This is a genomic window from Streptomyces sp. NPDC059169 (genome assembly GCF_042755225.1).
Lineage (GTDB): Bacteria > Actinomycetota > Actinomycetes > Streptomycetales > Streptomycetaceae > Streptomyces.
This window is the reverse complement of the sequence record NZ_JBHZCF010000017.1, coordinates 57,150-99,603: the sequence shown is the minus strand read 5'-3', so window position 1 is coordinate 99,603 and position 42,454 is coordinate 57,150. Positions and strand designations below refer to the sequence as shown.

Sequence of the window (42,454 nt, the reverse complement as noted above, 5' to 3'; positions counted from 1 at the left end):
TGGGGGTGCGGGAGGGGGGGGGGGGGGGGGGGGGGTGGGGGGGGGGGGAGGGGGGGGGGGGGGGGGGAGAGGGGGGGGGGGGGGGGGCCCCCCCCCCCGGGGCCCGCGCGCGTGCCAGACGCGAGCCCGTCAGCGGCGTCGCGTGTGCCGACGGCGAAGTGCGCCGTCGGCGACCCGGTAAGTACCCGGTACCCGGAACCGGCCCGGCTCCCCGTGCATCACGGTCTGTTTGCCTCCCTACCTGCGTCCTGCAGGCCGCGGCCTCGGGGAACCGGGCTTCGGGCCCGTGCCGTGACCGCTCGCTGCACCCGCTCGTGGGGCCCGGGCGTCAGCGCACCCGTGCGCGCAACTGCATCGCCCGGCGCGCCGTGTTCTCCTCCGTGTACACCTCGCACATGTGGCGGCCGTCCGGTGTGGCGGTGTGCTCCACCTCCCACAGACTCAGCTCCCTGCCGTCGAGCAGCAGGAAGGCGTGCTCGTACAGCGTGAAACCCGCGTCACGCCCGTCTGCCGTGCACTGGCGGCCGAAAGCTTGGCTGATGTGGTGCGCGAAGGCCCCCCGCAGTAGCCGCGCCGTGTCCGCTCCGGGCCGGTCCGCGTTCTCGGCGCGGCGCAGCAGCCGACGAGCGTGGTCCGCTGAGTCATCGGGCACATACGCGGGCGACGGGGCGGACGACGGAATAGCCAGCAACCGCGCCAGCAAGTCCATCTCGTCGTCGGCGGCGCCGGAGCACTCGTCGTAGGCAGCCCCGGATATGGAGGCGATGCCAGCCGGGTCTCCGGGATCCACACCGGTCGGCAGGTCCTGATGGGCCGTGCGCAGTCGGGAGGCGGCGAGCCGGGCCTCCGCCTCCTCGGCGTAGAGCTCATGCTGCTCGGAGTCTCCGCGGCCGCCGTTGTGCACGAGCTCCCAGAGAGTCAGCGAGGAACCGTCGGCCAGTAGGTAGGCGTGTCGGTACGTCCGGCGGTGCACGTGCGCGCTGTGGTGCGCCGAGTGCAGCGAACTGGCGTGCGCCAGCGCGGAACCGAGCCGGTCGACCGTGGTGTCGGGAAGGTCGAAGGAGTTGAGTGCCCGACCCAGGAGCCGCTCGAGGTGCGTCTCGGTTGTCTCGTACGGATCGTTCAAGGGGGATCTCCAGGCCGTTGCCACATGTCACTTGATGACTGCTTAACGTAGTCCCTGGGTCGGACATCGCGTCCCCAGTTCGGGAAAACGCACGAGGCACCGGGCGGAGTTCCGCGCGCACTCACGCGCCCCCTCAACTCCCTTGTGCCGCTGGTCAGTCGAGCTCCTCATCCTGGTGGTCGCCGCGTCCGTACAGGTCACCGTAGGACGGGAAGTCGCCGCCCGGCCCCGCTACGCTCCGGGCCGTGAGCACGGCGCGCACGATGGCCCGCGTCACGACGTCCGCGCCCGCTGCGAGGACGGTGTTGAGGGCGAGCGGGTGGGTGCCCAGCTGCCGGGTGCCGGTAGCGAGGGCGAAGACCGTGTCCCCGTCGTTGAGGAGGTGAACGGGGCGCACCGCCCGTGCGATGCCGTCGTGGGCGGTGCCCGCCAGCTTGTGCGCCTGGGCGCGGTTCAGCGCGGCGTCGGTCGCCACCACGGCGAGGGTGGTGTTCAGCGGCGTGGGGTTGCCGTGTTCCAAGGCCCCGGACAGCCGCCTGAGGGCTGCCGCGTGGACCTCGGGTGGCGGGGCAGCGGACCGATCACCGGTGAAGTGCTGCCCGTACAGCTCACCGCTGTCCGGGTCGAACGCGGAGCCCACCGCGTTGACCGCGACCAGAGCGGCGACCGTGGTCCCGTCGGCAAGGACCGTGCTCGCCGTACCCACACCGCCCTTGAGGCCGCCCACGACCGCACCGGTACCCGCACCGACCGCACCTTCCTCGACCGCTGTGAACGGCTCAGTGAGCGCGGCCGCTTCCACGGCCGCGCGTCCGGTCGAGGCATCGGGCCGGGCACGCCAGTCACCGCCGCGGCCCAGGTCGAAGAGGCAGGCGGCGGGGACGACCGGCACGACGTGCCCGCGATCGGGTCCGACCGAGACCCCTCGCCCCTGCTCCTCCAGCCACGCCATGACGCCGGATGCGGAGTCCAGCCCGTAGGCACTCCCACCGGTCAGCACGATCGCGTCGATGCGCTGCACCAGGTTTCGGGGGTCCAGGGCGTCGGTCTCCCGGGTCCCGGGTCCTCCCCCGCGTACGTCGACCGCAGCGACCGCCCCGCCCTCCGGTGCGAGGACGACCGTGGTGCCACTCAGGGCCCCCTCCCCGGGCAGCTGGGCATGACCGACCCGTAGTCCCGCCACATCGGTCAGTGCGTCGTTCAGTGCCTTGTCCGTCATGAAGTCTGGGTATCACGTCCATCCCTCCCGTGACCGAGCGATCCGTTCACCTCCGCTGCCTTACGCGAACGCCCTGATCACCCCGCGGCGGGCACGGGCCGGCTCCTCGCGGCGAGCGTTTCACCCACCGCAACCGTGGCCGCCGCCACCATCCCGGCCGCGAGCACCGCCCACTCGCCCGCGAAGGTGCACGCGAGGATGACCAGTGCCGAGACCGGCAGGATCATCTGTTGTAGAACGCCCCTCTTGAAGTGCCGCGCGTGCAGCAGCCAGACGGTCAGCAGGAACAGTGCTGCGGGCGTGGTGACCGCGGCGGCCGCGGCGGTCATCGAGACGTGGGACTCGTGCACGGCCGTCTCCACCGCCACTTCCAGACCCGCTCCGATGGCCGCGGCAGACGCGTAGATCACATAGTGGCCGTAACCCCAGAGGAACGCCTGTCTGCTGGAGGTCAGCCGGTCGTGAGCCGGCACGGCGAAGTAGATCCACCACGCTGCGAACACGAGCAGCAAGCCACCTCCTGCGATGGGAGCGAGCGAGGCGAGTTCCGCGCTCACGTCCAATGCGGAACGCACCGCCGTAGACGCCGCCAGGATCGACTCGCCGAGGACGATGATGGTGAACAGGCCGTACCGTTCGGCGATGTGGCGGGCGTGCCAGCTGGTCGCCAGCGACCGTTCGGCGATCAGCGGGACCGCCAGCTCCGCCAGGGCCATCACCAGGAAGACCCAGTACCGCGCTCCCTCGGGGAACACGAGCAGCCCGATCCAACCGATCTGGCACAAGGCCACCCCGACTGCGTACCGGAGGGCCGTCCCACGCTCCGCGCCACGTGTCGAGGCGGCAACTCGCAGCCACTGCGCGATGAGCGCGATCCGCATCACCACGTAGCCCAGCCAGACGACCACGAAGTCGTGGCTGGTGAAGGCTCGCGGGACGCCAGCCGCGAGGATCAAGACACCCGTGATCTGAATGAGCGTGACCACGCGGTACGGAATGTCGTCGGTGTCGTAGGCGGAGGCGAACCAGGTGAAGTTCATCCACGCCCACCAGATGGCGAAGAACACGATCGCGTAGTTGAGGACGCCGTTCCCGGCGTGCCCTTCGCCCACGGCATGGACCAGCTGCATCCCGGCCTGGGCCACGGCGACCACGAAACAGAGATCGAAGAAGAGTTCCAGAGGGGTTGCGACACGGTGGGCCTCGTCGCGCCGGCGGGCCCGCATGCGGCGCCGCCCGCTCCGGCCCGAGCCTGTGGAGGAGGAAGGGGACGTCATACCCCCAGCACAGCAGAGCGATGGGGTGGGAGTTGCGGGACGCGCGATCCCGTGCGCTCTCCCTCTGTCGTCCGCCCTTTGTCTTCCTCGCCCGCGCCTGGGCACCGTGCGGGTGGAACGCCACCGTCCAGGAGCTCGGGCGGGCCAGCGGTGCCTGGCCGGGCCCCCTCGGCACTCCGCCGCCCAGAACTCGTCCGGCCACGGCGCAGACAAACGAGCGGTGCATCCGCATCCTCCGTGCCTCGATGGTCTGCCGTCTGCATGGGAACGGCATCAATGGCCCGTAAACGATCACCTCGCAGTCGACGGCAGCGCCCCTGCATCTGAGGAATCCCCACCCGGATCGCACTGATCCCGACGCCCGGAGTAGCCGTCGATGCCCGCCCGGTGCGTCCGTGGCCCCGGGACGGCACCGGAGGGAACCGGTGCCGGAACGGCGTCCGGCGGGGACCGTGATCGCGCACCGCGGAACCGAGCTGCCACAGCGGTGTGCGCTTGGCTCGTGCGTCTGCCCCCGAGCCCCCCGATGCGGAGGGACGCCGGGCACGCCGACCGGAGCGACCCGCCACGTACCCTTGGCCTATGAGCACCGCCCCCGGACCACGCGATGCGCAGGAGCCCCGGCGTTCCCCTGCACCCAAGCCGGAATTGATCTTCGGCGACCCGCTGGAACAGCAGTCCTCGGACGATACGGACCGCGGATGGGGCGAGCGCCCGTCGACGGGCAGTGACAGCGCCGCCGATCTGGCGCGCTTCCTGGACGAGAAGCCGCCCCACCACATGTGACCCCGCTCCCGCGCGGTGCCCGTGCCCCCGCGGCCGTACCTCCGGCCGGACCGGGCGCGGACCGTCGAGTCCCAGCAGATGACGTGTGTCAGGAACAGCGTCTCCGGCAGTGCGCCGGGGCGTCTCAGCACAGGGTCACCGCCAGCCGTGACGTCGCTCCCGCGCCGGCCAGTGTCGCCGCGACCTGACGCGGCACCGACAGCACGACCAGCGCACCGCCTTCCAGAGCGGTTTCCCGCGCCCGTGGAACGGCGGTCACACGGGCACCCGTAGCGAGGATCCTCGCGTCGGAGCCCGTGTCCACAGGCGAGTTGACTGCCGCGATCACGTCCACACAATCGCCGGGCTCCAGCAGCCGGACCGTCTCCGCATCCGCGATGCGCACGGGTGCGGACACCATGTCCACCGGAGGGGGCGCGTGCCGGGGGCGAGGGGCGGGAACGCCCCGTGGCTCCGCGCCGACCGGTGCGCGTGGCCCCCAAGCAGCCAGCGCGGTGGCCGACACCGCAAGCCCGGCCGCCAGCAGGCGACGCCTGCGGCGCAGAGCGCGCCTCAGGCGCGTGCGCTGCCACTGATGACCGCCGCGCACCATCAGCGGGGCGAACACGGGCACCGAGCGCGGCTCGGGCGCCGGTGCCGGTGGGAGGACCGTTGATCGAGGGCGTTCGTGCCCGCAGTGAGAGCGCGTCATCGCCGGAACCGCCTGTCGGTAGGAGAACGTGCGGGCCGCCTGTGACCCGTACCGGACGCACCCCACGATCCCCGCCCTCAAGCCGCCTCGCTGCGGCCTGTGGACCAGTCCCTTTTTGTGGACAACTCGCTCACCCGTGAGGGTGGTGCCTCCTGATCCCCGACCCGTTGGCGCGGAGCGCCCCCCGTGCATCACGGCGCGGGCCTCCGATCCCACTCCACCGGGGCCGAACAGGTGCTGCCCGCGGCGGGAAGCCCATGCTCGGCGGCACGGCATGCCCGGTCCCGGTCAGGCCCGGACGGCACGGGTCCTTCATCGGCCGGCTGGTGACCGCACGCGCCCGATTTGGCCCGCCTTCGCCTGCTCGTGTTCGCCTGCTCGTGTCCGGGCGGGCCGCCTTCGCCCAGGCCCCGAGCCCCCGCGCGCGAGGCCGTTTTCGGCCGGGCATGCGTCCGCACAGGGTGGTTCAGGCGATCGCCCCCCCGATCCGGCACGCGACCCGTCTCCGCCACGAGGCCAGCCCGACTCTGCCGGGGCCCGGCCCGTCTCCGTCCCGGCCCGAGCCACCCCCGCCGGGCCCAGCCCCGAGCGACGGCCGGCGCCCCCCTCCTACGTCAGGGTGACAACCGTTTTCCTACGGCAGGGTGATGCCCGTTTCCAGGCCGCTGAGCGCGCTCGTGCACATGCAGTCCCGGTCCTCGGTCGCCGGCAACGCCGCTACCGCGTCGAACAGGACGTCCCGCAGGCGGTCGACGTTGGAGGCGAAGACCTTCAACACCTCCTCGTGGGAAACGCCTTCGCCGGCCTCCGCCCCCGCGTCGAGGTCTGTCACCAGCGCCATCGACGCGTAACACAGCTCCAGTTCCCGGGCGAGGGCGGCCTCGGGATGCCCGGTCATGCCGACCACCGACCATCCCAGCGACGCGTGCCAGCGCGACTCGGCGCGGGTCCCGAAGCGGGGCCCCTCGACCACCACCAGGGTCCCTCCGTCGACCGGCTCCCAGCCCCGTCCCCGGGCAGCGCTCAGCGAGGCGGCACGCCCCGACGGGCAGTAGGGATCGGCCAGGGACACGTGGACGACCTTCGGCACCTCCCCGTTCGCCAGGGGCTCGCCGTCGAAGTACGTGTCGGTGCGGGACTTCGTTCGGTCCACCAGTTGGTCCGGCACGAGGAGCGTTCCCGGGCCGTACTCGGGCTGCAGCCCGCCCACGGCGCAGGGGCCGAGCACCTGGCGAACGCCCACGGAACGCAGCGCCCACAGGTTGGCGCGGTAGTTGATGCGGTGCGGTGGGAGACGGTGGCTGCGGCCGTGTCGCGGCAGGAACGCGACCCGGCGGCCGGCGATCTCGCCGAAGAAGAGGGAATCGCTGGGGCTGCCGTAGGGCGTGGGAACCTCGACTTCGGTGACGTTCTCGAGGAACGAGTAGAAACCGGAGCCGCCGATAACGCCGATCTCCGCCTGCTGGGCGCTCTGTGCTGTGGCCATGGCGATCACAGTAGTGGTGCCCGAACGTACGACGGAATGCAGCCAGGGCCCTACCGTCCGGAAACGGTCGGGCCCTGGCACGGGGACAGCACGGTGGAGCGGCCGGTCAGGCCGCTCGGTGTCGGCTCAGGCAGCCGTCGTACCGCTGCCGGAGGAGGAGCTCGATGCAGCGGGCTTCGCGTCGGACGTGGACGACGAAGACGACGAGGAGTCCGAAGACGACGAGGAGTCCGAGGAGGACTTCGCCGAGGACGAGGACGGCGCGCTGCTGGACGACGCACCGCGGCTGTCGTTCCGATAGAAGCCGGAGCCCTTGAAGACAATGCCGACCGCGGAGAACACCTTCTTCAGGCGTCCCTTGCAGCTCGGGCACTCGGTCAGGGCGTCGTCGGTGAACTTCTGCACCGCCTCGAGGCCCTCGCCGCACTCGGTGCACTGGTACTGGTAGGTCGGCACTTGTCTTCCTCCTGGCACTCTTACTCAGTGAGTGCTAACGATGGTCCATAGTGACGTATTCCGCCGGATCAGTCCACCGCCAGCGGCTCTCGGTGACCGACACCACGTGCGACCGTACGGCTGGCCCGAGGAGGGGAGAGTCGCGAGCGCAGTGCCACCAGGGTGACGAGGGCGAGCGCGGTGCCGACCAGCGGTACGAGGAAGCCGGCGGCGGAGCCGTGGGCGTCGGCCAGCCGTCCGGCGAACGTCACCGCGGCGGCCTGGCCCAGCGCCACCGAGCCGGTGAGCCACGTGAAGGCCTCGGTGCGGGCCGACGCGGGGACGAGCGGCTCGACCAGCGTGAACCCGGTGATCAGTGCGGGCGCGATGCACAGGCCCACGAGCATGCCGAGGCCGGCGACCAGCACGACCGAGTGTGCGGCCCACAGCAGGGACGCGGCGACCGTCAGACCCGCGTAGCCGATCACCAGACGCCGTCGCGGCCCGGACTTCCAGGCGATGGCGCCGACGGCGATGCCCGCAAGCATGTTGCCCGCGGCGAAGAGCCCGTACAGCAGCCCGTTCATGCCGGGCTGCCCGATCTCCTGGGTGAAGGCGGCCAAGGACACCTGCATGCCGCCGAAGACGGAACCGATGCCCAGGAAGGCCACGGCAAGGACGCGGACGCCGGGTACGGACAGCGCCGACGTCCGCGCCCCCAGGTCGCCTGCGGTGGGGATGCCGTGCGGTGGCTGGGTGCGGCGCTGGGCCGCGAACAGCAGTCCGCCGGCCAGCGTGAGGACACCCTCGGCGATCAGGCCCGCGGCGGGGTGGATGCCGGTGCAGAGCGCGGTGGCCAGAACCGGGCCGACGACGAAGGTGAACTCGTCGGTCACGGACTCGAAAGCGGCGGCCGTGGACATCAGGGGGGTGCCCCCGAGCCTGGCTGCCCAGCGGGCCCGGACCATCGGACCGACCTGCGGGACGGATGCCCCGGTCGGCACCGCCGCGACGAAGAGTGCCCACATGGGAGCGCCCGTGAGCGCGAGCGTGATCAGTGCGGCGACGGCTGCGGCGTGCACGATCACCCCGGGGACCAGCACGGCCCGCTGGCCGAAGCGGTCGGCGAGCTTGCCGCTCTGCGGGGCGAAGAGCGCCATCGACACCCCGGTGGCCGCGGCAACGGCACCCGCGCTCCCGTACGAACCGGTGGTGTGCTCCACGAGCAGGACGATGCCGATGGTGAGCATCGCGAAGGGCTGCCGGGCGGCGAAGCCGGGGAGCACGAACGTCCAAGCTCCAGGGGTGCGGAGCAACTGCCCGTAGCCAGGGCGCCGAGCGGACGGCCTCGGGTCCGGCCCGGCCGCGGGGACGCCGGACGGCGTGGCCGGCGAACCGGAATCGGGCGCGTCGGCAACCGACGCAGCAGACGTGTCAGAAATGACCGTGGATGCCACGGCCCGTGCCTTTCTGCCGCCTGGTGGCGCTCCCCTGGGTGTGGGGAGCCGCCGAGAGCTGTCCTCTTGCGCGGAACTGCGGTAGATACCGGAACCCACTCGGGTGGACGCTCGGCCGCCATACGGTCGCGCCAGCTCTGCGTCAGGCAGAGTTGGTCGATCAGTGTGCCTGCATGATACAGGGAGCAAGCTCGGGCTGCCTGTGAAATGGATGACCATCGGCATCTGGGCCTGTGAATCCCGCGGCTGCGATCGATCAGCGCTCGTGCGCTGCTCGCCGTCGGGCGGAGTTCATGACCTCGTGGTGCGCTGCCCCCGTCGCGCAGATCGTCACCGCGGCAGGTCCGTCCGGCAGCCGGTCGACGTCCGGACGGGCCCGTCCAGCCCGGCCGCCGGATTGTTCCGGCGGGGCTCGACCGCTCGGAACCCGGACCCTCCGGCAGGTCCGGTCAATGGGACGTTGACCCTCCGGTGCCCAGCCAACCGGCCAGCTTCCCGCCCTGCCCCACAGCCCGCAGCCGTGCTTCGGCCGCGTCCCGCACCGGGTCCGTGGCCACGACCAGCAGTTCGTCCCCACGCCGCAGCACGGTGGCCGGCAGCGGTACGAAGCTCTTGCCCTCGCGCACGACGAGCGTGACCGCGGCCCCGGCGGGGAGCCGCAGCTCCGCGACCTCGACCCCGTGCATCCGCGAACCCTCCGGGATCGCGACCGACAACAGGTGTCCGCGCAGCCGCTCCAGGGGGGCCGACTCGATGCCCAGGTCGGCGGCCTCCGGCCCCTCGCCGAGGCGCAGCGCCTTGGCGACCCAGGGCAGGGTCGGTCCCTGCACCAGCGTGTAGACGACGACCAGCACGAAGACGATGTTGAAGATGCGCTGGCTGCCCTCGATGGCGGACACCAGGGGGATGGTCGCCAGGATGACGGGGACAGCTCCGCGCAGACCCGCCCACGACATGAGCGTCTGTTCCTGCCAGGGCCTTCTGAACGGCACGAGACTGATGACCACCGACAGGGGTCGGGCCACCATCGTCAGGACCAGCCCGATGGCGACGGCGGGCCAGAAGTCGCGCACGAGCTCGTGCGGCGTCGCGAGCAGCCCGAGCAGGACGAACATGCCGATCTGGGCGATCCAGCCGAGTCCGTCCGCGAATCCGCGGGTCGCGGGCCAGTGCGGCAGTCTGGCGTTGCCGAGCACCATCGAAGCCAGGTAGACGGCGAGGAACCCGCTGCCGTGGGCGATGGCGGCGGCGGCGTACGCCGTCACCGCGATGGCCATGACGGCGATCGGGTACAGGCCGGAGGCGGGCAGGGCGACGTGCCGGAGCCCGTAGGAGCCGAGCCAGCCGACGGCGAGGCCGATGGCCGCGCCGATCGCCAGTTCCAGGGTGATCTTGCCGAGCAGCACGTACCACTCGTCCACCGGGCCGACCGTGGAGAACGCGACGACGAGAATGACGACGGGGGCGTCGTTGAAGCCGGACTCGGCCTCCAGGGTGCCGGTGATGCGGGCCGGTAGCGGAACCCGCCGCAGGACGGAGAAGACCGCGGCGGCGTCGGTCGAGGAGACGACCGCCCCGATGATGAGTGCCTGCCGCCACTCGAGTCCGACCAGGTAGTGGGCTCCGGCGGCGGTGACGCACACGCTCACGGCGACGCCGACGGTCGACAGCACGACCGCCGCGGGCAGCGCCGGTTCGATCTCCTTCCACTTGGTGCCCAGGCCGCCTTCGGCCAGGATCACCACGAGTGCGGCATAGCCGATCACCTGCGTCAGTCCGGCGTTGTCGAACTTGACGTTGAAGATGCCGTCCTGCCCGATGGCGACCCCGATGCCCAGGTAGAGCAGCAGGCTGGGGAGCCCGCTCCGGGACGAGACGCGTACCGCCGCGACGGCGATCAGCAGGACGAGCGAGCAGATGAGCAGGAGTTCATTGAGCTGGTGGACAGTCAGCGGCCGATCCTTCCCCTCTCGGTTGCCTTCGGACCATTCCTCCGGCAAGGGACACTTCGTTACCTTACCTAATCTTTAACGATTTCTTGATGCTCCTCGATGTCGTCGATCTCCTGTTCGAGAAGTCGTTGTTGATATCGGTTGGTCCTATCGCGTTACTGATACCGCGTCCGGACGCGCTGGGCGCTGCGCCTATCGTTGCTCCAGCACTCCCAGGACCACCCTGCCCCTCGAAGGACAGCGATGCCCTCCAACACAACCGCCTCCTCCGCCGAGAAACCCGGCAAGAAGAAGGGGCGACGCGCCCGACTGATCGTGCTCGCCCTGGTGCTGGCGCTGATCGCGGGAGTCGGGGGTGGTGCGTACTGGAGCATCAGTACCGTGCGCGCCTCGTTCCCGCAGACCACCGGGACGATCAAGCTCAAGGGGCTCTCCGGCCCCGTCGACGTGAAGCGCGACGAGAACGGCATCCCCCAGATCTACGCCGACAGCGACGAGGACCTGTTCCGTGCCCAGGGGTTCGTCCACGCGCAGGACCGCTTCTGGGAGATGGACGTTCGGCGCCACGTGACAGCGGGCCGGCTGTCCGAGATGTTCGGCTCGGGCCAGGTCGAGACCGACGCCTTCCTCCGTACCCTCGGGTGGCGCCGGGTGGCGCAGAAGGAGTACGACTCCGTCCTGTCTGCCGACACCAAGAAGAACCTCCAGGCCTACGCGGAGGGCGTCAACGCCTACCTCGACGGCAAAGAGGGCAAGGACCTGTCCGTCGAGTACGCCGCTCTGGGCCTCACGAACGACTACCGTCCCGAGAAGTGGACGCCGGTCGACTCGGTTGCCTGGCTGAAGGCGATGGCCTGGGACCTCCGCGGCAACATGCAGGACGAGATCGACCGCTCGTTGATGACCAGCAGGCTCGACGAGAAGCAGATCAAGCAGTTGTATCCGGCCTACCCGTACGAACTGCACCAGCCGGTCCTGCCCGACGGCGGCACCCGGAACGGGAAGGAGGACGGGGGCGGTTCCTCGTCCTCGTCGGGGTCCGACGGGTCCGCTGGGTCCGACGGGTCCTCGGGGGCTTCGGGTTCGTCGCCGTCTTCGGGTGGGTCGGCGGGCCGCAACCCGGGCGGCAGCTCTTCCGGTGGTGGCGGAGACCAGGGCGTTCAGACGCAGCTCTCGGCCCTCTCCGACCGCCTCGACGTGATCCCGGCGCTGCTCGGCCCCAATGGCAACGGCATCGGATCGAACTCCTGGGTGGTCTCGGGCGCGAACACGACAACAGGCAAGCCGCTACTCGCGAACGACCCGCACCTGGCGCCGCAGCTGCCCTCGATCTGGGCGCAGATGGGCCTGCACTGCCGTGCGGTCTCCGCGAAGTGCCGGTACGACGTGGCCGGCTTCACGTTCTCGGGCATGCCCGGTGTGGTCATCGGCCACAACCAGGACATCGCCTGGGGCTTCACCAACCTGGGCGCCGACGTCACCGACCTCTACCTGGAGCAGGTCACCCCGACCGGATACCGGTCCGGCCGTGGCGTCAAGCCCTTCACGGTCCGCGACGAGACGATCAAGGTCGCGGGCGGCAGCCCCGTCACCATCACGGTGCGCGAGACCGAGCACGGCCCGTTGCTCTCCGATCGCAGCGCCGACCTGGAACGGGTCGGAGAGCGGGCGCCCGTCAGCATCCCGGCCCCGGACCGCGGGCCCGGGTACGGGGTGGCACTGCGCTGGACGGCCCTGGATCCCGGCAAGTCCATGGACGCCGTTTTCGAGCTCGACAGGGCGAAGGACTTCAAGGGCTTCAGGGCCGCCGCGAAGCACTTCGAGGTTCCGTCGCAGAACCTCATCTACGCCGACACCAAGGGCAACATCGGTTACCAGGCCCCGGGGAAGATCCCGGTCCGCGCAAAGGGCTACGACGGCACGATGCCGGTGCCCGGATGGAATCCGGCGGCGGGGTGGAAGGGGTACGTCCCGTTCGACGAACTGCCTTCCGAGTACAACCCGAAGCGCGGCTACATCGTCACCGCCAACCAGGCCGTCGTGAACGCGGACAAGTACCCGTACCTGATCACCAAGGACTACGGCTACGGCTCGCGCAGCCAGCGGATCAACGACCTGATCGAGTCCAAGGTCAAGGACGGCGGGAAGATCTCGACGGACGACATGCGCGCCATGCAGATGGACAACAGCAGTGAGATCGCCAAGCTGCTGACCCCCTACCTGCTGAAGATCGACGTCTCCGACCCGTACGTGCGGGAGGCGCAGAAGCTGCTGGAAGGCTGGGACTACACCCAGGAGCCCGACTCGGGGGCGGCCGCGTACTTCAACGCGGTATGGCGCAACGTCCTGAAGCTGGCCTTCGGCGACAAGCTCCCCAAGGAGCTCCGGGTGAAGGGCGAGTGCCTGAACGTCCGGCCCGCGGACCAGACCGGCCCGGTCGACGACCTGAACAAGCTGGTGCGCGAATGCGGGCAGCGGGATGCCGACTCGGCACAGCCCGACGGCGGCGACCGCTGGTTCGAGGTGGTCCGGGGACTGCTGAAGGACGAGAAGAGCACCTGGTGGAGCTCGCCGCAGAGCCGCAGGAACGAAGCCGTGACCACCCGCGACGGCCTGCTCAAGCACGCCATGGTGGACGCCCGCTGGGAGCTGACGGCCAAGCTCGGCAAGGACGTCTCCAGCTGGAGTTGGGGCCGGCTGCACCAGTTGACGCTGCGCAACCAGACGCTGGGCACGGAGGGGCCTGGCTTCCTGAGGATGGCGCTCAACCGCGGTCCGTGGAACCTCGGCGGCGGTGAGGCCGCGGTCAACGCGACGGGCTGGAACGCAGCCGGCGGCTACGGCGTGATCTGGGTGCCGTCGATGCGGATGGTGGTCAACGTCGGTGACTGGGACAAGTCGCGGTGGATTAATCTGACCGGGGCCTCCGGTCACGCGTACAGCACGCACTACACCGACCAGACCGAGAAGTGGGCCAAGGGCGAACTGCTGGACTGGGCCTACGGCAAGCAGGCGGTCGACGCGGCGACGCAGGACGCGTTGGTGCTCAGGCCCTGAGCCCGGCGGCGGGGCCGCCGGGCGGGTGCGCCATGCGGCCCGTGCGGCGGCCCGCGCGCTGAGCTCAGCCGCTGAAGCGGCGGACGCCCTCCGGTGTCACCACCGCGTGAACGGGGTGGTCGTGCGGTTCCTCCGGGACCCGGGCGACCACCTCGTTCGCGTAGAGGAGCACGACGAGGGTCGGTGTCGCCGACGCCGCCTCGATCCGGGCCAGCACCCGGTCGTACGAGCCGCCACCGCGGCCGAGCCGCATGCCCCGCTCGTCCACCGCGAGTCCGGGGAGCAGGACCGTGTCGGCCTCCAGCACGGCCCGGTGGCCGAGCAGTGGGCCGTCCGGCTCCCGCAACCCGCGCCGTGCGTGCACCAGGTGCTCGGGACCTCCGTACAGTGCCCAGTCGAGGTCGTTGTCGTCCAGGAGAACGGGGAGGAGCACGCGTACGCCTCGGGCGCGCAGTTCATCAAGCAGCGCGCGAGTGCCTGGTTCACGCCCCACGGACACATAGGCGGCCACCGTTCCGGCCGAGGCGAGCTCGGGAAGCCGGAGCGCGTGCCGGGCGAGAACCAACGAGGCCTCCCTTGCGTCTTCTGGTGACAGGAGGCGGCGTGCGTCGAGCAGTTCGCGGCGCATCGCAGCCTTTCCGGACATGTCGGTCGTCATGATGCCTCGCTAAAAACTCTCTTATCGGCTTTTATGAGGGGGAAGTTAAGCGGAGCCTCATCTTCTGCCCATACGTTCCGGATAGGGTGCTCCGCATGACTGAGTACCACCCCAGGATCAGCAAGGCTGTCATCCCCGCAGCAGGCCTCGGCACCAGGTTCCTGCCGGCGACGAAAGCCACCCCCAAGGAGATGCTGCCTGTCGTCGACAAGCCCGCTATCCAGTACGTCGTCGAGGAAGCGGTGGGTGCGGGTCTCTCCGACGTCCTCATGGTCACCGGCCGCAACAAGCGTCCTCTCGAGGACCACTTCGACCGCAACTACGAGCTGGAAGAAGCGCTGAGCCGCAAGGGCGACGCCGAACGCCTCGCGAAGGTCCAGGAATCGAGCGACCTCGCGACCATGCACTACGTCCGCCAGGGCGACCCCAAGGGTCTCGGCCACGCCGTCCTGTGCGCCGCCCCGCACGTCGGCGACCAGCCCTTCGCGGTCCTGCTCGGCGACGACCTGATCGACCCGCGCGACCCGCTGCTCTCGCGCATGGTCGACATCCAGGAGCGTGAGGGCGGCAGCGTCATCGCCCTGATGGAGGTCGAGCCCTCCCAGATCCACCTCTACGGGTGCGCGGCCATCGAGTCCACCGGCGATGAGGACGTGGTCCGCGTGACCGGTCTGGTCGAGAAGCCCGACCCGTCCGAGGCGCCCAGCAACTACGCCATCATCGGGCGCTACATCCTCGACCCGGCCGTCTTCGAGATACTCCGCAAGACCGAGCCGGGCCGCGGCGGCGAGATCCAGCTGACCGACGCCCTCCAGAAGCTCGCGGCCGACGAGAAGGTCGGCGGCCCCGTACACGGCGTCGTGTTCAAGGGGCGCCGCTACGACACCGGCGACCGCGGCGACTACCTGCGTGCCATTGTCAGACTCGCGTGCGAACGTGAAGACCTGGGCCCGGACTTCCGGACCTGGCTCCGCCGTTACGTCACCGAAGAGATGTAACACCCGACCAGCACGGGAGAAGTGGCACCTTGAGCAGCACGGCAACTCCGGGCGCGGGCTCCGACGCGGGCCCGGGCACGTCCACCCCGTCCGAGCCCAGCGCCCAGACGGGCCCGACACCCGCCGGTGGCTCCCCGACCAGAGCCGGGTCCGGCGGCCCGTCGGGCAGCGGCGGTTCGGTGTGGTCGGTCGACGAGCACCTAGCGGACGTCCTCGGCGCGATCCAGGCGCTCGAACCGATCGACCTCCAGTTGCCCGACGCCCAGGGCTGCGTGCTCGTCGAGGACGTCACCGTCCCGGTCGCCCTCCCGCCGTTCGACAACAGCTCGATGGACGGGTATGCGGTCCGTGTCGCCGACGTCGCGGACGCCAGCGAGGAGTCACCCGCCGTCCTCACGGTCATCGGCGACGTCGCCGCGGGCAGCGGCGGGCTGCCCGGCGGAGCGGAGGTTGGCTCCGGACAGGCTGCGAGGATCATGACGGGTGCCCCCCTGCCGCGCGGCGCCGAGGCGGTCGTCCCCGTCGAGTGGACCGACGGGGGAGCGGGTGCAGGAGCAGCCACGACCATGCTTCCGGCCGCCACGGGTCCCGAGGGCTCCGGTGGCGAGGTCCGGATCCACCGGCCGGTCGAACCCCGAGCACACGTCCGGGCACGCGGCAGCGACGTCCAGGCGGGAGACCTGGCCCTGGCGGCGGGAACCGTCCTGGGCCCGCCGCAGATCGGGCTTCTCGCCGCCATCGGCCGCGGCACGGTCCGCGTCCGCCCCCGCCCGCGGGTCGTGGTGCTCTCGACCGGCAGCGAACTGGTTCAGCCCGGGGAGGAATTGGGCGAGGGCCAGATCTACGACTCGAACAGTTTCGCGCTCGCCGCCGCCGCCCGTGACGCGGGAGCCATCGCCTACCGGGTCGGCGCCGTCACCGACGACGCCGACGAGCTGCGCGCCACCATCGAGGACCAGCTGATCCGCGCCGATCTGCTCATCACGACGGGCGGCGTCTCCGTCGGGGCGTACGACGTCGTCAAGGAGGCGCTGACACACCTCGGCGACGAAGCGGAGCGGGAGGGCGAAACGGAGCCGGACCACAGGGTCCACTTCCGCAAGCTTGCGATGCAGCCGGGCAAGCCCCAGGGCTTCGGCACGATCGGCCCGGACCGGACGCCGCTGCTCGCACTGCCGGGGAATCCCGTCTCCTCGTACGTCTCCTTCGAACTGTTCGCCCGCCCCGTGATCAGGGCGCTGATGGGGGTGGCGGACCTGCACCGCCCGCGCGTGCGGGCCGAGCTGCGCACGGACCGGACGTTGTCCTCGCCCGCCGGGAAGCGCCAGTTCCTCCGCGGTGCCTACGATGCCGGGGACGGCACCGTCACTCCCGTCGGCGGCGCCGGATCCCACCTGGTCGCGGCCCTCGCCCAGGCGAACGCGCTCGTCGTGGTCCCCGAGGACGTCACGAACGTGGCGCCTGGCACCGAGATCGAGGTGGTCCTGCTCGGATGAGGGCGCGGCCGTGGCGGTAGCGTGTCTCACCACACAGTGACCGGGAGCCACAGCAATGAGCGCGCAGCAAGGACTCACCCACCTCGACGACGCGGGCGCCGCACGTATGGTCGACGTCTCCGGCAAGGACGTCACCGCGCGCACGGCCAGTGCCAGCGGCCGGGTCCTCGTCTCGCCGCGCGTCGTCGCACTGCTACGAGGTGAGGGGGTTCCCAAGGGGGACGCCCTCGCCACGGCCCGTATCGCCGGGATCATGGGGGCCAAGCGCACCCCCGAGTTGATCCCGCTCTGCCATCCGCTGGCGGTCTCCGGAGTGAAGGTGGACCTGTCCGTCGCCGACGACGCCGTCGAGATCCGCGCGACGGTGAAGACCACGGACCGCACGGGTGTGGAGATGGAGGCACTGACCGCGGTGTCGGTGGCCGCGCTCACGGTCGTCGACATGGTCAAGGCGGTGGACAAGGCCGCGGTCATCACCGACGTCCGGGTCGAGACGAAGAGCGGTGGGAAGTCCGGAGACTGGTCCCGCGAGGGAGCCGGGCGGTGAGCCCCCGCGCGGGCGAGGTGCACGGCCACCCCCACCCTCACCACGAGGCCGCGGACGAACCACCCGCCCGGACAGTCGGGCGCGCCCTGGTGGTGACGGCCTCCAACCGTGCCGCTGCAGGCGTCTACGAGGACAAGGGCGGTCCGCTGCTCGTCGAAGGCCTCACGGGCATGGGCTTCGAGGTGGACGGCCCGAGAGTGGTCCCCGACGGCGACCCCGTCGAGGCCGCGCTGCGCGACGGGGTCGCCGCTGCGTACGACGTCATCCTCACCACCGGCGGCACCGGCATCTCGCCCACCGACCGCACTCCCGACGCCACCCGCCGGGTACTCGACTACGAGGTCCCGGGCATTCCGGAGGCGATCCGTGCGTACGGCCTTGCGAAGGTCCCGACGGCGGCGCTGTCCCGGGGGCTCGCCGGCGTCGCGGGCCACACGTTGATCATCAACCTCCCCGGATCCGCCGGTGGTGTCCGCGACGGGCTCGCGGTACTGGGCGGGCTGTTGCCCCACGCCGTCGACCAACTACGCGGCGGCGACCACCCGAGACCCGTGGAGACGGCAGGTCCTCCCGGGAGCCCCCGCTGAACGCGCCCTTCTGGCCCGTGGTTCTGACGGACGGTGATGTCACCCTCCGCCCCATAAAGCTGCGCGACCAGCGCATGTGGCGTGAGGTGAACCGTCGCAACCGGGACTGGCTGCGCCCGTGGGAGGCCACCATCCCGCCCCCCGCCCCCGGCGCTCCGTTCGCCCAGCGCCCCACCTACCGCCAGATGGTCAGGCACCTTCGGTCGGAGGCCCACGCCGGTCGGATGCTGCCGTTCGTGGTGGAGTACCGGGGCGTGCTCGTCGGCCAGCTGACCGTTGCCGGGATCACCTGGGGGTCGATGTGTTCCGGCCACGTCGGCTACTGGGTGGACCGTGACGTCGCGGGCCGCGGAGTCATGCCCACGGCCGTCGCCCTTGCCGTCGACCACTGCTTCAGGACCGTCGGACTGCACCGCGTCGAAGTCTGCATTCGCCCGGAGAACGTGCCCAGCCGCAGGGTCGTCGAGAAACTCGGATTCCGCGAAGAGGGACTGCGCCCCCGCTACCTCCACATTGACGGGGCCTGGCGTGACCATCTGGTGTTCGCGCTGACAGCCGAGGAGGTCCCGGACGGTCTGCTGCGCCGCTGGCACCGAGCACGGTCCGCACATCCCAAAAAATAAAATAATTGTTCGAATTAGCGGGTGCTCGATCGCCTGGCGATCTGAAGAATCACAAAAAAAGTCAGTGGTATCAGCCAGATCGTGCGACACACCGAGCCAATTGGCCGATGCCCTGGCGCCAATCCCTCTACGGTGTTAGACGTGAGCAGCAGCGGCCTCATCTACGCAGTCATCGTCGGAGCCTGGGCCGCCTACTTGGTGCCGATGTGGCTCCGCAGGCAGGACGAGCTCAACGAAGCCCGACCGACGGAACGCTTCAGCACCGCCATCCGGCTGCTGTCCGGACGGGCGGGCATGGAGCGCCGGTACGCCAAGGAGCTGCGGGAGCGCACCGCCGAGGACCCGGCGACAGGCGACGCCGACCCGGACGCGGAGACGGACCGATTCGATTCCGTCGACGTCCGGGCGTTCGCCGCGCCCCGCACCGAGGCGCGCGCGCCGGTCCCGGTCCCGGTCTCGGCCCAGGCGCGCGGCGCCCGCCCCCGGCGCCCGGACGGTGCAGCCGCAGCGGCGCGCGCCCGGCGCTCGAAGGTACTCGCCCGGCGGCGGCGCACCACCGTGATCCTCTTCCTCATCTTCACCGTCGGCTCGATCGTCGCCGCGGTCGGCGGGCTCGGCTTCCTCTGGGCTCCCGGCATCCCGGCGGTCCTGCTGAGCGCCTACATCGCGCATCTGCGCGCGAAGGAGCGGCGCCGCTTCATGTACGTCATGGACCGGCGCCGTGCTGAGGCGGCGGCCCAGCGGCTGCGCGAGAATCAGCCGCGCCACCAGCCGCCCGCCGCCGCGCAGCCGAAGGAGGCCCCTGAGGAGCGGGCCCCCGAGCCCGAGCCGGCTCCCGCTCTCTCACCCCAGGAAGCGGGACGCCGCGCTCTCGTCGAGCAGACCGACCACGCGGAGTGGGTCGACCAGCAGCGGGACATCGGCCCGGCGCGCGGCGACAGCTGGGACCCGGTGCCGGTGCCGCTGCCGACCTACGTCACCGCACCGGTCGCCCCGCGAGCCACCAGCGGTATCGACGTCACGGACCCGGAGACCTGGAGCTCGGCCCGCTCCTCCACGGCCGAACCCACTCCGCCCCCGGCCTCGGCGACTCAGCGCCCCACCCCTGCGCGCAGAGCGCGCGACCGCGGCCGCACGCCGCTCTTCGACCAGTACGCGGACGAGGACCGGCCCCGCGCGGCCAACGAGTGAGACCTGCGAAACCGCTCCCCGGCTGACCGGCGGGAACGGATTTCCAAGCACCCCGATCGGGATGCTAAGGTTTCACTCGTTGCAAGGGCCTGTGGCGCAGACTGGTAGCGCACCTCGTTCGCATCGAGGGGGTCAGGGGTTCAAATCCCCTCAGGTCCACAACAGGTCAGAGCCTCTGCCGGAGCAATTCGGTAGGGGCTCTTTCGTTCTGTACAGCAGCGAAGTACAGCAACGACATACGGTCCGGCACGTCCAGGTGCTTGCCCGAGCTTCCGCAGAGCCTTGTACATCGCCTCAGACGGGATGTGCGTGTAAACCTCCACCGTTGCCGCGATCTTGCTGTGCCGGAGGATCTGCATCGCGATCCGTGGGTGCACATCGAGACCGTGAGCAACGACCCGCAGGGGTGTCGGGTGTCGTGCCGCCTGATGCTGCGGACTTCGGCGGGAGTGGACCGGGCAGCGACAGACCGGTTGGCAGTCTGCGGCTCAATCGGGCTGCGGAAACGCGTCGTGAACACGAAGTCGGACTCACCGCACCTGTTGCCCGCTGCACCACAGCCTGAGCCTCTTCCTGAGCTGGAGCGCGGGGCAGTCGCATCCGGGGTCGTCACGGAGGCGGACGGACAGCACCAGACCTCGAGGACACCTCCGTCGACGTCATCCTCACCGACCGACCAGTTCCTTCCGCAGGTCCATCGGCCCGAACCGACCCGCCAGGAACTCGGTGACGGGACCTACCGAACGCCAGCGATCGCTCGTGAGCGACGTCAGCGCTGGGCAGCAAGGGCGCGACAAGCTCGCCAACTCCTCCGCCGCATCGACGTCGGCGCCGGCCCGCTCGAGGACCAGGCCGTCCTGTGTGAAGACGCGCAGCACCTCCCTCGATGGACCGCTGCTGAAACCGCCGTGGGCACGGGCCACATGGGCCACCCGCATCTGCTGACTCCGAAAGAACGGCTTGAGAGCCCTCCGCTCGTACCCGCTGTAGACGGCCAGCGAGAAGACCTGCCACCCCCCTCCACTCAGGGGCCATCGACTGCCGGCCGTGCCGGAAGCTCGACGGAACGAACCGGGAGTGGGCGTGGACGCGCACTGCCGTCAGACGGCGCCCCATCCCGGACAGCTCGTCCGCGGCGGCGCGGGCAGCGCCCTCACTTGGCAGGCTCGGTGTGTACTGGACTCCCCAGGCGGGAGGCCGGCTGCCATCAGCTGCACTGCCAGGTGAACATCGCCCGGTCGAAGCGCAACTCGGCCAGATCCTCCGGGCGAATCAGCCAGTACAAGGCTCCGGCATCGCCCCACATCATGTCCGCGGAGTCCTCGGTGTCGAACTGGGCCAGCAGCACCCAGCGGCCCGCCTCCCCGGACAACCGAGGGTCGTCCCAGGACACTCCGACGTCCAGGACCGCCTCCGCGATCTCGATCTCGACGGGATTCTGCACGGAATGAGGGTGGCCGCCGATCTGATGCCCCACCTTGCCGTTGAACTCCCACAGGGCGTCGAGGAACTCCTGAGAGCAGACGGGATGGTCGTAACGATTCCCTAGCGGGGCACCCGGGGCGAAGGCGGCCCGTACGGACGGATGCCAGGGCTCGGTCGCCGTCATCTCCACCCGGGCGGTCAGCGGCACCTCCGGATACGGTGTCAGCCCGGCAGGCGCCTCACGCTCCGCCACTTCCTCCTTGGCCGCCACGTAGAGCACACGGGCGCCTGCCCAGCTCTCCCGGTCCCCGGCCAGAACAAGGGCCTCACCGTCGTCCAGTTGACCGTCGAAGTAGAAGAACAGCAGCGTTCCCGCCTCGGGTAGATCGATGTCCAGCGCAGCCGTCGGCAGACGCGTGCAGTCGATCGAGGCGACGAAGGAGAGCGGACCATGCCCCTCCCACACCGGCCACTTCGCGGTGGCCGGCAAGGCTGGGAGGCCGCCGAGCCGACCCACAGCGCCGTCAGTGTCGGTTGCCACGTCAAGACGCACGCCGGGGCGAAGTAGACCAAGCCACCTCTCAGAATCCTCGGGCGGCAAATGCTGCGTGGCGAGGGATCGGAGGGCCTCTCGGGAACCATGTGCCATGCGCCTGATCATCCACGGTGCCGCTGACAGAGACCGAGGCGGCCCTCCCGCTGCACACGCGGCAGATCAGTCCATGGCTGTGGGCCTCCAGGCAGCGGTAACGCACCCTTCTTCCCAGTGCCACCAGCCCTCCGTCGCACCGTGTTCCAGGAGCCATCGGACCCGCGGCAGGTCCGCCCGCGGCGGGACATCCGGTGCGACCATCCGGAACCTCTCGATGCCTTCGCCTGTCGTGCCGAGCCGCGGTGCCGTCGCCGAGGGCCACGGCCACAGGCTCTCGACGCTCGCCGGCGGCCAACCGTCTTCGTCGATGTCCACCCGGGAGTGGACCTTTACATGGCCGTCTCTGACGTTCGTCACGGCGCCATCATCCACGCCGCGTCCATGTGATCGGATGGGGAAGTGCGGACGGAAGAGGTCACCAGGTCTGGGCGGTCGTGCAGGTGAACGTCGTGTCCTGGAGCAGCGTCGGAGTGATGGCGACGCCGGTCAGGTGCTCTGCCAGAGCGAACGCTGCTGGCGAGGAAAGATCAGTTTTCGGGGGCTCCTCCTCGAGAGGGAAGCCGATCCGCTGCATGACGTCGAGGAGTTCGTCAGGTGAAGTGCCCCACCGGTCCTCCGGGAATAGGGGGTCGAAGCACAGTCGCAGGACACGGTCCTCCGCCCAGAGGAACGTTCCGACGGCGTTGACATTGACGAAGTGGGAGACCCAGCGTGCCCCGGCGGAAGCAGGCACGGCTCGATCTTCGGTGACCCCGAGGTAGCCGTTGGGCTCGATGAGCAGCGTCCAGGAACCGACCGTCGTCATGGCGACCAGTTGGCGATCGCCGCGCTCCAGGTCGTACTGGGCGAAGGCGGCGTCGACGACTGCGTCGATGCCCCGTAGCGGCGTCTCCGGTCGCCCTTCGAGCCGGGACGCCACCTCAGCGGGCGACAGACCCCGCACCAGGGTGAAGCAGTACGCCTCGGCGATGTCGGGAAAGTCGCTTTCGAACCACGCATAGTCCGCTCCGGTCTTCGTCATGCCGCTCATCCTTGCCCCTGGGGCTGACAACGGAGAAGGTCGGCTGGCCGGGGTGCGGGAAACGATCTCCGTCGGCTTGGGAAGCGGTCTTCGGACGGTAGTCGGGCCCGCCCACGAGGAGTTCGTCAGCGTTGCCTGTGCTGCGCGATCCGCTGCAGCGTCTCCCCGGCGGCGTCGCGCCTCTGGTTGAGCGCTGCGAGGTCCTTGCCCAGCACGTTCGCCTCGGCGCGCAACGCGCGCTCCTCCCAGTCGTTCGAAAAGCTCGAACTCGGACATCACCGACCACCTCCTGACGTCGGCTTCCGCTGTGTCCGGCGGAAAGTACGCCGCCGGACCTCGGCACGCTTAAGGCACCCACCTGCCGGGCATGGGTGATGGGGGTCCGATACTCATCGCCGGGTCGGGTGGCCCTGCGGCGGGCGATGAAGGCGCGATGGGCATCGATGGTCTCGTCCGGGTAGATCGCTGATGGTGGAGTCGGGTATCGGAACTCTCCGAATGCCTCGATCGAGGTCACATCCCGCGGTCAGGGCCGTGCCAGGGAACTGGGCGGTCCTCCGGGCTCATGGGCAAGTGCAGGAGCTTGACTGGTCCGGGGTAGAAGTACGTCCCGTTGGGATGGATGCCCTCCTCGCCGATGAGATGGCGGTACAGCCACTCGGCGAAGCCCACGGGGTGTTCCCAGTAGCCGCCTTCGTCCCGGTCGTGCACCACCATGCTCCAACCAGGTGTCCGCGGGCTGCGGCTGAGGAAGACGTGGAAGCCAAAGTCGGTCGACAGCGCGGGGATCAGGACCCCCTCAGCACCGGTGTCCGGGTGTGGAAGACCGTCCCAGTCGGCGTCTCGGAATGCTTGCTCGGTCTGTCGGATACCTTCCAGGAGGTTCCATCGTGTGGTTGCCGGGTGGTTGAAGTAGAGATGACTGTTGACCACGAGCGGTGCGTACTCGTCGATGAACTCCTTGTACTCCCCCGGGAGTTCTGTGCCGATCTCTGCCTCAACGTGAGCCCAGCTCTCGGGGTCGGCGAAGCGTCGACCTCCGGGCCCTAGCATCGCGAAGACGGCAGACAGATGGTCGGTCATGGGTTGCACCTTTCGTTCGGGGTAGGAATCGTAGGAAGATCGACGCGGTGCTGCATCACGTCAGTGCCCTCCAGGGAGTGTGTTGTCTCCTGCGCTGGTCATCGAGGACCATGTCGGGGCTGGTCCTTGGCCGCCGGGATGGGTGGCTCGGCGGCTGATCTCGGCTGCGTGGCGGCCTAGTCTCCAGCGGCGGCTCGCTGCCATTTGACGGCGACGGTGATGTCGATGCCAAGGGTGCGGGCAAGGACCGCGGCGGTTAGCTCGGTGGCCAGTTGGAAGAGTGCGGCTGAGCGGGCTTCCGCGAGCCGGATGCCGAGATTGCGGAGCCGTTCGCCCATGGCCCAAGCGCTGATCGGGCGGCCGGGCTGGCCTCCGGGGAAGAGCCAGGGTGAGTCTGTGCGGGCGAGGACGGCGTGGCTGCGGCGGACCGTGACTTGTCGGAGGGCCAGTTCAGCGACGGGTGCGCGAAGTTCGACGGGGACGGCGCCGAGGCGGATGTGGACGGCTCCGTCGGTCTCCTCGATGTGGTCGACGGTGAGCCGAGAAATCGCTGCGGGCCACTGGGCATAGAGGAGCAACAGCAGTCCTGCGGGGCGGTCTTCGGGCTTGATGGTGTCGTCGTGCAGGAGCCGGCGTGCGACGTTCCACCGGTGCTCGTCATCGAGTGGCCGGCTGGGGCCGTGCCGGCGGACAGCGGGGACGTGGACGGTGGTGACCTTGTTGGCGCGCGCCCAGCGGACGAAGTGCCCTGCTGTGTGGCGGTAGGTCGCGGAGTCGTCGGTGAGCCAATGATTGAGGTCGGCCTGTCGGCACGTCTCCAAGGCGAGGTCGTGAGCCTGAAGCCAGGTAGGGAAGGCGACGGCCGCATGGGTGCGTTGACGCGCGGATGCGAACTGCTGCGGAGTGAGGTGGCGGCCGTTGCTGCGTCGGCTAGTCGACGGACCAGGTGCCAGATCGCGTACTGGTGCAAGACTTTGCGCTGTTCGGGGTCTTGCTGTGATGCGAGAAGGCCGGTGAGGAAACGTTCGAGGCGGACCGTGTACTCGTCCCGCTCGGACAGGGCACAGACACCGACGAGGACTTGGCGGAGTGGGCGAGGGGCGGGCTGTCGGGCAGCTCGTCGAGGGCCTCGTGAGTCAGGGCTCGTCTGCCGGCCGCGAGGTCGGCCAGAACCGGAGACACGAGCGGCTTGTTCAGCCACCGATTGGCGGTGAGTGGGTGCTCGGTGGTGGCGATGTCGTTCCGCAGGGCTTCGAGACCGGGATGGAGGGCAGCGGACGGAGGGCCCAGGAGCTCGTTGAGGCGTCGATTGATGAGACAACGAGCGCACTGCCGGGGTGCGGGTAATCGGGCTCGCTGCAGGTGGGGCAGGTGTGCCAGACCTCAGGCGCGGTGTAGTCCAGGCAAAGGGGCTGGTCGAGAGTTCCGGAGACGACCGCCGCGATGTCGCCGCAGGCCGAGCACGGCGCGGAGTGACGCTGGCAGTCCAGGCACCATGGCCGACCCGTAGTCCGGGAGGTGCCGCAAGGTTTCTCTGCGTCGCAGATGCTGCAAGTCGCGGTGGGCAAGGAGGGGCAGCCTTGGCAGAGCGGGCCGTCCGGTGTGCGAGTGTTCACGACCCATCGTCGGCCGCAGTTGATGCAGGTCTCCAGGTTCGCCGGGTCGCTGACCAGGCAGTTCGGACACACTGGCCGGCCTTGGTCGTCGCGGGTGGTGGGCTCTCGGCGGGCTCCGCATCCCGAGCACTCCTCGATGCGGGAGTGGGAGATGCACATGCGGCAGACCCGCTTTCCGTCCAGGGGCTTGTCGATGTGTACGACTCTGTGGCAGCCGGGGCGGGACGGCCGGACGATCCCGGCGACGTCGGCCTCGTGCAGCAGGCCGATCAGCTTGAGGATCGCGCGGTGGGGTGCGAGGTGACCGTCGCCGGTCAGCAGAGTTGGGTGGGATTCCAGGGCCCAGGCAAGTTTCCGCTGGTAGGAGGGACGAGGTGCCGATCGGCGGACCGCCTCGGAGACCGTCTCCCGTTCGGCCTGCGGATCCAGTTCAGCGATCAGGGCACAGATCACTGCGATGGGGTCGCGTCCGTCGTCGTCCGGGCACTGGCCGCATCGTGGCCGCCCGGTCCGGTCGCGTGAAGCGACCCGGCGGGTGTCTCCGCAGGCAGCAAACACGGCTCGGGCTGTGGTTGCGTGTGGAGGTGAAGGCAACCACCACGGCCGGCCAAGGTTCACCCCGTCAACGAAGCAAACCGACCGGTACTTCATCCCACGAAGTCGCCTTCCACGCGGTCATCGGACCTCCACGAGGGCGACGTGGAAGGCTAGGCAAGAGGTCGGGGCCGATCCTTCGGGGGACGTCACCAGGCGGTCAGAGCTGCAGCTTGAAGCCCATGTGCGAGCCGGTGAAGCCGAGGCGTTCGTAGAATCGGTGGGCGTCGGTGCGCGTCAAGTCCGAGGTCAGTTGCACCAGTTGGCATCCCCGTCGGCGGGATTCATCGACGGCCCACTCGATGAGACGGGCACCGAGGCCATGGCCGCGCTCGGAGCCGTGCACCCGTACGCCTTCGATGATCGAGCGGCTCGATCCCTTGCGGGACAGGCCCGGGACGATCGTGAGCTGGAGGGTGCCGACGACCTCGCCGTCGCGGTCGGCGACCAGGAGCAACTGGTTCGGGTCGCTTTGCAGTCGCTCATATGCTGACTGATAGGGGGACAGGTCGTCCGGCGACTCGCGGGTCGCCCCCAGAGCATCGTCCGCGAGCATGGACACGATGGCCGGGATGTCCTCCCGTACCGCGCGGCGGATATCGATCTTCGTCATGCGGGGCATGCTAACCAAGCGCCCGACCCCACGGCAGACCGGCCGGACAGGCGGGCGGGCACCGTCGTTCCGCCCTTGTCTGGAGGGGAACTTGCATGGTCGAGAGCAGGGCGGTGTCTGGGGTTCCATGATTCATCTCACCATCCGGGCGCATTGCGGCCTCATGGATTGGCCACAACACCGGTGGCGTCGGCACCGAGGGCATCCGCCGCCCGGTCGTCGAAGTCATCGCCAGCGGCCACGAGATCCTCCGGTTCGGCTACAACCTCTGACCACCGGCAAGTCCGCCGGTCGACGCGTCGTCGACCCCGAACAACTGCCGCTCGGCAGCTTCGGCTTCCACCTCGCGGAGCAGGCGGAAGCCTTCTTCCGGGACCACCGCCTCTCGGTGCTCATTCCCGAGAACCACGTCCTGGTCTGGGGCAACCAGCGCATGGTGCACGCTGGGCGGCGCCGCGGGCGTGACCGCACTGCTGGACCTCTACCGTACGCAGCTCTCCACGGCCATGGCCCTCGCGGGTTGCGCCCGCGTCGCGGACATCGACGCGGAGCCGCTTCACGGGGCTTCCTGAGGCCGTGGAACGGATCCCGTCCGACACGACTCGGCACATCAGCGCGCCGGCGCTGGCGGAACGATCACCGTCCAGTCGGGACGTTCTTCACGAGGGTGAGGGATGGCCTGTCAGAGGTGCTCGGCAACAGCCCACCACACGAGGGCTCTTGAGCTGGGGCAGGAGCGGTGACGAGTCCCGTCCGGTCGAGGGGGCGGGCGCGATCTTCATCGTGGCAGGGGTGCCGATCCCCGCAAGCAAGGAGGAAGGGAACCCGCGGGGGCGACGGTGGGTTCCTACGCGGACGGGGCCCTGAGACGGTATCCGACTCCGCGGACCACTTCGATGAGGGCGGACGCCCGCAGCTTGGAGCGGAGGGAAGCCACATGTACCTCCAGGGTGCGCTCCGCACCGTCCCATCGGCTCTCCCACACCTCGCTGATGATCTGTTCCCGGCGGAAGACGATGCCGGGCCGCTGCGCCAGCAGCGCAAGGAGGTCGAACTCCTTGCGGGTGAGGTGCACCGCTGTGCCGGCCACACTCACCCGGCGGGCGGTCAGTTCGATCCGCACACCGCCGAACTGCAGCTCGCTCTCGTGCCGCACCTCGCCGCCACTCGGTGGGACGTTCCTCCGACTGACGGCGTGGATGCGTGCGATCAGTTCCCCCGTGTTGTACGGCTTCACGACGTAGTCGTCGGCCCCTCGGTTGAGGCCGTGTATGCGGGATCGAACGTCGGAGCGCGCCGTGACCATGATGACCGGGGTTTCGGTCCGTCTTCGGATCTTGCCGCACACCTCGTAGCCGTCGTGGTCGGGCAAGCCGACGTCGAGCAGGATGACGTCGAAGGAGTCGACACCGTTCGACAGCAGGGCTTGCAGGGCCGCTCCGCCGGTACGGGCGTGGACAACCTCGAATCCGTGCTGGGTGAGGATCGCTGATACTGCGGTGGCAACAGAGCGGTCGTCCTCGACCAGCAGCAGTTTCATCCCGGCTCCCTGGCGTTTATCAGTCGTTCGGCATGACGCAGTGGGTCGAATTCATTCCGACTTCGCGGGCCGCGTCAAGATGCCATCCGCATCGCGGACGCTTTTCGACTGGGCAACCACCAGTTCCGTTCTTCCCTACCGGTAGGTAGTTCCGTGGCTCTGCCGGGCGGATGCCGATGAAGCGGTTGGCGATCCTCGGATTCCGCTCGGATTCTGCTCGAATTTCGTGATGCCATCGTTGTCGCGGCGCTATGGAATCGTCGTGCCCGCTCGTGGTGGTCAGTAGCGCTCAAGCGGCGGAGGTTCGACGTAGGAGGAGCCTGATCGGCCCAGGGTCGCGAGAAAAGCCTCCTTGATGTCGCCGTTGTCGCGATGGACTTCGAGCGCATCGTTGACCGCGTCCCGGAGAGCACGGTCGCCCTTCAGCATGCCGATGCCGTAGGGCTCCTCCGTGAACGGTGCGCCCATGACCCGAAGTTTCAGAGGCTGCTGGGCGGCGAAACCCATAAGGATGGCATCATCCGTAGTGACCGCATCGACCTTCTCGTCGAGCAGTTGCCGCACGCATTCGTGGTAGCCGGTGAGTTCGACGGCTATGGCCCCGTATTTCGGCTTCTTGATTTCCTGCAGGGATGTGGACCCCCGGGCTGAGCAGACTTTCATGCCCTTGAGGGTTTGGGGGCCGTCGATGTTCATCTCGGTCATGCGGACGAGCAGGTCTGCTCCTGCCATGTGGTACGGACCCGCAAAGTCCACTTTTTTCCTACGCTCGGCGTTCATGGTGTACGTGCCGACGTAGAGATCGACGTCGCCACGGGCGATGGCCTGTTCGCGGGTGTCGGAGCGGACTGTCTTGAACTCGATCTCGTCGGCAGAGAAGCCAAGATCGGCGGCCACCATTTTGGCGATCTCGATGTCGAAGCCGGATCGATTGCCATCTGTGTCCACGGAGGCAAGGAAGGGTTGGTCGCTCTTGGAGCCGATGACAAGCTTGCCGGATCTCTGGGCGCGTTTGAACACGGGAGAGTCGATTGCCACATCCGGAGTGACCGGGTATGCGGGCAGCCCGGACTTCCGGTCGCCCGTGGCATCGTCGTTGCCGCACGCAGCGACTGATGCTGACAAGATGCAAAGGATCCCCACAGCGACTGATTTGCGATACCGCATGACGTACACCCCTTCGGCCGACTTCCTAGACGAGAACGTCCACCCGGGACCGCGTCATCAGTGCTCGCGGCACCGGTTACTAGCGCTGGGCTCCCGAGAACAGTGATTGCACTGCCTCATGTCGAGGGCTGCTGTGGCCGTGCGGTGCCGGCCCGGCTTCTCCCTTTGAGTCGTTGATGCAGCCTCATGTGCACAGCACACTCGCTTGGTCAGGGAAGCGGACTCCCTGTCCGGCTGCGGTGATGTCCGACAAGGTACTGACGCGAGGCGTAGAACCTCGCGAATCTGAGGGAAACTTGAGGGTCACGATTTCGTGCCGGCGCAGCCGGTTACCGCCGGCACGACTCAGCGAGCGTCACTCTTCGTCGGGCAGCGCCTGTTCGGCCCAGATGACCTTGCCTTCTGTCGTGTAGCGGGTTCCCCAGCGATCGGCGAACTGGGCCATCAGGAACAGCCCGCGGCCTCCCTCGTCCATGGTCGCCGCATGGCGCAGGTGCGGTGAGGTGCTGCTGGAGTCGGCCACCTCGCAGATCAACGAGACGTCCCGGATGAGCCGCACCCGGATGGGCCCGGTGGTGTACCGGATGGCGTTGGTGATGAGCTCACTGAGGATCAGCTCGGTGGTGAAGGCCATGTCGTCCAGCCCCCAGGCACCCAGTTTCTCCGCGACGGCATCGCGCGTCGCGGAGACGGCGGACGGTTCGCCCGGCACGTCCCAGTCGGCGACCTGCTCCGCGTCCAGTGCCTTGGTGCGGGCGACGAGCAGGGCGATGTCGTCGCTCGGACGGGCGGGGAGCAGCGCGTCCAGTACGACGCCGCAGGTGCCCTCCGGCGTTGGTGGGGCGGCGGCCAACGCGTCGCGCAGCATGTTCAGCCCCTCGTCGATGTCCCGTTCGCGGTTCTCGATGAGGCCGTCGGTGAACAGCACGAGCCGGCTGCCCTCGGGCAGCAGCCGTTCCGCGGTCTCGAAGGGCAACCCTCCCAGCCCGAGCGGTGGTGCCGCGGGCAGCTCGGGGAACTCGACGCTGCCGTCAGGGTGGACGAGGGCGGGCTCGAGGTGACCGGCTCGCGCCATCACGCATCGTCGGGAGATGGGGTCGTAGATCATGTAGAGGCAGGTGGCACCGGTGATCGCCGGTCGCTCGCTGTAGCCGGTCTCCTCGTGGTCGATCCGGGCGACCAGCTCGTCCAGATGCCAGAGAAGCTCATCCGGCGCAAGATCCAGGGCGGCGAAGTTGTGGACCGCGGTGCGCAGCCGCCCCATCGTCGCCGCGGCGTGCATGCCGTGGCCCACGACGTCGCCGACGATCATGGCGACCCGGCATCCCGAGAGTTGGATGACGTCGAACCAGTCGCCGCCGACCCCGCCCATGCCCGCGTGGGCGGGGAGATAGCGGTGGGCGGCCTCGACGGCCGAGTACACGGGGAGCGCGCTGGGCAGCAGACTGCGCTGGAGCGTGATGGCCATGGTGTGCTCACGCGTGTAGCGCCTGGCGTTGTCGACGGCCAGCGCGGCGCGGGTGACGAACTCCTCGGCGAGGGACACGTCCTCGTCGTCGAACGGCTTGGGCTTCCCGGACCTCCAGAACGTGACCACGCCGAGGACGTCCCCTCTGGCCTGGAGCGGGACGCTGATCATGGAATGCAGCCCGTAGTGCACCATCTTGCGGGCTCGTGCCGGGTCCTGCTCCTGCCAGCCGGCGTAGGAGGTCATGTCGGCCTCGAGGATGGCCCGGCCGCTGAGGAAGCCCGTGGCCTGCGGAGTGGCGGGTACGAAGTCGATCAAGGAGTCCAGCGGGTAGATCGGGGGGTTGTTCCGCACGCCGGAGAGGGCGATGCGCCGCATCGGGTAGGTGCCCGCGCCTGCGTACACCGGATCCTCGCCGCGCAGGACCTGGTCCAGCAGGTCCACCGTCGCGAAGTCGGCGAACTGCGGGACCGCGAAGTCCGCCAGCTCCTTGGCGGTCTGCACCACGTCGAGGCTGCTGCCGATCTTCAGCCCGGCGTCGTACAGCAGTCTCAGACGGGCGTGTGCGACATCGGCCCTTCCGGTGAGTTCCTGTAGTTCGGTGGTGTCGCGCACGGTCGCGACACTGCCGGGCGGCCAGCCGTTCCGGCCCGTCGAACGCTGATTGACGGCCAGCATCAGGTCGCCGGCCGGGTGCACTTCGTCGGTGGCCGTCCGCCCCGATACCAGCAGTTCGGTCATGCTCGGGTTGATGTCGAGGTCGGATACCCGCTGTCCCTCCGCGTCCGCTGGTAGCGCCAGCAGCCGGCGCGCCTCGTCATTGGCGAGCACCAGCCGACGGTTGCCGTCGACCACGATCACCCCTTCGCGCACGGCGTGCAGAACGGCGTCGTGGTGGTCGTACATCCGGGACAGCTCGGTCGGGCCCAGGCCGTGGGTCTGCCGCCGCAACCGCCTGCTGATGAGGGCCGTGCCGCCGGTGGCGAGGACCAGGGCGGATCCGCCCGCGACGAGCACCACGGGCAGCTGCTGTTCCGCCGTGCCGCTCACGTTCTCGACGGTGACGCCGGAGGTGACGGTCCCGATGACGGTGCCGTCGGTGTCGAAGACCGGGACGATCGCCTGCACCAGGGGCCCGATGGTCCCGGTGATCCACTCGACGACCACTCGGCCTTCCAGAGCGGGCTGGATGTTGCCGACGAACTGCTTGCCGATGCGATCGGGGAGCGGATGGGTGTAACGGGTGGCGTGGTCGTTCGTCACGACGATGAAGTCGACGTCGGCGGACTTGCGCACCCTCTCGGTGAGCGGCTGGAGCACCTTGGTCGGGTCCGGGCTCTTCAGGGCCTGCTGGATGCCCGGTGACTGCGCAAACGTTTCGGCGACTGCTACCGACCGGTCGCGTGCCGCGTCTTCCGAGTCGTTGCGGGACTGCAGTACCAGCGCCGCAACAGCCGCGATGACCAGCAGCAAAACGACGGCAACCTGCAGTACGAACACCTGGCTGGCGACGGTGCGCATGCGCGGAACCCCGAGCAGGCGTCGTCGAGCGGCACGGCCCGAGGGGCGCTCGGATCGGTCGCCATGACCGATGGTGTCTCTACCAGCCACTCCTTCATCTTCTACCCAATCCCCCGCTCGCGCGGAGGCACGGGAGAAATCGATACCGGAACGCGACGGCCCGCCGAGCAGCGGGCGGATGCCGGCCACGCCCCAGCCGCCGTCGAGCCTCCTCGGAGACCTCGTGGAACAGGGGGGCAACGCCCGCGAGGGGCCACACCGCGGAAACGGGACGAGCGGTGGTCACGAGCGCGGGCAGTTCCCCGGCCCGGCCGCCGACCGGGCCGCGCCCGTGGGCATCCCCGGGACGTCGGGCTGCGGTCAGCGGCTCTGCCCGGACGCCCCGGTCGACACCATGATCTGGACGGGCCCCGGGCACACGGGGGGTCGGCTCCTCCGGCGACGACACCGCAGCGGAGCCTTCGGTGACCGCGATGGGGCGCCGGGTACCGGCCGGCGTTCTTGGCATGGACCGGATCACCGTGCCAACAACGCCCGCGAAGCCTTGCGGTCCGCCCCGGGAGGCCGGGCCGTGGCGCGGGAGGCTCCGGCCATACCCTCCCCGTGCCCTACGGTGTGCGGTGTTGCCCGTCGTCGGTCGAGGCGGGGCGGGTCCGCGCGCGGAAGGTGCGCCGGTAGGCGTCGGGTGGGACACCGACCGTCCGGTTGAAGTGCCGGCGCAGCGTTGCGGCCGTGCCCATGCCGGTGGCCAACGCGATGGTGTCGACGGTGTCGTCGGTTGTCTCCAGCAACTCCTGGGCGTGGCGGATCCGTTGGGTGAGCAGCCATTGCAACGGGGTGGTGCCGGTCACCGACCTGAAGTGGCGGCCCAAGTGGCGTGAGCTCATCCGGGCCCGGCGCGCCAGGTCCTCCACGGTGAGCGGCCGGTCCAGCCGCTCGATCACCCAGGGGAAGAGTTCGGCGAGCGGGTGGTTGCTCGGGGCGGGCACGGGAGTGGTCACGAACTGGGCCTGCCCACCGTCCCGGTGGGGTGGCACGACGAGTTTGCGTGCGAGCGCGTTGGCGACGGACGCACCGTGGTCGAGGCGGACGAGGTGCAGGCACAGGTCCATGGCTGCGGCCTTGCCGGCGGAGGTGAGCACGGTGCCGTTGTCCACGTAGAGGACGTCAGGGTCCACCGTCACCCCGGGGTACCGCTGGGTCAGCTCCCGGGTGTGCGCCCAGTGCGTGGTTGCTCGCTTGCCGTCGAGCAGGCCGGCGGCGGCGAGCACGAAGGCGCCCGTGCAGAGGGACACCAAGCGTGCGCCCGCCTCGTGGGCCGCGCGCACCGCGTCGATCAGTCCGGCCGGCGGGTCCTGGTCGACGTCGGCCCAGCCAGGGACGATGACGGTGTCGGCGCTCGGGAGGTGGTCGAGTCCGTGGTCCGGTTCCAGCCGGAAGCGGCCGAACTGCACGGCGCTCGATCCACAGACGGAGAGCCGGTACCAGGGGTCTGCCATGCCGGTCATGTCGGCTCCGAACACTTCGCACGCCAAGGCCAGTTCGAAGTGCAGCATGCCGTCAGTGACGGCCAGCGCGACAGTTTTCATGTCCGGAAGTGTACGAGGCATGGCGTTCCGGACAGTCGCGGTGCCGGACCGGCCTTCGCCAGGATGTCCGTGACGGATCGCAGCGGAACAGATCGCAGCGGATCACCACAGCGCGGGGGAGAACTCATGGGATCGGGCCAGACGGTGGCGGTGTTCGGCGCGTACGGGCACACAGGGCGGTTCGTGGTGGCGGAGCTGCGGGAGCGCGGGTTCCTCCCGGTCCTCTCGGGCCGCGACGCCGAGAAACTGAAGGCGCTGGCCCACGGAACCGACCTGGAGCACCGCCCGGCGTCGGTCGACGATCCGGCCTCGCTGGACCGTGCGCTGGCCGGAACGGCGGCGGTGGTCAACTGTGCCGGACCCTTCGCCACGACGGCCGCGCCCGTGATCGAGGCGGCACTGCGGGCCGGGATCCCGTATCTGGACGTGGCGGCCGAGATCGAGGCCAACGCCGACACCTTCGCGCACTTCGCCGACCGGGCACGGGAAGCGGGCGCGGTGATCGTCCCTGCGATGGCCTTCTTCGGCGGCTTCGGCGACCTGCTCGCCACCGCGGCGATGGGTGACTGGACGGTGGCCGACGAGGCGCACGTCGCGTACGGGCTGAGCCATTGGCATCCCACCGCCGGGACGCGCGCGGCGGGTGCGGTTTCCCGGCAGAGGCGAGGCGGCCGACGCGTCGTCCACACCAACGGGCGGCTGGAGCACCGTCACGACGCGCCGCCGACCACGGAGTGGTCCTTCCCCGACCCGATGGGGACCCGGCCCGTCATCGGTGAGTTCACCATGGCCGACGTCGTCACCCTGCCCAGCCACCTGTCCATCCCTGACGTGCGCACCTACATGACGGTCGAGGCGGCCGGGGACATCGCGGCCCCGGACACGCCGACGCCGGCCGCGGTCGACGAGCGCGGGCGGTCCGCTCAGACCTTCCTCGTCGACGTCGTCCTGCGGTCCGGCGACGCCGAGCGGCGCGCCGTGGCTCGGGGCCGGGACATCTACGCCGTGACCGCGCCCCTCGTGGTGGAAGCGCTCGACCGCATCCTCACGGGACGGATCAACGCGGTCGGCGTCGCCTCTGCAGGAAAGATCTTCGATGCGCTCGACTTCCTCCGCGCACTCTCCCCGTACATCACCGTCGAGTTGTGCCGATAGCGGGCCGAGCGTCCCTGCTCCCTGCCGGGCCGTGCCTGACGCCCCCCCGTCCATGGGCACCCGCAACGGGTCGGAGTCCCTGCCGGGGGTCCGGCAGGGACTCCGCGGTGCCGTGCCTGGTGAACCGGGGCACGGCCGGGCGGACGCGGCGTCCCGGCAACGGAGTCTCGACCGGGGCGAGGTCTCGCGCCGACTAGGCCACGACGTCCCGCAGGGGTTTGCCGTCCAGGTGGTCGGTGGCGTTCTGGACGGCCGCCAGGGCGATGCGCACCAGCGTCTCCCGGGTGACGCCTGCCACGTGCGGGGACAGCACGACGTTCGGGGACTTCAACAGGCGGAGGGCAGCCGTTGGGGGTTCCGGGTCGAAGACGTCGATGCCCGCGCCCGCGAGGGCGCCCGCGGCCAGCGCGTCCGCGAGGGCGTCCTGATCGATGAGGGCTCCGCGGGCGGTGTTGATGACGAACGCCGTCGGCTTGAGCAGGGACAGGCGTTCGGCGTCGAGGAGATGGTGGGTCTGCTCGGTGAGCGGGGCGTGCAGGCTGATGTAGTCCGAGGTGCGCAGGAGTTCGTCGAGGGTGACGAAGCAGGCTCCGCCGAGCCGTGTTTCGGTCTCCGCGGCCACGGGACGCGGGCCCGCGTAGATGACGCGCATGTCGAAGGCGACGGCACGCCGGGCCACCTCCTCGCCGATGTGGCCGAGACCGACGATGCCGAGGGTCTTTCCGGAGAGTTCGGTGATCGACTGCTGGAGCCGGGGCAGTGCCCAGTCCGCGGCGACGAGGGCTGTGTGCGCGGGTACCAGCTGCTTGGCGAGGGCGAGCATGAGGGCGAAGGTCTGTTCGGCCACGTTCTGCTTCTCGGCGCCGCTGGAGCCGATGTTGCAGACGGGGACGGCACGGGCACGGGCGGCGTCGGTGTCGACGTAGTCGTAGCCGTGGCTGGCGCACTGCACGAGTTCGAGGTCGGGGGCAGCGGCCATGTGCTCCGCGGTCACCGGCGCGAGGCCGGTGATGATGACGTGGGCCTCGCGCAGCGCTACCGGGTCCTCGTCGGTCGTCTCGACGACGGTGACCCGGAAGTCGGGGAAGAGACCCACCAGGGCGGCTCCGGCCGTACGGCCCCCCACATGCGGGGAGATGACGGCGAGGATGCTCTTGGAGGTGGCGGCCGAGGTCGAGACGGTCGCGGAGGGGGTGGAGTTCGGGGAGGTCATGCGGCTTCCTTGATGAGGTCGTCGGCGGTCGGCGAGTCCGGTCGCGCGTGGCCGGACAGAGCCAGGGTGAGGTCGAACTCGGCGAGCAGGCAGCGGATGACGTGGTCGACACCGGCCTGGCCGTCGAGTCCGAGTCCGTAGGCGTACGGGCGGCCCAGCAGCACGGCGCGGGCGCCGAGCGCGAGGGCCTTGAACACGTCGTCCCCGGTGCGGACGCCGCTGTCGAAGAGCACGGTGAGCCGGTCGCCGACGGCCTCGACGACCCGGGGCAGCGCGTCCGCCGCGGCGACGGAACCCGCCACCTGGCGGCCGCCGTGGTTGGAGACGGCGACGCCGTCCATGCCGGTGTCGGCGGCGCGGCGCGCGTCGTCCGGGTGCAGGATGCCCTTGAGGACGATGGGCCCGTCCCAGTGCTCGCGCAGGAATGCCAGGTCCGGCCAGGTCTTGGCCGGGTCGGCGAACATCCCGACGAAGTGCATCACGGCGGCGTTCGGGTCCTCGTGCACCGGCTTGGCGAGGCCCGCCAGGAAGGCGGGGTCGCTGAAGTAGTTCGCGGTGCCCACGCCGTGCAGGAACGGCAGGTAGGCCTGGTCGAGGTCGCGGGGCCGCCAGGCCAGCAGCGGGGTGTCGAGGGTGACGAACAGTGCCGTGAATCCGGCCGCCTTCGCCCGGGCCAGGAAGCTCGCCGTCACCTCGCCGTCCTTGGCCCAGTACAGCTGGAACCACCGCTCGCCGTCGCCCATCGCCTCGGCGACCTGCTCCAGCGGCGTGCTGGAGGCCGAGGACAGGATGTACGGCACCTTGCGGGCCGCCGCCGCACGTGCCGCGGCGCACTCCGCTTCCGGATGCATGATCGACAGCACTCCGACGGGTGCGAGGGCCAGCGGCGCCGGCAGCGGACGCCCCAGCACCTCCACCGACAGATCACGCTCCTGCACGTCACGGAGCACGCGCGGCACGATGCGCCAGCGGTCGAGCGCCTCGCGGTTGGCCCGCGCGGTACTGCCGCTGCCTGCGCTCCCCGCCACGTAGCCGAACGGCCCGGGACCGAGCCGGTGCTCGGCCAGGGCCTCCAGCCGGGTCAGGTCGGTGGGCAGCCGGGGCACGGCTCCCGTCATGCCGTGGAGGTAGACCTCGTACTGGAAGTCCGCCCAGTGCGTCGCCATCCGTGGGTTCCGCCTCTCGTCGCTGAGACTGCGCTGTACGGGCCGATCCTTTGCGACAGTGACAAGGTGCGTCCACGGTGGTGCGCACATCGAGCCGCTGCGATTATCAACAGGTGATAAGTGAGCGGGAGCGGGTCGTGAAGGGGCTGGCCGCCGATCCACGGGTCGTCGAGGCGGTCGTCGACGCCGTCCACCGGCAGGTGCCCGCGTACGCGGCCCTGGACGGCAGCAGGTTGCCGGAGGTGCGGGCCATCGCCGCCTGGGCGCTGGACCGGCTGCTGCACCTGTGGTGCTCCGACGGTGCGCTGGAGCCGGCCGATCTGCGACGGTTCCGGGGTATTGCTGCGGCCCGCGCGGCGGACGGCCGCCCGGTGCAGGCCGTGCTGCGCGCCTACCGGGTCGCGGCGGCCGTGATCGCGGAAGAGGTCGCGGCGTACGCGCCCCGGCTCGCCGCCGAGGACGCCTTCGCACTCACCCGGCTCCTGCTGGCCGTGCTCGACACCCTGTCCGAGGTGATGGCGACCGAGTACGCCGCCGCGAGCCAGTACCTGACGGGTGACCGCGAGCAGGCGCAGCGGCTGCTGCTCGACGACCTGATCGCGGGGCGGCACGCCTCCGTCGGGGCACTGACCGATCGGGCGGCCCGGTTGGGGGTCCAACTCCCCGACCCCTACTGCCTGCTGGTGGCCGAGTCCGCCGAGCCTGCGGGGCGCCCGCACATCACCCAGGGCGCGGCGGTGGGGCTGCTCGCCTCGTTCGCCGGGTACGGGGGCGGGGCGACGCGGATCGCGACGACCCGCGGTTCGCGCGCAGTGCTGTTGCTGCCGGTGGCGGCTGCGGCTGCGGCGCCGGAAGCACTGCGGGAGCGGGGCTGGCGCGGGTGTGCGGTCTGCGGCGAGAGCTTGGACCGCATCGCGGTCGCGCATCGCCTCGCCGCGGACGCGCTGGACACCGCGCCGGCGCACGCCCACCACCCGTCGCGGGTCCTGACCGAGGCGGACGCCCATGTCCTCGCGCTGTTGGCCGGGCATCCCGCCGCGCCGCCCGACCGGATCGGCCGGCTCGTCCTCGGTCCGCTCACCGACCCTGCCCAGCGGCATCTGCTGGAGGCGCTCACGGCGTACGTCGACACCGGATCGGCGAGTGCCGCGGCCCGCGTACTGCACCTGCACCCCCAGTCCCTGCGCTACCGCATCCGCCGCATCCACGTGCTCACCGGCCGGGATCCGCGGGACCCCTGGCAGCGGCTCACGCTGGACATCGCCCGCACCGTGGTGGTGGGGGCGGGCGGGTAGCGCCGTCGGCGTGGTGCCGTCGGAGCGTGGCGGGGGGAGCATGGAGGGGACGGCACAGGAACGAAGGTCAGGAGGTGTGAGAGGCATGGGCATGTACATGGACGTCCATCGAGGGATGAAGGGCATCACGTCCGAGCAGCTGCAGGAGGCCCATCGAGCGGACCTCGCCATCGAAAAGGAAGAGGGAGTCCATTTCGCGCGGGCCTGGGCGGATCCGCAGTCCGGGACGGTGTACTGCCTCTCCGAGGGGCCGTCCGCCGAGGCGGTCCAGCGGATCCACGAGCGGACCGGGCACCCCGCGGACGAGATACACCCGGTGCCACTCTCCGTGTGAGCGCGGCACGGGCCGGTGGCCGCTCCGGGCCCGCCGGCCCGCGATGCCCGCGGGGGGGTGCGTTCGTGCCGGGGAGACCGGCGGGGGCGTGCCGTTCCGCCGGCCTCCCGTCATGACGTCAGGGCCCGTGGCCGTGCGTCAGGACGCCTGGGCCTTGTCGTACAGCGCCTTCGCGTCGTTGCCGAAGTACGGGCCGAACATCCGGTTCGGGATGAAGATGTAGCCGAAGCTGTTCACCGAAGCCTGGAGGCCGGTTCCGGTGGCCTCGTCGAAGCCGGCGAACCAGGGACCGCCGCTCGAACCACCCGTCATGTTGCAGGCGATGCCGTGGTCCTGGGTGAACAGCCAGTCCTTGGAGCTGTTGCCGCTGCAGTAGATCAACTTCGTACCGTCGTAGGGGGACGCGGCCGGGAAGCCGAAGGCGTACATCTTCTGGTTGTAGCCGCCGTTGAACTGCACGCCCTGCGCGCCGGTGACCGCGGTGAGTTTCTGGCCGTTCAGCGGGGCGACGACCGCCGCACCGATGTCGTAGTTGATGTCCTCGGTCGCCTCCCACTGCGGGGTGGTGAGCGTCTTGGTCGCGGTCCACTGGCCGTACGGTGCCTGGCCGTTGTCGTACGCGGGCACGAAGACCCAGTTGGTGTGCCAGCTGCCCTGGTACTTGACGCAGTGCCCCGCGGTGAGGATGGTGCTGGAGTTCTGGCTGGTGACTGCGTTGCCGCTGCAGGAGGCGGTCCTGCCCTGGAAGGTGAAGAACACCCGGCCCGAGGTCTTCACGACGGCGCCGCCGCCGGTCCAGGGGCCGCCCGCCTGCGGGAAGGCGGTGGGGGACACGGTCGTCGTCGCGCCTTCCGGTCGAGGGGCCTTGAGGCTCGTGGCGGCGTGCGGGGTGAGGGCCAGGTCGAGGGGGGTGGCGCTGCGCATCCGCTCGGCGGTCCAGAAGGTGCGGGCCTGGTGCTGTTCGGTGGCCGAGGCGCTGCGCGTCGGGACGGGTGAGGGAGTGGCCGCGTCGGCCGCGGTCGCGGCGGAAAGCCCGGTCGCGAACAGGGCTCCGACGGCTAAGAGGATGCCTGCGGCAGTGCGATGGCGTCTCACGCATGTCTCCTTCTGCCGTGCCCGGCATGGGTGGTGCCGGGCAGGGTGGGGGATGAGAACGGTGCGGATCGGCGTGCCTGAGGCAGAGTGCCACGGAAGGACTCAATTTGTCAGGGGCGCGTCAGGCTTGTTCTGTGCCGCCCCTTAGCGCGGCCCGCGCCTCAAAGGGGCTTCGCGAAGCAGCGGCTGGCATCGGAGTCGCGATAGTGGCCGAACTTGGCGCACGGCTCGTAGCCGCAGGAGGTGTAGAGCGCGATGGCCTCCGGCTGGGCGGTGCCGGTCTCCAGCACCATGCGCGCGCGGCCGGCCGCGCGGGCGTCCTCCTCCAGTGCCGCCAGGAGGCGCCGGGCCAGGCCGCGACCACGGGCCTCGGAGATCACGAACATGCGCTTGAGCTCGGCATCGCCGTCCTCGTAGCCGAGGTCATTCGCGTCCTGACTGCGCCAGCCGCCCGTGGCCAGCGGCCGGCCCGCGTTGTCGTACGCGAGCAGGTACAGCCCCCGCGGCGGGAGGAACATCGAGGGGGCCAGTGGTGTGGCGTCGCCCTCACCGCCGTAGCGGGCGGCGTACTCCAGCTGTACCTGGTCGTTGAGTTCGACCGCGTCAGGATGGTCGAAGGACGTCGACTGTATACGCATGCCTGAAAGCGTACATGTATGCACCCTCTGTCTCCTCGGTTATTGTGCCGGGATGCTCACTGTGACCACCGTCAATGTCAACGGTCTGCGCGCCGCCGCCAAGAAGGGTTTCGTCGAGTGGCTCGCCGGGACGCCCGCCGACGTGGTGTGCCTGCAGGAGGTGCGTGCCGAGGCGCACCAGCTCCCGGAGGGCGTGCGCGTCCCCGATGGCTGGCACGCGGTCCACGTCCCTGCCGCCGCCAAAGGCCGCGCGGGCGTCTCCGTCTACACCCGGCGCGAACCCGACGCGGTGCGCACCGGATTCGGCAGTGAGGAGTTCGACGGGAGTGGGCGGTACCTCGAGGTCGACCTGCCCGGAGTCACGGTCGCCAGCCTCTACCTCCCCTCCGGTGAGGTCGGTACTCCGCGGCAGGACGAGAAGGTCCGGTTCATGGACGAGTTCCTGCCGTACCTCAAGAGCCTGAAGGAGCGGGCAGCGGCTGACGGGCGGGACGTCCTGGTGTGCGGCGACTGGAACATCGCCCACCGGGAGGCCGACCTGAAGAACTGGAAGGGCAACAAGAAAAGCTCCGGCTTCCTGCCCGAAGAGCGCGCGTGGCTCGGCCGGGTGTACGACGAGGCCGGATACCACGACGTCGTCCGGGCCATGCATCCGGAGCAGGAGGGCCCCTACAGCTGGTGGTCGTACCGCGGACGCGCCTTCGACAACGACACGGGGTGGCGCATCGACCTGCTCGTCGCGACGCCGCGGCTCGCCGGGACGTGCGTGAAGGCGTACGTGGAACGTGCCGCGAGCCACGGCGAGCGGTGGAGCGACCACGCGCCGGTCACGGCGGTCTTCGAGTTCTGACCCCGGGGCCGGTCGGGTGACGAACCGTCACGGCGGGCGGCGGTGGCGGCTGTCGGTGCGTGATCGGGCGGACGCCGTCCGGCAGGCTCGGGTGCCGTGCGACGTTCCCGCCTGCGCGCCGTCACGGCCGCCCTCCTCGGTGTGCTCGCCCTCGCGCTGCCGGGGGCGGCCCGGGGCGTCCCGGCGCCGGCCGTTGCGGCGGCAACGGAGCTCCCCGACCCGCCGGACGTCCTCGTCACCGACCAGGCGTCCAAGCGGCTGCTGCTGCTGGACGGATCGCGGGGCACCTGGGATCCGGGCGCCGATCCGTCCGTCGTGAAGTGGTCCTTCTCCCCGGTCGGCGACCCCCGGTACGCCGACCTGGACCCGGAGAGGAGCTGGGTGTACCCGGACGAGGCGAAGGTGCGGACCCGCCGCGGACGCACCTACGTGCTCATCACGGCCTCGTTCGGTTTCGCGGCCGTCGTCGAGTACCCCTCGGGCGGACGGTACTGGGGCGGCGCCCTCGCGCCCGGCGGCATCGAGCTCAATCCGCACAGCATCGAGCTGCTCCCCGACGGCGACGTGGCCGTCGCGGCCAGTACGGGCGGCGTGGTCAGGCTCTACGCGGCCGCGCGGAGCGCACCGGGGCACGGTCGCGCGCGAGGCAACGCCGACGAGCACGGGCCGTACGCGTCGTACCCCCTGGCCGAAGCGCACGGTCTGCAGTGGGACCCGCGGCTCAAGGTGCTGTGGGCGCTCGGCCGGGACCGCCTGGTGGCCCTGCGGCCGGGCGGCACGGCCGAGCGGCCCACGCTCACCAGCAGCTTCGAGGTCCCGCTGCCCGGCCCGCA

General features: G+C 70.1%; 37 protein-coding genes and 1 tRNA gene (1 of these 38 running past the window's edge). 14 read left to right on the top strand and 24 right to left on the bottom strand.

What is annotated here, in order from left to right; genetic code table 11:
• Positions 1-328: 328 nt before the first annotated feature.
• The 3 genes from ACFXOM_RS27735 to ACFXOM_RS27725 form a co-directional block, all read right to left on the bottom strand.
• Positions 329-1,126 carry a DUF6227 family protein gene (locus ACFXOM_RS27735; protein WP_384938896.1) on the bottom strand — a complete coding sequence of 266 codons (798 nt, stop codon included), beginning with the start codon at positions 1,124-1,126 and terminating at the stop codon, positions 329-331.
• A 154-nt stretch (positions 1,127-1,280) separates the two neighbouring features.
• Positions 1,281-2,345, bottom strand: coding sequence for a P1 family peptidase (locus tag ACFXOM_RS27730; RefSeq protein ID WP_384938898.1), 1,065 nt, complete (start codon positions 2,343-2,345; stop codon positions 1,281-1,283).
• Between the two features lie 77 nt (positions 2,346-2,422).
• Positions 2,423-3,622: a low temperature requirement protein A gene (locus ACFXOM_RS27725; protein ID WP_385039766.1), complete on the bottom strand. Its 1,200-nt coding sequence runs from the start codon at positions 3,620-3,622 to the stop codon at positions 2,423-2,425.
• Between the two features lie 582 nt (positions 3,623-4,204).
• Here ACFXOM_RS27725 and ACFXOM_RS27720 point away from each other — a divergent pair.
• Positions 4,205-4,408: a hypothetical protein gene (locus ACFXOM_RS27720; protein WP_384938902.1), complete on the top strand. Its 204-nt coding sequence runs from the start codon at positions 4,205-4,207 to the stop codon at positions 4,406-4,408.
• A 124-nt stretch (positions 4,409-4,532) separates the two neighbouring features.
• On the opposite strand, the gene ACFXOM_RS27715 is transcribed toward ACFXOM_RS27720, so the two are convergent.
• From ACFXOM_RS27715 to ACFXOM_RS27695, 5 genes are all read right to left on the bottom strand, one after another.
• Complete coding sequence (locus ACFXOM_RS27715) at positions 4,533-4,793, bottom strand: hypothetical protein (RefSeq protein ID WP_384938904.1); 261 nt, start codon at positions 4,791-4,793, stop codon at positions 4,533-4,535.
• Positions 4,794-5,733: 940 nt separating this feature from the next.
• On the bottom strand, positions 5,734-6,585 hold the full coding sequence (locus tag ACFXOM_RS27710) for an S-methyl-5'-thioadenosine phosphorylase (protein WP_385039764.1): 852 nt from the start codon (positions 6,583-6,585) through the stop codon (positions 5,734-5,736).
• A 126-nt stretch (positions 6,586-6,711) separates the two neighbouring features.
• Positions 6,712-7,041: an FmdB family zinc ribbon protein gene (locus ACFXOM_RS27705; protein ID WP_384938908.1), complete on the bottom strand. Its 330-nt coding sequence runs from the start codon at positions 7,039-7,041 to the stop codon at positions 6,712-6,714.
• A gap of 68 nt (positions 7,042-7,109) precedes the next feature.
• Positions 7,110-8,336, bottom strand: a complete 1,227-nt coding sequence (locus ACFXOM_RS27700) for an MFS transporter (protein WP_384938910.1) — start codon at positions 8,334-8,336, stop codon at positions 7,110-7,112.
• A gap of 590 nt (positions 8,337-8,926) precedes the next feature.
• The gene (locus ACFXOM_RS27695; protein WP_384938912.1) at positions 8,927-10,477 is read right to left on the bottom strand and encodes a potassium/proton antiporter; all 1,551 of its coding nucleotides are present in this window, start codon (positions 10,475-10,477) and stop codon (positions 8,927-8,929) included.
• 195 nt (positions 10,478-10,672) lie between these two features.
• On the opposite strand from ACFXOM_RS27695, the gene ACFXOM_RS27690 reads away from it, so the two are divergent.
• Complete coding sequence (locus ACFXOM_RS27690) at positions 10,673-13,486, top strand: penicillin acylase family protein (protein ID WP_385039761.1); 2,814 nt, start codon at positions 10,673-10,675, stop codon at positions 13,484-13,486.
• A 64-nt stretch (positions 13,487-13,550) separates the two neighbouring features.
• Here the strand turns inward: ACFXOM_RS27690 and ACFXOM_RS27685 are convergent, their stop codons facing one another.
• Positions 13,551-14,144: a 5-formyltetrahydrofolate cyclo-ligase gene (locus ACFXOM_RS27685; protein WP_384938916.1), complete on the bottom strand. Its 594-nt coding sequence runs from the start codon at positions 14,142-14,144 to the stop codon at positions 13,551-13,553.
• Positions 14,145-14,239: 95 nt separating this feature from the next.
• Between ACFXOM_RS27685 and galU the strand changes: the two genes are divergently transcribed.
• From galU to ACFXOM_RS27650, 7 genes are all read left to right on the top strand, one after another.
• Positions 14,240-15,142 carry a UTP--glucose-1-phosphate uridylyltransferase GalU gene (gene galU / locus ACFXOM_RS27680; protein WP_384938918.1) on the top strand — a complete coding sequence of 301 codons (903 nt, stop codon included), beginning with the start codon at positions 14,240-14,242 and terminating at the stop codon, positions 15,140-15,142.
• A 179-nt stretch (positions 15,143-15,321) separates the two neighbouring features.
• Entirely contained in the window at positions 15,322-16,638 is a 1,317-nt protein-coding gene (gene glp, locus ACFXOM_RS27675) for a gephyrin-like molybdotransferase Glp (RefSeq protein WP_384939064.1), read from the top strand.
• A 55-nt stretch (positions 16,639-16,693) separates the two neighbouring features.
• Complete coding sequence (gene moaC / locus ACFXOM_RS27670) at positions 16,694-17,185, top strand: cyclic pyranopterin monophosphate synthase MoaC (protein WP_384938920.1); 492 nt, start codon at positions 16,694-16,696, stop codon at positions 17,183-17,185.
• Between the two features lie 86 nt (positions 17,186-17,271).
• Positions 17,272-17,772: a molybdenum cofactor biosynthesis protein B gene (locus tag ACFXOM_RS27665; RefSeq protein ID WP_384939066.1), complete on the top strand. Its 501-nt coding sequence runs from the start codon at positions 17,272-17,274 to the stop codon at positions 17,770-17,772.
• 17 nt (positions 17,773-17,789) lie between these two features.
• A complete protein-coding gene (locus ACFXOM_RS27660; RefSeq protein WP_384938922.1) occupies positions 17,790-18,395 on the top strand; it encodes a GNAT family N-acetyltransferase in 606 nt (201 codons plus the stop codon).
• Positions 18,396-18,536: 141 nt separating this feature from the next.
• A complete protein-coding gene (gene glpR / locus ACFXOM_RS27655; RefSeq protein WP_384938924.1) occupies positions 18,537-19,586 on the top strand; it encodes a gephyrin-like molybdotransferase receptor GlpR in 1,050 nt (349 codons plus the stop codon).
• Positions 19,587-19,671: 85 nt separating this feature from the next.
• Positions 19,672-19,745, top strand: a tRNA-Ala gene (locus ACFXOM_RS27650).
• A gap of 506 nt (positions 19,746-20,251) precedes the next feature.
• Here the strand turns inward: ACFXOM_RS27650 and ACFXOM_RS27645 are convergent.
• The 11 genes from ACFXOM_RS27645 to ACFXOM_RS27595 all read right to left on the bottom strand — a co-directional run bounded on the left by ACFXOM_RS27645 (position 20,252) and on the right by ACFXOM_RS27595 (position 33,875).
• A complete protein-coding gene (locus ACFXOM_RS27645; protein WP_384938925.1) occupies positions 20,252-20,524 on the bottom strand; it encodes a hypothetical protein in 273 nt (90 codons plus the stop codon).
• Between the two features lie 269 nt (positions 20,525-20,793).
• Positions 20,794-21,552: a YwqG family protein gene (locus ACFXOM_RS27640; RefSeq protein WP_385039758.1), complete on the bottom strand. Its 759-nt coding sequence runs from the start codon at positions 21,550-21,552 to the stop codon at positions 20,794-20,796.
• A gap of 174 nt (positions 21,553-21,726) precedes the next feature.
• Positions 21,727-22,020 (bottom strand): DUF4265 domain-containing protein, encoded by a 294-nt coding sequence (locus ACFXOM_RS27635; protein ID WP_384938929.1) that lies wholly within the window; start codon positions 22,018-22,020, stop codon positions 21,727-21,729.
• Positions 22,021-22,078: 58 nt separating this feature from the next.
• Positions 22,079-22,684, bottom strand: coding sequence for a DUF6461 domain-containing protein (locus ACFXOM_RS27630; RefSeq protein ID WP_385039755.1), 606 nt, complete (start codon positions 22,682-22,684; stop codon positions 22,079-22,081).
• A 513-nt stretch (positions 22,685-23,197) separates the two neighbouring features.
• The gene (locus ACFXOM_RS27625) at positions 23,198-23,767 is read right to left on the bottom strand and encodes an SMI1/KNR4 family protein (protein WP_384938933.1); all 570 of its coding nucleotides are present in this window, start codon (positions 23,765-23,767) and stop codon (positions 23,198-23,200) included.
• 176 nt (positions 23,768-23,943) lie between these two features.
• Positions 23,944-24,588, bottom strand: coding sequence for a hypothetical protein (locus tag ACFXOM_RS27620; protein ID WP_385039752.1), 645 nt, complete (start codon positions 24,586-24,588; stop codon positions 23,944-23,946).
• A gap of 1,549 nt (positions 24,589-26,137) precedes the next feature.
• Positions 26,138-26,590, bottom strand: coding sequence for a GNAT family N-acetyltransferase (locus tag ACFXOM_RS27615; protein ID WP_384938937.1), 453 nt, complete (start codon positions 26,588-26,590; stop codon positions 26,138-26,140).
• A gap of 847 nt (positions 26,591-27,437) precedes the next feature.
• A complete protein-coding gene (locus ACFXOM_RS27610; RefSeq protein ID WP_385039749.1) occupies positions 27,438-28,130 on the bottom strand; it encodes a response regulator transcription factor in 693 nt (230 codons plus the stop codon).
• Positions 28,131-28,409: 279 nt separating this feature from the next.
• Positions 28,410-29,297 (bottom strand): glutamate ABC transporter substrate-binding protein, encoded by an 888-nt coding sequence (locus tag ACFXOM_RS27605; protein ID WP_384938941.1) that lies wholly within the window; start codon positions 29,295-29,297, stop codon positions 28,410-28,412.
• Between the two features lie 355 nt (positions 29,298-29,652).
• A complete protein-coding gene (locus ACFXOM_RS27600; RefSeq protein ID WP_385039746.1) occupies positions 29,653-32,286 on the bottom strand; it encodes a SpoIIE family protein phosphatase in 2,634 nt (877 codons plus the stop codon).
• Between the two features lie 608 nt (positions 32,287-32,894).
• Positions 32,895-33,875, bottom strand: a complete 981-nt coding sequence (locus tag ACFXOM_RS27595; protein WP_384938944.1) for a helix-turn-helix domain-containing protein — start codon at positions 33,873-33,875, stop codon at positions 32,895-32,897.
• Between the two features lie 126 nt (positions 33,876-34,001).
• Here ACFXOM_RS27595 and ACFXOM_RS27590 point away from each other — a divergent pair, with 126 nt between their 5' ends.
• Positions 34,002-35,030 carry a saccharopine dehydrogenase family protein gene (locus ACFXOM_RS27590; RefSeq protein ID WP_384948898.1) on the top strand — a complete coding sequence of 343 codons (1,029 nt, stop codon included), beginning with the start codon at positions 34,002-34,004 and terminating at the stop codon, positions 35,028-35,030.
• Positions 35,031-35,223: 193 nt separating this feature from the next.
• Here ACFXOM_RS27590 and ACFXOM_RS27585 read toward each other — a convergent pair whose 3' ends face one another.
• Both ACFXOM_RS27585 and ACFXOM_RS27580 read right to left on the bottom strand, forming a co-directional pair.
• Complete coding sequence (locus ACFXOM_RS27585) at positions 35,224-36,243, bottom strand: 2-hydroxyacid dehydrogenase (RefSeq protein WP_384938947.1); 1,020 nt, start codon at positions 36,241-36,243, stop codon at positions 35,224-35,226.
• Positions 36,240-37,409 (bottom strand): lactate 2-monooxygenase, encoded by a 1,170-nt coding sequence (locus ACFXOM_RS27580; RefSeq protein WP_385039744.1) that lies wholly within the window; start codon positions 37,407-37,409, stop codon positions 36,240-36,242. Before ACFXOM_RS27580 ends, ACFXOM_RS27585 begins: the two co-directional genes overlap by 4 nt.
• Positions 37,410-37,522: 113 nt before the next feature.
• Here ACFXOM_RS27580 and ACFXOM_RS27575 point away from each other — a divergent pair, with 113 nt between their 5' ends.
• A complete protein-coding gene (locus ACFXOM_RS27575; protein WP_385039741.1) occupies positions 37,523-38,704 on the top strand; it encodes a PucR family transcriptional regulator in 1,182 nt (393 codons plus the stop codon).
• Between the two features lie 85 nt (positions 38,705-38,789).
• Positions 38,790-39,038, top strand: a complete 249-nt coding sequence (locus ACFXOM_RS27570) for an SCO4226 family nickel-binding protein (RefSeq protein WP_384938953.1) — start codon at positions 38,790-38,792, stop codon at positions 39,036-39,038.
• A gap of 138 nt (positions 39,039-39,176) precedes the next feature.
• On the opposite strand, the gene ACFXOM_RS27565 is transcribed toward ACFXOM_RS27570, so the two are convergent.
• Positions 39,177-40,133, bottom strand: a complete 957-nt coding sequence (locus ACFXOM_RS27565; RefSeq protein ID WP_384938955.1) for a trypsin-like serine peptidase — start codon at positions 40,131-40,133, stop codon at positions 39,177-39,179.
• A gap of 161 nt (positions 40,134-40,294) precedes the next feature.
• Positions 40,295-40,771, bottom strand: coding sequence for a GNAT family N-acetyltransferase (locus ACFXOM_RS27560; protein ID WP_385039738.1), 477 nt, complete (start codon positions 40,769-40,771; stop codon positions 40,295-40,297).
• 52 nt (positions 40,772-40,823) lie between these two features.
• Between ACFXOM_RS27560 and ACFXOM_RS27555 the strand changes: the two genes are divergently transcribed.
• Both ACFXOM_RS27555 and ACFXOM_RS27550 read left to right on the top strand, forming a co-directional pair.
• A complete protein-coding gene (locus ACFXOM_RS27555; RefSeq protein WP_384938959.1) occupies positions 40,824-41,621 on the top strand; it encodes an exodeoxyribonuclease III in 798 nt (265 codons plus the stop codon).
• 96 nt (positions 41,622-41,717) lie between these two features.
• A protein-coding gene (locus tag ACFXOM_RS27550) for a DUF6528 family protein (protein WP_385039736.1) crosses the window boundary here: on the top strand, positions 41,718-42,454 show its 5' portion. It continues 325 nt past the right edge of the window; 737 of the gene's 1,062 nt are visible here — the first part of the coding sequence; its start codon is at positions 41,718-41,720; the stop codon falls past the right edge of the window.

Bases quoted from the DNA above. Each gene is read 5' to 3' on its own strand.
- ACFXOM_RS27730 (WP_384938898.1), bottom strand. From the start codon at position 2,345: ATGACGGACAAGGCACTGAACGACGCACTGACCGATGTGGCGGGACTA.
- ACFXOM_RS27725 (WP_385039766.1), bottom strand. From the start codon at position 3,622: ATGACGTCCCCTTCCTCCTCCACAGGCTCGGGCCGGAGCGGGCGGCGC.
- ACFXOM_RS27720 (WP_384938902.1), top strand. From the start codon at position 4,205: ATGAGCACCGCCCCCGGACCACGCGATGCGCAGGAGCCCCGGCGTTCC.
- ACFXOM_RS27710 (WP_385039764.1), bottom strand. From the start codon at position 6,585: ATGGCCACAGCACAGAGCGCCCAGCAGGCGGAGATCGGCGTTATCGGC.
- ACFXOM_RS27690 (WP_385039761.1), top strand. From the start codon at position 10,673: ATGCCCTCCAACACAACCGCCTCCTCCGCCGAGAAACCCGGCAAGAAG.
- ACFXOM_RS27685 (WP_384938916.1), bottom strand. From the start codon at position 14,144: ATGACGACCGACATGTCCGGAAAGGCTGCGATGCGCCGCGAACTGCTC.
- galU (WP_384938918.1), top strand. From the start codon at position 14,240: ATGACTGAGTACCACCCCAGGATCAGCAAGGCTGTCATCCCCGCAGCA.
- moaC (WP_384938920.1), top strand. From the start codon at position 16,694: ATGAGCGCGCAGCAAGGACTCACCCACCTCGACGACGCGGGCGCCGCA.
- ACFXOM_RS27645 (WP_384938925.1), bottom strand. From the start codon at position 20,524: ATGCGGGTGGCCCATGTGGCCCGTGCCCACGGCGGTTTCAGCAGCGGT.
- ACFXOM_RS27630 (WP_385039755.1), bottom strand. From the start codon at position 22,684: ATGACGAAGACCGGAGCGGACTATGCGTGGTTCGAAAGCGACTTTCCC.
- ACFXOM_RS27625 (WP_384938933.1), bottom strand. From the start codon at position 23,767: ATGACCGACCATCTGTCTGCCGTCTTCGCGATGCTAGGGCCCGGAGGT.
- ACFXOM_RS27615 (WP_384938937.1), bottom strand. From the start codon at position 26,590: ATGACGAAGATCGATATCCGCCGCGCGGTACGGGAGGACATCCCGGCC.
- ACFXOM_RS27610 (WP_385039749.1), bottom strand. From the start codon at position 28,130: ATGAAACTGCTGCTGGTCGAGGACGACCGCTCTGTTGCCACCGCAGTA.
- ACFXOM_RS27605 (WP_384938941.1), bottom strand. From the start codon at position 29,297: ATGCGGTATCGCAAATCAGTCGCTGTGGGGATCCTTTGCATCTTGTCA.
- ACFXOM_RS27600 (WP_385039746.1), bottom strand. From the start codon at position 32,286: ATGCGCACCGTCGCCAGCCAGGTGTTCGTACTGCAGGTTGCCGTCGTT.
- ACFXOM_RS27595 (WP_384938944.1), bottom strand. From the start codon at position 33,875: ATGAAAACTGTCGCGCTGGCCGTCACTGACGGCATGCTGCACTTCGAA.
- ACFXOM_RS27590 (WP_384948898.1), top strand. From the start codon at position 34,002: ATGGGATCGGGCCAGACGGTGGCGGTGTTCGGCGCGTACGGGCACACA.
- ACFXOM_RS27585 (WP_384938947.1), bottom strand. From the start codon at position 36,243: ATGACCTCCCCGAACTCCACCCCCTCCGCGACCGTCTCGACCTCGGCC.
- ACFXOM_RS27580 (WP_385039744.1), bottom strand. From the start codon at position 37,409: ATGGCGACGCACTGGGCGGACTTCCAGTACGAGGTCTACCTCCACGGC.
- ACFXOM_RS27570 (WP_384938953.1), top strand. From the start codon at position 38,790: ATGGGCATGTACATGGACGTCCATCGAGGGATGAAGGGCATCACGTCC.
- ACFXOM_RS27560 (WP_385039738.1), bottom strand. From the start codon at position 40,771: ATGCGTATACAGTCGACGTCCTTCGACCATCCTGACGCGGTCGAACTC.
- ACFXOM_RS27555 (WP_384938959.1), top strand. From the start codon at position 40,824: ATGCTCACTGTGACCACCGTCAATGTCAACGGTCTGCGCGCCGCCGCC.